This window comes from Streptomyces sp. NPDC029014 (assembly GCF_055564695.1).
Window position 1 is genome coordinate 19,473 of record NZ_JBVHVT010000053.1, and the last position, 40,746, is coordinate 60,218.

The window sequence follows — 40,746 nt, forward strand, 5'->3', positions numbered from 1 at the left end:
GTTCCGCCGGCTCCGGGGTTCCGCCGGCTCCGGGGTTCCGCCGGCTCCGGGGTTCCGCCGGCTCCGGGGTTCCGCCGGCTCCGGGGTTCCGCCGGCTCCGGGGTTCCGCCGGCAGCCGGCCGACATACTGGGTGGTTCGAGCGGGATCGGTTTTCGAGGGGGGAGGGTGGCGATGGTCGGTCCGACGCCGTCGCAGGAGCCGGTGATCGCGTCGATCAGTGGTTTCGCGTGGTCGAGTGAGGAGTCGGTGGCCTACGAGGCCGCGGTCGAGGCGATCAACGGTGCGGTCGGTGCGTACACCGCGCGCATCCATGCCGCGCGCGCCGTGCGGGCTCCGGACCCGGAGCTGATCGGGCGGTTGCGCGCGCGGCGCGGGGAGTGCGCCCGGGTGCGGGAGCGGCTCGATCCCGCCGACCACGCACGGATCGCCGAGGTCCGCCGGCACTACGCCGCTCTCGCACACCGGCTGATGGAGGCGCTGTGAGCGGCCCGGAAGCGGACCGGTACCTGTTGCCGGAGTCGCGGAACAGGGACGTCTTCCTGGACGAGATCGTGCCCGAGCAGTTCGCCGGGCGCGTGCCGCAGCAGCGGCCGACGGTGGTGTTCCTGGTGGGCCAGCCCGGCTCCGGGAAGACCCGCGTGGGGTACGCGTTCGCGGACGCGTTGAACCGGCGCGGCGGGTTCGTCGAGGTGGACAGCGACCTGTACAAGCCGTTCCACCCGGAGTACGCGCGGCTGATGCAGCAGGACGACAGGCTCATGGCGGCCTGCACGAGGGCGGACGGCCGCCGGTGGATGGCCCGGGCCCACGCGTACGTGCGGGAGCACCGGCTGAACGCCGTCGTCCAGGAGACCTCGCAGGACGGTGCGGCGGTGGCGTCGACGATGCGGGCGTACCGGCGCAGCGGTTTCCGGGTCGAGGTCGTCGTCCTGGGCGTGCCCGAGGCCATGAGCAACCAGGGCATCGTCAACCGCTACCACGAGCAGGTCAAGGAGCGCGGCAGCGGACGCCTGACCGTGCAGTCGAACGCCGACCAGTCCTACGGCGGGATCCTCGACCTCGCCCGGCTCGTCGACGAGCAGGCCCTGGCGGACCACGTCTGCGTCCTGCGCCGGGGCGAGGGCGCGCCGCGGTACGCCAACGCCCTCGACGGCTCGGGGCGGTGGCGGCGGCAGCCCGGCCTGGCCCGGGCGATCGAGGAGGAGCGGTCCCGGCCGTGGACGGTGCCGGAGAGCGCGGACTTCCTCCGGTCGCAGGGCAAGCTCCGCGCGGAGATGGGACCGGAGTGGGCCGACTGCCTGGCCCGCATCGAGCGGCTGGCCGGGCGGGAGCCGCGTCCCCGCTGATCCTGGGAGCGCTCTCAGGGGGTGGGGGCGTGCGTTTATCCTGGTCGCCGTCGGACCAGTGGTGCGGCGCCGACCTTGGAGGGAGACGGGAGTGACTGCCTTGCCCGAGCAGACCGCGGGGTCGTCGCGCCCCACGCTGGAAGCCGTGGCCGCGCGGGCCGGCGTGTCCCGGGCGACGGTCTCACGGGTCGTCAACGGCGGTGCGGGCGTGCGCCGGTCGGTGGCGGACAAGGTGCGCGAGGCGGTGCGGGAGCTGGGCTACGTACCGAACCGCGCCGCCCGGTCGCTGGTCACGCGGCGTCACGGTGCGGTCGGCGTGATCATCGCGGAGCCGGAGTTCCGGATCTTTTCCGACCCGTTCTTCGAGAAGCAGGTGCGCGGCATCAGCCGGGAGCTCACCGCGCACGACACCCAGCTGGTGCTGCTCTGGGTGGAGGGCCCCGGCGACCACGAGCGGATCGCGCGCTACCTGGACGGCGGTCATGTGGACGGGGCGCTGGCCTTCTCCCTGCACAGCGACGACCGGCTGCCCGCACTGATCGCCCGCAGCAGGGTCCCCGTGGTGTTCGGGGGGCGACCGGCGCCGGGGGCGGGGCCGCAGGTGCCGTTCGTCGACTGCGACAACCGCGGCGGCGCCCGCGAGGCCGTACGGCACCTGGTGTCCCTGGAGCGCCGCCGTATCGCGCACATCGCGGGCCCCCGCACGCAGACGTCCGCGCTGGACCGGATCGCCGGCTACCACGACGTCCTGACCGACGCCGACCCGGATCTGCTGTGCCAGGGCGACTTCACCCTGGAGGGCGGGGCCCGGGCGATGGCCGGGCTGCTGGACCGGCGGCCGGACCTCGACGCCGTCTTCGCCGCGAACGACCTGATGGCCGCGGGCGCCCTGCGCACGCTGCGGGAGCGCGGGATCCGGGTGCCGCAGGACGTCGCGGTGGTCGGTTTCGACGACATGGACTCCGTGGTCCGCGATGCCGAACCGGCGCTCACCACCGTGCGCCAGGACGTCGAGGGCATGGGCCGGCTCATGGTCGGGCTGCTGATGCGGGTGCTGGACGGGGCGGCCGACGCGGCATCGGCGTCCGTGATCACCGAGACGGCTCTCGTCCGGCGGGCGTCCGCATAGCGGCACGCAGGCACGCAGGCGGGCGGGCGGCGCGGCCGCGGGGGGGGGGGGGGGGGGGGGGGGGGGGGGGGGGGGGGGGGGGGGGGGTGGGCGCCCCCCCCCCCCCCCCCCCCCCCCCCCCGCAGCCCGTTCGGTCTCCCCCGCCGGTGTCAGTCGTACGGGATGACCAGTACCGAGGCGTCCGTGCCCGTCCGGAGGCGGGAGTCCGCGTTGCCGATCGCGCTCCAGACTTCCAGGCGAACCGTTCCGCCGCGCAGGTCGCCGAGCGTGCCGGTGGCGGCCTTCAGGCCCCGGCCCTGGTGGTATTCCTCCCAGCCCGGGACCGGGTCGGTGGCGAAGTAGTGGTAGGTCTCCGTCCGGTCGAAGGTGCCGTCGCCGGTGAGGTCGTAGCTGACCCGGACCTGCTGGCCGAGGCCGACCGCCGTGCCGGCGTCCACCGGCAGGCGGAACGCGGTCGCGCCGCCCGCCCGGAGCCTGCCGGTCACGTTCCGCGCCTCGTAGACCAGCGGCCCGTACGGGGTGCCGTCGTGGTTGGCGCCGCCGGCCGAGGGGACGGTGTCGCTGCCCGCCGTGCCGCCGGTGGACGTGGTGAGGACGCCGCCGGAGCGTAGGTGGTACGTGTCACCGCCCGAAGGGTCGGGGTCGGGGTCGGGGTCCGGGTCCGGGTCGGTCCCGCTCCCGGTGGCGGTGGCCGTGGAACGGGGCGGCACGGTCAGGGTCCGGCCGTCGGAGAAGGTGACGGTGCGGGCGGTGGCGGCGTGGTTGTGGGCCGTGTAGGTGCGGGTGCCGTTCTTGCTGAAGACCGCGGAGGTGGGGATGTCGCCGGTCACCGACGGATCGGGGGCGCCGAGCGCGTTCAGGACGGTGATCCAGTGCTGGGTGTGCGCCTTGGACTCCCCCGCCTCCGGGGTGTAGGCGGCCTGGCCCGCGTCCCACTTGGCCTTCGCGGCTCCCGGGTCGGCCAGTGACTGGAACTCCCAGAGGATGTCGCGCCATTCGGCGGCGGGTCCGCCGTTCTCGCGTTCCATCTCGGCGATGTTGCGCCGGATCGCCTCCTTGCGCCCGCCCAGGTGGAGCGAGCCGCCGGTCACGGGGAGCACGTTGATGCCGTGGATCTCCTCGGGGTTGGCGGTCCACCAGGTGGCGTAGGCGGCGCCGCTGCCCCACACCATGCCGACGGTGTCGTGGCCGAAGGAGGCGGGGAAGACCTGCCCGTCGGCGTCGAACCAGTACTGGGCGATCGCCTCGCCCTCGGTGGCGAGCAGGTACGAGCCGAGGTCGCGCAGACCGGTGTCGCCGGTGGCCGAGCCCCACAGCACGAGGGCGGCACTGAGGTTGGTGGACTCGGAGGACGACTCCTGGTTGTTGCCGGCGGCGAAGCCCTGGTGTCCGGAGGCCCAGCTGTGGCCGGCGTAGACGTCGAAGCCGCGCAGGAAGGGGAAGGCGCCGTCGGTGCGGGAGGGGTTGGCGGTGTCGCGGACCAGGGTCCTGACCATGCCGCCCCAGGCGGAGTCGGCGGCCCAGCCCGGGTCGTACTGGGCGACGATCGCGGCCGCGTACACGTAGTAGCCGTAGTGGAAGTGGTGGTCGTTGAGCTCGGTGTCGCTGCCGTAGGAGGCCGGGTAGCCGGTGAGGGTCTTCCAGGTGCGGTCGTACGAGAACTCGTTCGCGCCGCCCGCGGTGAACCAGTCCTGGAGGCGGCCCTTGAGGAGGGCGAGGAGCCGGTCGCGGGTGGCGGTCTCGCCGATCTGGTCGGCCAGCGGCACGAGCTGGGCGAGCCGGCCGAGCGCCTTGCCGGTCCAGTAGGTGTCCACGGCCCCGGAGAACGGGTCGGCGGCGTACGCGGCCTCGTTCAGGCGGCCGCGCAGCGCGGCGGTGTCGACGTCGCCGGTGCGGGGCAGGGCGGGCAGCACCGGGGCGGTCTTCTGGGTGGTGGTGAAGGCGGTGCCCTCGCGGACCTTCATGGTGCCGCGCGGGGAGACGTACGCGTAGGGGGTGAGGGGGTCGGTGGTGTGGAGCCACTGGTGCCGGTAGAGGGCCTGGAGGGTGCCGCGTTCGGTGCCCTCCTTGGCCTCGGTGGTGAGGGTGTAGGTGGCGCGGACGGTGCCGCCGGTGGTGCTCCAGTCGACCCGGGATCCGGTGACGAAGCTGAAGGCGTACTTCCGGTACGTCGCGAGGGCGTCGGGGGACGGCAGGACGGCGACGGAGAAGTAGTCCCTGCCGCCGAGGGCGGCGCTGATCGTGGTGTCGGCGACGGTCCAGTCGGTGCCGGTGGGGGCGAAGAGGGCGTAGTGGTGGCCGGCGACGGTGATGCCGAGGACGTTGCCCTGGTCGGCGAAGACGGTGGGGGTGCCCGCGGTGGTGATCCGGGCGCTGCCGCCGGCGCCCTGGGCGTACACGAAGGGGCTGCCGTGGCCGATGGTGGTGCGCAGGGTGCGGGTGCCGTCGGACCAGTACGGGGTGACGGTCCAGTCGGACCAGGCGTCGGCCCTGGCGTCCGGGGAGTTCAGGCCGGTGAGGCCGAGGGTGAGGTCGCGCTGGTGGGCGAACTCGTACTGGCGGCCGTCACCGACGACGGCGGGGGTGGTGGGGTAGCCGATCTCCAGGCCGTCGGCGACCGCCCGGTAGCTGAGCGGGTGGCCGTACATGGGGGTGGAGTACGGGTTGTCGCCGTAGCGCTGGAAGGCGAGCGAGGACCACCAGTCGTTGGTGGGGACCGGCCTGCCCGCGGCCGTTGGGGTGACCTTGGGGGTAACGGGGGTACCGGTGTTGGTGGTGGGGCCTGAAGTTCCGGTGGGGCGGGTGTCGGAGTAGCTTCCGGCGCCGACGGGGACGGTGGCGGCTGCCGCGGGGGGCGCGGCCGGTCCGAGACCGAAGGCCGTCAGGGCGACCGCGAGGGCGGCGGCGGCCAGGCCGAGGGGGGTGGCTCGGCCGGAGGGGGCGGCTCGGCCGAGGGGTGCGGGTCGGCGCGCGTGGGGGACGGGCACGGGGGAACACCTCATGTCATCTCGTGTCATCGCGGTGGTCATGTCCGGGACTCGTATCCGAGAGCGCTCTCAGCTGGCCGGAAACGTAAGACTCCCGAAACGCGGGTGTCAAGAGACCGCGTCACAGCGGAAGTTGGGGCCGAATCCGGGCCAATGCGCCTTCGACTCTTGACGGATCACCCGCGCCGAGGGCACGCTCCCCTCGCCGACTGAGAGCGCTCTCAGCGATGCGTTCCCGTCCGACCCCGCAGCCCACGGAGGCCTCCCATGCCCACTGCCGCAGCCGCCACGAGAACCGCCGGGAAAGCCGCCGGGAGAGCCGGCGGCAGGGCGTCCGGCCGCCTGGCGGCGGTCGCTCTCGCCGGGATCCTGCTCGCCGCCTGCGGCGGTCCGCCGGAGGGCGCCTCCGACCGCACGGCCGGCGGCGCGGACGGCGGCAAGGTCACCGTCACCGTGGACCTGTTCGGTTCCTTCGGCTACGAGGAGGCCGGGCTCTACGCCGAGTACGAGAAGCTGCACCCGGGCGTGACCGTCAAGCAGACCGACACCGAGGACGAGGCCGACTACTGGAAGTCGCTGCAGACCCGGCTGGCCGGCGGCGCCGGTCTCGCCGACGTCCAGGCCGTCGAGGTGGGCCGGATCGCCTCCGTCGCCCAGCAGCAGGGCGACCGGTTCGAGGACCTGCGGAAGTACGGCGCGGGCGCGCTCGAGGACGGGTTCGCCGAATCGACCTGGGCGGCGGCCGCCGGGAAGAACGGCGAGGTCCTGGGCCTGGGCACCGACGTGGGGCCCGAGGCGATGTGCTACCGCACCGACCTCTTCGCCCGCGCGGGCCTGCCCACCGACCGCGACGAGCTCGCGCAGAAGTGGTCGACCTGGGACGGCTACCTGGCCCTCGGCCGGCAGTACCAGGCGAACGCCCCGGGCGGGAGCGCCTGGGTCGACAGCGTCGGCAGCCTCTACTCCGTCATGATCGGCCAGCAGAAGGAGCGCTACTACGACGCCTCCGGCAAGCTGGTCTGGGAGACCAACCCGGCCCTGAGGACGGCCTGGGAGGCGTCGGTCACAGCGGCGCGGAGCGGGCTGAGCGCCAAGCTGGACCAGTGGTCGCCGCAGTGGAACCAGGCCTTCGCCGCCGGCTCCTTCGCCACGCTCCCCTGCCCCGCCTGGATGCTCGGCTACATCAAGGGCCAGGCCGGGGACGCCGGCCGGGGCAAGTGGGACGTCGCGAAGCTGCCCGCCGGCGCCGGCAACTGGGGCGGCTCGTACCTCGCCGTGCCACGGGCCGCCAAGCACAAGAAGGAGGCGTACGAGCTGATCGCCTGGCTCACCGCACCCGAGCAGCAGGCCAAGCTCTTCCGCAAGCAGGGCAACTTCCCGTCCGCGACCGGCGCCATCGCGCAGATCGCGGACGCCACCGACCCCTACTTCTCGAACGCGCCCATCGGCCGGATCTTCGGCGAGGCCGCGAAGGCGGCCCCGGTCCAGGTCCTCGGGGCCCACGACCAGAACATCGCCCAGCAGATCACCAACGCCCTGGGCGAGGTCGAGCGCAAGGGCACGGCACCCGACCAGGCGTGGGCGAACGCCCGCAAGGGCGTGGCGAACACCATCGGCTGACCGGCCCGCGCCGACCGGTCCGCGGACTCCCCCGCTCCGCCCCGCCCCGCCCCCACCCGGGCACCGACTCTTCCCGAAGGGCCGCACCGTGACCCTGGCAGCACCCCTACGGCCGCCACCGGCCCGGCCGGCCCCGGCCCGGCCGTCCACCGTCCGGCGTGCGTGGCGCACGGTCTCCCCCTACGCCTACGTCGCCCCGTTCTTCAGCCTGTTCGCCGCCTTCGGGCTCTTCCCGCTGCTGTACACGGCGTACGTGTCGCTGTACCGGGTGGAGCTGCAGACACCCGGCGACATGCAGTGGCGCGGCCTCGGCAACTACGCCGCGCTCCTCGGCGACGGGTTCTTCTGGACCTCGCTGCGCAACACCTTCACCATCGGGGTGCTCTCCACCGTCCCCCAACTGGTGATGGCGCTCGGCCTCGCGCACCTGCTCAACCACGAGCTGCGCGGCCGGACGTTCTTCCGCACGGTGATGCTGCTCCCGTACGCGACCTCGGTCGCCGCCGCCACGCTCGTCTTCGCCCAGCTCTACGGCCGCGACTTCGGCCTGGTCAACCAGTTGCTCGGGCTCGTCGGCGTCGGCCCGGTGGACTGGCAGACCGGCACGGTCGCCTCCCAGATCGCCGTCTCCTCCATCGTCGTCTGGCGCTGGACCGGGTACAACGCGCTGATCTACCTGGCCGGCATGCAGTCCGTCCCGCACGAGCTGTACGAGGCCGCCGAGATGGACGGGGCGTCACGCTGGCGGCAGTTCCTCCACGTCACCCTGCCCGGGCTGCGGCCGACGATCGTCTTCACCGTCGTCGTCTCCACCATCGGCGCGACCCAGCTGTTCGGCGAGCCGCTGCTGTTCGAGGGGTCCGTCTCCGGCGGCATCTCCCACCAGTACCAGACGCTCGGCCTCTACCTGTACGAGCAGGGCTGGGGCTTCTTCCACCTGGGCCGGGCGGCAGCCGTCGCCTGGGTGATGTTCCTGCTGATCCTGCTGGTCGTCGGCGTCAACGCCGTGGTCGGGCGGCGCCGCGCCCGTAAGGAGGCCGGCCGATGACCGTCCTCTCCGATCCGCCGGTCGAACCCCCGGCCGACCCCCCGGCCGCCGAGCGGTACGCCCGGGGCGGACTCCGACGCCCGGGCCGGGGTCGCGGCCGGCGTTCCCGCGCCGGGCGCACGATGCGGGGCGGAGCGGTCGCCCACGCGGTCCTCGGCCTCGCCGTGCTCGTCTCGGCGTTCCCGTTCTACTGGACGGTCGTCGCGGCCAGCCGCTCCAACGCCGACCTGGCCAAGGTGCCGCCCGCGCTGCTGCCCGGCCCGAACCTGGCCCGCAACTTCGCGGCCGTGGTGGAGGAGGCCGACATCGGCCGGGCACTGGTCAACTCCCTCATCGTGTCGGGGTCGGTCACCCTCGGCACCGTCCTGTGCTCCACCCTCGCCGGGTTCGCCTTCGCCAAACTGCGCTTCCGCGGCCGCGGCGCCCTGCTCGCGGTCACGGTCGGCACCATGATGATCCCGCCCCAGCTGGGCGTCATCCCGCTGTTCATGCTGATCGCCGAGCTGCGGTGGGTCAACCAGCTCCAGGCCGTCGTCCTGCCGGGACTGGTCTCCGCCTTCGGCGTGTTCTTCATGCGGCAGTACCTCGCGCAGTCGCTGCCGGACGAACTGATCGAAGCGGCCCGCGTCGACGGAGCCTCCACCGCCCGGATCTTCTGGTCGATCGTCGTTCCCGTCGCACGGCCGGGCATGGCCGTGCTCGGCCTGCTGACCTTCATGGCCGCCTGGAACGACTTCTTCTGGCCCGTCGTCGCCCTCTCCTCCTCCGAGCCGACCGTGCAGGTCGCCCTGCGCCAGCTCGGCGGCGGCTACGTCAACGACCAGTCCGTCATCATGGCCGGCACCCTGCTCGGGACGCTCCCGGTGCTGCTGGTCTTCGGCCTGCTCGGCCGGCAGATCGTCGGCGGCATCATGCAGGGCGCAGTCAAGGGCTGAGCACGCACCCCCTCACCTCCCTCCCTCCTCCCCTCCCCTCTCCTCACCTCTCCACCTCCTCACCTCCTCACCTCCGGGAGATCCATCCTCATGACCGCGCTCGACGCCCGCCCCCGCGCCGGGGCGACGCTCCGCTTCCCCGAACGCTTCCGCTGGGGCACCGCCACCGCCGCGTACCAGATCGAGGGAGCCGCGGACGAGGACGGCCGCACGCCGTCCATCTGGGACACCTTCAGCCGCACCCCGGGCAAGGTGCGCAACGGCGACACCGGCGACATCGCCGCCGACCACTACCACCGCGTGGGCGAGGACATCGCACTCATGCGACGGCTCGGCGTCACCGACTACCGCTTCTCCATCGCCTGGCCGCGCGTCCAGCCGACCGGCCGGGGGCCGGCCGTCCAAAAAGGCCTGGACTTCTACCGCCGTCTCACCGACGAGCTGCGCGCGGCCGGCATCCGCCCCGTGGCCACCCTCTACCACTGGGACCTCCCCCAGGAACTGGAGGACGCCGGCGGCTGGCCGCACCGGGAGACCGCGTACCGCTTCGCCGAGTACGCGGGCCTCGCCGCGGAAGGGCTCGGCGACCGGGTGGCGACCTGGACCACCCTCAACGAGCCCTGGTGCTCGGCCTTCCTCGGCTACGGCAGCGGGGTGCACGCCCCGGGCCGCACCAGTGCCGTCGACTCGCTGCGCGCGGCCCACCACCTCAACCTGGCCCATGGCCTGGCCGTCCGGGCGGTGCGTGCCGCCGTGCCCGCCCCGGCCGAGGTGTCGCTCACCCTCAACCTCCACGCGGTGCGCGCCCGTACCGATGCCCCGGGGGACCGGGACGCGGCCCGCCGGATCGACGCGGTCGGCAATCGGGTCTTCCTCGATCCGGTCTTCCACGGGCGCCTTCCCGATGACCTCGTCGGTGACACGGAGCCCGTCACCGACTGGTCCTTCGTCGAGGACGGGGACCTGCGGGCGGCGGCCGAGCCGATCGACGCGCTGGGCATCAACTACTACTCCCCCACGACGGTCGCGGCCGGCGCCTCCCCGTCGCCCCCGTCACGGTCCCTGTCGCCCTCGCCGTGGGCCGGTGCGGAGCGGCACGTCCGCTTCGTCCCCGCGCCGGGCCCGCGCACGGCCATGGACTGGCCCGTCGACTCCGGCGGACTGCACGAGCTGCTGCTCCGGCTGCGGGACGACCTGCCGCACGTACCGCTGGTGATCACCGAGAACGGTGCGGCGTACGAGGACTACGCCGACCCCTCCGGGGAGGTGAAGGACCCCGAGCGGGTGGCCTACCTCCACGCACACCTGGAAGCCGTGCACCGCGCCATCGAGGACGGCGCCGACGTCCGCGGCTACTTCCTGTGGTCCCTGCTGGACAACTTCGAATGGGCCCACGGCTACAGCAAGCGGTTCGGCATCGTGCACGTCGACTTCCCGACGCAGCGCCGGACGTTCAAGAGCAGCGCCCACTGGTACGCGGACGTCATCGCCCGCGGCGGCCTCCCCACCCGGCCCTAACAACCGAAGGACGAACCGTCGTTCTCTGCTCCCGCGTACACCGAGAACCAGATGAGGGGTCCGGTGGCGCCGGCCTCCGGCCCCGGATCCGTGCCGTAGGCCTCGCGCACCTCCTGCGCCGTGTGGAAGCCGAGCGTGACGCTCGGTCGCCCGCGGGACTCGAAGCAGAAGCGCTGGCGCTGGTCGTCCGGCGCCAGGTGGTGGTCCCGCGCTGGCCGCCACCCGACGTTCGGCGCGGCCCGGTCGTAGTACTCCAGCACCTCCTCACGGCTCCCGCCGTATGCGTACAGCCGCACTGCGGACAGCCAGGCGACGCCGCTCTCCTCGGTGCAGTGCGCGTCGGGCCCCGCCCCGTCGCCGAGGGGCGTGGCCCGGTCCGGGCGGAGTTCCAGCACCGGCACCTTCGCCAGCTCCGCCACGGCCGCGTCGGTGCCCTTACAGCTCCCGAAGGCCGGGGGGAGGGAGCACCCGCCGAGCGCGGACGTGAGGAGCAGGAGGGCGCACAGAGCCCGCAGACCAGGCATGTTCATGCCGGAAGTATCGCAACGTCGGAGGAGGGTTCAGCGCAGTACGGCCGCCAGCAGGTCGGTGCCCAGCGCCGTCAGGTCGGGCAGGTTGAGGGCGTACCGGACGTAGCGGCCCTGCCGCCGGGCCGTGAGCAGGCCCGCGCGGCGCAGGACGGCCAGGTGACGGGACACCTCCGGGGGTGAGAGCTCCCAGGCGTGGGCCAGTTCGCCGGTGGTGTGCGGGCCGCGGGCCAGGGTCCGCAGCAGCCGCAGCCGTACGGGGTGGGCGAGTGCCTCCAGCCGCAGGGTGACCGTTTCCAGCGGTACGGGCTCTGCGGGTGCCGCCTCGGCGACGGGGTACTGCACCACCGGCTGCCACCCGGGGGCGTGGACGGCCGCCAGGTGGGGGCGGCCGAAGACACTGGGTATGAAGGTGACCCCACTGCCGTGGGCGGAGGTCGTCCTGTCCAGCAGCTTGTCCACGATGATGTGGTCGCCGTCCGGTGCCAGGCGGACCGCGCCGGACACCGCTGCGAGTGCCGCCGCGACGCCCTGGTGTTTCAGCAGGTCGTTCTTCACGCGCAGGTCGGTGGCGAGCTGCACGACGACGCCCGCCCAGGCGGCGTCGAAGAAGGCCTCGGCGCACTGTTCGAGGGTGCGGCGCACCCGCGCCCGTACGGCGGCCGGGTCCGCGAGCAGCCGCTCCGCGAAGGCCTCCTGCCGTGCGCCGCGGGCCTGGGCCAGGTCCAGGGCCCGTTCGCGCACGACGGCGTCGGTGAGCGGCGACGGTACGGCGGAGTGGACCCGGTTGCCGCACGTGGCCACGAGCGCGGCGGTCACGTAGGTTTCGTCGGCGATGCGGTCCACGTCGTCCAGTTCCTCGGCGAGGGTGGGCCGGGGCCGCGCGGGGAGCAGGAAGTCCGCCTGTGCGGAACGCCAGAGGAACTCCGCCTCCCGCAACCGCTCGGCCAGTGCCGGTGGCAGCCCGGCCCAGACGTCCGCGGCCCAGCCGCCGAGCTGCGGGTGGTGTCCGGGTTCGGCGAGCACGTGCAGCATCGCGGTCAGCTCGGCCAGGGGGGAGGCGGCGAACCGCAAGCGCTCGGGTGGCAGGCCGCCGATGTCGATCCTCAACGTCACCCCCACATGATCACTGCCTTCCGCACGTCCGCGCCGACGCCGCCTCCGGATGCGCCGACTACCTCTGAGGGGTGTCGAGGCTGTGGCCGGTCGTTGCGTCCACGTGGTCCGGGATCTCGTCGTGGCGGTCGCCCACGGTCGGTGTCCCGGAGGGCTCGAACATGAGGATCGCGGCGCCGGAGGGGGCGTACGGCCGGTGTTCCGTGCCGCGGGGGACGGTGAAGACCGAGCCCTGCGGGAGGACGACCGTGCGCTCGCCGTCGGGCTCGCGCAGGGAGATGTGCAGTGTTCCGTCGAGCACCAGGAAGAACTCGTCGGTGTGGTCGTGGGCGTGCCAGACGTGTTCGCCCTCGACCTTGGCGATGCGGACGTCGTAGTCGTTGACGCGCGTGACGATGCGGGGGCTCCACAGGGCGTCGAAGGAGGCCAGGGCCTGGTGGAGGGGGATGGGCTGGTTGGTCATGGGCCCATCCTGGGCCGTTCCGCGCGGCCGGTGTGAGTGCTAGGAATTGCACATGGCGCAAGGATCCTCGCAGGAGAAGCAGAAGAAGCACGGGGCGGGTGGGGTGCCGCGGGTGGTCGTGATCGTGGACGAGAACTCGAACCCCTTCGAACTCGGCTGCGCGACCGAGGTGTTCGGGCTGCGCAGACCGGAGATCGGCCGCGACCTGTACGACTTCACGCTCTGCTCCCCCGAGCCCCGCACCCTGATGCGGGACGGGTTCTTCACCCTCACGGGGGTCGCGGGCCTGGAGGCGGCCGACACCGCGGACACCCTGATCGTTCCGAACCGGCCCGATGTCGAGGTGCCGCGTCGGCCCGCCGTGCTCGATGCCGTCCGGCGGGCGCACGCGCGCGGTGCCCGCCTGATCGGTTTCTGCAGCGGCGCGTTCACGCTGGCCGAGGCCGGGGTCCTCGACGGGCGTCGGGCCACCGCGCACTGGCAGTGGGCGGATTCCTTCCGGGTCCGGTTCCCGTCCGTCCGCCTGGAACCGGACGTGCTGTTCGTGGACGACGGTGACGTCCTCACCGCCGCGGGCAGCGCGGCCGCGCTCGATCTCGGGCTGCACGTGGTCCGCCGCGACCACGGCGCGGAGATCGCCAACGCGGTGAGCCGGCGGCTGGTGTTCGCGGCGCACCGGGACGGCGGGCAACGGCAGTTCGTGGAGCGTCCGATGCCGGACCTGGCCGAGGAATCGCTGGCGCCCGTCCTGGCCTGGGCGCAGGAGCGGCTGGACTCGCCGCTCACGGTGGCGGACCTGGCGGCGCGGGCCGCGGTCAGCGCGGCGACGCTCCACCGGCGCTTCCGTGCCCAGCTGGGCACGACGCCGCTGACGTGGCTCACGGGGGAACGGCTCGCGCTGGCCTGCCGGCTGATCGAGCGGGGCGAGTCCCGCTTCGAGGTGGTCGCGCGGCGGAGCGGGCTCGGCACTGCCGCCAACCTGCGCATGCTGATGCGCCGCGGGACGGGCATCACCCCGTCCGCGTACCGGCGCCGGTTCGGGCCGGAGGGGAAGTGACCTGCGCGGTCTCCGCGCAGACCGCGGCGCCGGCACGCGAGGGGGGTGCGTGCCGGCGCTGCGGGGGATGGGGCGGGGGCAACCCCGTCACAGGGCGGCGTCGGGGATCCAGGAGCCGTGGATCATGGCCGGGACGCGGCGCGGGAGGTGGACCGCGGCGACCGGGGGCAGGTCCAGGTCCGAGGCGTCGAGGACGAGGAGCCGGGAGCTGTCGGAGTTGAGGTCGCTGACGACGGTCAGGAGGTAGCCGCCGTCCTCCTCGGTGGCCGTGCCGGCGGGGACGAAGACGGCCTCGCTGGGGAGCCGGCCGGTGCCGAACGGCTTGATCTGGCGGGCGCCGGTGGTGCGGTCGTACTTGACCAGGGCGTGGGTGCCGATGCCGAGGTCGTCGGGGAAGGACAGGGCGTACTGGTAGCGGTGCTCGCGGCCGGTGAACGCGTCGTTGATGGTGGGGAACTCGACCGTCAGGTCGTCGGTGTCCGCCTCCGTGACCCGGCCGGTCACGGGGTCCACCGTCCAGCGGGTGGCGCGGGAGCCGGAGTTGGGCTCGGCGCCGCGGTCGGGGGCGCCGACCCACCAGTTCCAGGAGCGCTGCCAGCCGTCGCGGCCGACGGCGGGGCCTTCGATGACGATGCGGCCGAGGGCGTCCTCGTAGGCGTTGGCGAGGTGCATGGCGTAGCCGGGTGCGACGTCGAACCAGCGGACCCGCCGGGCGCCGCCCTCGCCGCGGGGCATCACGCCGATCCGGGTGGGCTGGGCGTCGCTCCAGGCGTACGGGATCCCGGAGCGGTCGGAGGGGTCGAAGGTGACCGACCCCTCCAGGAAGACGACGTGGCGCTCGGTGAGGGCGAAGTCGTGCTTGAGCGCGGCGGTCGCGCCCGGCACCTCCTGGCTGCGCAGCACCGTGCCGTCGGGGGACGAGACGTGGTGGACGAGGAAGGGCGGGAAGGGGGAGGAGGCGAAGAAGTGGAGTTCGCCGGTGGCCGGGTCCTCCTTGGGGTGGGCGGTCATCGCGGAGGTGAGTTTGCCGTTCCAGTCGAAGGCGCCGACGGTCTCCAGGTCGGGGGTCAGCTCGAAGGGCAGGGCGGACTCGCACAGGGCCAGGAGGCGTCCACCGTGTTCGATGACGTGGGTGCCGGCGGTGCTGGCGGTCAGGTCGGGGCCGTGTCCGGTCATGTAGGGGGCGCCGTCGAGGGCGGGGGTGTGGACCCAGCGGTTGCGGTACCACTCGGCGCGGCCGTCGCGCAGGCGGATGCCGTGGACCATGCCGCTGCCCTTGAACCAGTGGGTGGGGGTGATGCCGGGCTTCGGGTTGTGGCTGTTGCGGATCAGGCGGCCCGTCAGCTCGGGCGGGAGGGTGCCCTCGACGGTGAGGCCGGTGGCGGTGATCTCGTCGGCGACGGGGGTGTAGTGGCCGGTGAGGTACGGCTTGGCGGCGGAGGTCGTGGAGGTGGTGGAGGAGGTGGCGGCGGCGGCGGTCATGGTGGGCGTCCCTTCTGGGGTGGCGTGCGGGTGCGGGTGCGGGTGTGCGGGGTGCGGGCCGGCGTCAGGCGGTTTCCGCCGTGCTCTTCAGGGCCGCCAGCCAGCGCTCCAGGGACTGCCGGAGTGCCTGGCCGAGCGCCTCGGGCTCGGCGTCGACGGGGGCTCCGCTCCAGGACTCCTCGGTGTGGACGGTCACCGTTGCGTCGGCCGTCTCCTCGAAGGTCCATACGTGGATGCCGTCGATGCCGTGCGCGGGACCGCCCCAGACGATGCGGTGTCCGGGTACGAGCTCCAGGACGGTGGAGGTGATGTCCAGCCCGTGGGTGTGCCACCGGAAGACGGCTCCGACCGCGAGCGGGCCGGTGGGCTCGGCCCGGGTGATGTCCGGGTTCCAGGTGGGCCAGGCCGCGATGTCGGTGTGCAGCTCCCAGACGCGGGCGAGCGGGGCACGGACGGTGGTGTCGAGCCGTACGACGGCGGGCGCGGACTCGTCGATGGTGTACGGGGCCGGGGTCTGCGGGTTCATCGGTGGGCTCCTTCGGTGGTGTCGTCTTCGGTGGTGTCGTCTTCGGTGGCTTCGCCGGTGGTGCCGGCGCTGGCGGGGTCCGGGGCCGGGGCGCGGCGGGACAGCAGCGGGGTGGCGGCCGCGGCCGCGGCGGCGGTGGCGGCGGCCAGGAGGAAGGCCGCCCGGTAGCCGTCGGCGAGTGCGGCCGGGCCCTCGGCGGGGGCGGCGGCGGTGACGGCGGTGACGGCGGTGCCCAACAGGGTGAGGCCGACGGCGCCGCCGAGCTGGCGGGTGGTGTTGACCAGCCCGCCGGCGACTCCGGCGTCGGCCGGGCGGACGCCGCTCACCGCCGCGCCGGTGAGCTGGACGAAGGCGAGGCCGAGGCCGAGGCCGATGAGCGCGGTCGGGCCGGTCAGCGCGGCGAGGCCGGTGCCCGGCGCGCTGAGCAGGGCCAGCCAGGCGAGTCCGACGGCCTGGGCGAGGAGGCCCGCGGCCAGGGTGCGGTACGGGCCGAGCAGGCGGGCCAGGCGCGGGGCCAGGGAGGAGCCGAGCATGTTCGCTGCGGCGAGCGGGACTTGGGCCAGGCCTGCGGCCAGGGGGCCGGCGCCGAGGACCTGTTGCTGGAGCAGCGGGAGGTAGAAGAACAGTCCGACCCAGACGGCGCCGAGCAGGGCCATCAGGAGGTTGGCCGGGGCGACGAGGCCCTGCCGGAGCAGCCCGGGCGGCAGCAGCGGCGCCGGGTGGCGCTGCTCGGTGCGCAGGAAGAGGAGCAGCAGGAGCACGGCGGCGGCGAGCGGCCCGAGGACGTACGGGTCGGCCGGGCCGGAGCTGCGGACGGCCGTGAGCCCGTAGACGAGGGCGGCGACCGCGGCGGTGACGGACAGCCCGCCGAGGAGGTCGATGCGCGCCGGGCCGGCGGCGGCACCCGGCCGGCGGCCGGGATCGGCGGGGACGGACCGGCGGCCGGGATCGGCGGGGACCAGGCGGAGGGTCGCGGTGACGGCGAGGGCGGCGCCGAGCCCGCAGGCGTGGAAGATCCAGGGCCAGCCGAAGGCCTCGGTCATTACGCCGCCGAGGAGCACCCCGGCCGCGCCGCCGGCTCCGGAGACGGCGCCCCACACGCCCAGGGCCCGGGCGCGGCCGCCGCCGGGCGGGAAGAGCCGTATGACGAGGGCGAGCGCGGCGGGGGCGGCCGCGGCGGCGCCGACGCCCTGGACGACGCGGGCACCGATGAGCAGCCAGGGGGTGCCGGCCAGTCCGGCCGCCACCGAGGCGGCGGCGAACAGGCCCAGTCCGGCGGTGAGGGCCCGGCGGGCTCCCGCCAGGTCGGCGGCGCGGCCGCCGAGGAGCAGCAGGGCCCCGAAGGCGAGGCCGTAGGCGTTGACCACCCAGGACATGCCGGTGTCGGAGAGGGCCACGCCGTCCCGGATGTGCGGGAGGGCGACGTTGACGACGGACGTGCTCAGGACGACGACGAACTGCGCTGCGGCGAGCGCGGCGAGCACGCCGGCGCCCGTCCCGACCGCTCGCCTTCCCGCTGACGCGTCCGGCTCCTCCGCGGGGTGCGGCATGACGGCGGACTCCCTTCCTACGATGTATGTGTGGTTAACCACTCACTCATTGGGTCGAAAAGAGGCCCCCGGCCGGTTGCCCGGCACGGGTCGACCCACGCCCCCCGCCCCGCGGGGCGGGGGCCGGGGCCGGGCTCAGTAGTGCGTGATGCCCGCGGCGAGCGTGCGCATCCAGGGCGCGTCCGCCACGCCCGCGTCATCGTCCGCATCCACGCCGAGCGAGACGACGAGGTGACAGAGCATGCCGACCGCGAAGAACTCCTGGATCTGCCGTTCGTCCCCGCCGGAGGCGCCGCGGACGTACTCCACGACACGCGCGTACCCCGCGCGGACCGCCTCGCGGATCACCGGTTCGGAGACGGCGGCCGCCTGGGCGTGCAACTGGACCAGCAGCAGGTCGTTGTCGCTGATCAGCCGGGCGTACGCGTCTCCCATGGAGGCGAGGACGGGCTCCGGCGAGGCGCCCCCCGCCTCGGCCGCGCCGCGTTCGAGGGCGGCGCGGACCTGGGCGAAGCAGTGCTCGACGACCGCCACGAACAGGGCCTCCTTGTTCGGGAACAGGCGGTAGACGTACGCCTGCGAGATGCCGGCCGCCTTGGCGACCTCCGTGGTGGTGGTCCCGAAGTAGCCGCGGGCGGCGAAGGCGCCGATCGCGGTGCGGAGCACCGTCTCGCGGCGTTCCTCGGCCGTGGAGAGTTGGCGTGGGCGTCGTTCCGTCTGCATGTGAGTAATAAACCACTCACACTTTGGGGTGTCAACCCCGCCCGCCGGGAAGGCGCACCGGGGGTCCGCCGGCGACGGGATCGGCGCACGGGGCGTCAATGCCGCTCGTCGGGGATACGAGCTGCTGGGATGGCGGAGCGAGCGGGGGCTTCAGCGACGGAGGTGGCGCTTGAACCCAGACGACGGGTCGCCCGGCGACGGATCCGCGCAGGGGCCCGTGCCGACCTGGCGGGACTGGGTCGGGCAGGCGGTGGAGTCCATCGGCACCAGCCTCGACGAGCAGACGACCTGCGCGGAGCTGGCCCTCTTCCTGTGCCGGCGGCTGTGCGAGGCGGCGGCGGTGGACCTGCTGCCCGAACCCGTGACGACCTCGCGCACGAGAGCCGGCGCGCGGTCGGCAGCGGGGCTGGACCGGGTGGCGACGGCCGGACGGACCGAACTGCTCCAGGAAGGGGGCCCGCAGGACGCGCACGGCCTGTCGGTGCGGGCGGTGGACGACGGCCACCCGATCACCGTGTCGTCGGGGCCGGTACGGCCGGGCCGGGGCGAGCTGCACGCCGTGTCGGCGCCGCTGGTGACACGGGGGCGGCTGTACGGCGCGGTGGTCGCCGTACGCACGGACGCACCCGCCCCGGCACGCACGACCGGTGCCGGCGCGGGGCCCGGGGAGGAACCACCGGGAAGCGGGGCCTTCACCGACGAGGAGACCGCGGTCGTGCACTTCGCGGGCCGGCTGGCAGCCGTACACCTCAGGCACGCCCAGGAGCACAGCACCACGCACAGCACGGCGCTCAACCTCCAGCAGGCGCTGCTGGCCGAGCCCGGCCGGCCGCACCCCAACCTCGACCTGGCCACCCGCTACCTGCCGTCCGGCACGGGCGTGCTGGTGGGCGGGGACTGGTTCGAGACGGTCCGGCTGCACTACGGGCGCACCCTGCTGGTGATGGGGGACGTCATGGGGCACGGGCTCGACGCGGCCGTGGACATGAACGCCTACCGCTCCATGCTCCGCTACGTCGCCTCGACCGACCTGCCCCCGCACCGGGTACTGCGGCAGCTCGACGCCGCGGTGTCGGAGGAGGGCACCCGCCGCCCGGCGACGTGCCTGCTGGTCCGGATCGACCCGGCCCGCGGGACCGCGGCGTTCTCCAGCGCGGGCCACCTGCCGCCGGCGGTGTTCGGCCCGGACGGCAGCGGCACGCTGATCGACGTACCGGTCGGCCCGCCGCTGGGCACCGGCCTCGGCGGCTACGAGCTGACCACGCGCACGGTCACGCCCGAGGAGACGCTGCTGCTGTTCACGGACGGCCTGGTGGAGCGGCGCGGCGAGGACATCGACGTCTCGCTGGCCCGGCTGGCGGGGCTGCGGCTGCCGGTGGGCACCGGGGTGCAGCAGTCGCTGGACCAGGTGCTGCTGTCCCTGGACGCGGTGCACGCCGAGGACGACGTCGCCGTACTGGCGGCACGGATCCGGCCCCGCCCCGATCACGGGCCGCACGGCGCGGATCCGGCCTGAGGGCCGACGCGGTCGCCGTGCCGTCCCCCCCGTTCCCGGGTCAGGCCGACGCGGTGACGGCCGAGCCGGTACGGGCCTGGGCCGCGTCCGGTACGACGGTGACACGGCGGCGGCGCACCGGCAGGCCGAAGGTCGGGTTGGCGACGCCCCAGGCGGCGGCCTTGCAGATCAGCTCCTTGTACAGGGCGGCGAGGCGGCCGGTGAGGGCCGCGCTGACGGTGCGGTCGTCGGCGGTGACGTACTGGATCAGGCCCTCCTTGCGGCCCAGCGAGATGCACTGGTTGAAGTAGCGGATCGGCACGTTCGGGAGCTTTCCGCCGGTCAGGCGGGCCGCGATGGCGTCGGCGGCCTGCCATGCGGCGGGGGTCCCCGAGGCGCACGACATGCGCAGCGGCTTGTCGCCGGGGCCCATGGCCAGGGCCGCGTCGCCGACGGCGTAGACGTCCGGGTGCGAGACCGAGCGCATGGTGGCGTCGACCACGATCCGGCCGGTGCCGGTGACTTCGAGGGTGGTGGCGCTCGCGATCGGGTGGACGGCGAAACCGGTGGCCCACACGGTGACCGCGGCCGGGACGGCCCCGCCGTCGGCGGTGGTGATGCGGTCGGCCTCGACGGCGGTGACGGCGGCGTGCTCGTGCACGGTGATGCCGAGCCTGCCGAAGACCTTGCTCAGGTGGCCGCGGCCCTTGGGCGAGAGCCAGTCGCCGAGCCCGCCGCGGGCGGCGAGGGCGACGTCGAGGTCGGGGCGGGCCTCGGCGATCTCGGTCGCGGCCTCCAGGCCGGTGAGGCCGCCGCCGACGACGACCACGGGCTGCCCGGCGCCCAGGCCGGCCAGCCGGTCGCGCAGCCGCAGTGCTCCGGGCCGGCCGGCGATCTCGTGGGCGTACTCGGCGACGCCGGGGACGCCCTGGTCGTTCCAGCCGCTGCCGAGGGCGTACACGAGGGTGTCGTAGGCGAGTTCGGCGGCGCGCCCCTCGGCATCGGTGACGGAGACGTTCTTGCGGTCGACGTCGACGGCGGTGACCTTCCCGAGCAGCAGCTCGACACCGGTGCCGGCGAACATCTCGCCGAAGGGGCGGGGCCCCAGGTCCTGGCCGGTCGCGAGCTGGTGCATGCGGACGCGCTCGACGAAGTCGGGCTCGGCGTTGACGAGGGTGATGGCCACGTCGTCGCGGTGCAGCCGCTTGGCGAGCCGGCCGGCAGCGACCGCTCCGGCGTATCCGGCACCGAGGACGATGATGCGGTGCTGCGTGCGCTGCTGCATGTGCCTGCTCCTGTCTGGGCGGGTCGGCCGCTGTCTTGCGCGGCTTCGCACCTTGAACCGGGCAGCCCGCCGTTCCCTGACAGGTCGGCGGTGTGAAGCACGTCACATCGGCCGGGGGCGGGTGGGGGCGGGTCGGTCAGAAGGCGCGGAACACGGGCTCCCCGTGCTCCGCAGCGGCCCACACCCCGGTCGCGCGCTCCAGCTTGTCGGGGTTGACCTGGTTGCGGAACGCGGCGATGCCGTCGGCCGTGATCTCCAGGCACATGACGCCGACGACCCGGCCGTCGACGACCGCCACGACGGCGGGACCGCCGTTGGCGGTGGCCAGGTGGATCCCGGCCGAGCCGCCGACCAGGGCCCGCTTGGCCGGCCCCGGCTTGAACAGGCCCCGCATGAACTTCGCGACCGCGACGGCGCCCTCGAACGCCTTGGCGCGGGCGGGGACCTTCCCACCGCCGTCGCCGATCGCGATGGCGTCGGAGGTGAGCAGTTGTACGAGCGGCTCGGTCTTCCCGCTGGTGGCGGCGGCGAGGAACTCCTCGACGATGCGCCGGGCCGCGGCCCGGTCGATCTCGGTGCGGGCCCTGCCGTCCGCGATGTGCTTCTTGGCCCGGTGGAGGATCTGCTGGCTGGAGGCCTCGCTGATGTCGAGGATCTCGGCGATCTCCCGGTGCGGGTAGTCGAACGCCTCCCGCAGCACGTACACCGCCCGCTCGTTGGGGGACAGCCGCTCCATGAGCGTGAGCACCGCGTACGAGACCGACTCCCGCTGCTCGGCGGTGGCGGCCGGGCCGAGCATCGGGTCCCCGTCGAGGAGCGGCTCGGGGAGCCACTCGCCGACGTAGGTCTCGCGCCGGGCGCGGGCCGAAGCGAGCTGGTTGAGGCACAGGTTGGTGAGCACCTTCGTCAGCCAGGCCTCGGGCACCTCGATGCGTCCGACGTCGGTGGCCTGCCAGCGCAGGAACGTGTCCTGCACGGCGTCCTCGGCCTCGCTCGCGGACCCGAGCAGCCGGTAGGCGATGGCCTCCAGCCGCCCCCGCGCGCCCTCGAACAGGTCCACGTCCTCCACGGTCAACGGCATGCGGTGATCCTAACCGCCGCGCGGAAGGGTTCGGGCAGCTCGGGGAGCTCGGGGCGTCATCCGTCGCCGGTTTCCTCGGCCCGTAGGCGGCGGTCGGCGGCTTCGGCGGCCTTCCCGGCCCTCTGTGCCGCCGCCTCGGCCCGGTGGTGGTGCTTCTGCGCGGCCGCTTCCGCCTTCTCCGCGGTTTCCAGCCGCAGTTGGAGGGCGCGGAGCCCTTCTCGCGCGGCCTCGGCCTCCCCCTGCGCCCGCTCCAGGGCCCCGGCCGCCTCGGCGAGGTCCGCCTCGGCCCGCTCGCGCTCGGCCCCGGCTTCGGCCGCGGCCCGCCGGGCGGCGCGCACACGCCCCTCCCGCTCGCGGGCGCGCCGCCCGGCCGCCGCGTCCCGCGCCGGGGGCGGGGGCGGGGGCGGGGTCTCCGGTACCGGCTTCCGCTTCCGCTTCCGCTTCGACGTCGGCTTCGACGTCGGCTCCGGCTCCGGCTCCGGCTCCGGCGGGAGTTCGGCCGGTTCCGGCGGCTTGCGGGCCGCAGCCGCGGCCGAGGGGGCGGGCTCCACGCCTTCGAACCCGACCGGGGACCGCGGCGCCGCCGTCAGCCGGCCGGCGAGCCACTGCCGGCCCGCCTCCTCGTCCGTCAGCAGGGCGTGAAAGATCCGCTCGACCTCCCGCAGCACGCTCTCGGTGGTCCGCTCCCCCGCCTCGGCCGCCAGCCGTACGGTGTCGCGCGCGAGCGCGTCGATCACCTTGTGCTGCTCCCCGGACAACGCGCGCAGTTGCGCTCCGTCCAGTTCCCGGTGCGCCGTGCGCAGCCGGGCCCCCAGACGCAGCAGCCCTTCCGCCTCGCCGGGTCGGGCGCGGGCGAAGAGGCCCACCGCCCACAGGGCGAGGGTCGGCTTCCGCAGGCTGCCGATGCGGCGGGCGCCTGCGGTGTCCTTCTCCCGCCGGGCCCGGGCGACGTACGCGTCGCGCGCCGCGACGAACTGCGCCGGCCGGAGCCCGTACAGCTCGGAGACCACCTGCTCCACGTCCACCCCACCACGATGGACCCGGGGGCCGCGCGAACCGGGCGGCGACACCCGGCAGCCCCGTACGCGGGCGGGCCGGCCGGGCCGGCCGGCCCGTCGCGGGGTCAACTCCTGTCGTCGCCGGCGGCGAGGACCCTGGTGGTGAAGTCCGCCAGCTGTGCCCGCATGCGCTCCCTCGCTACGCCCTCCTGTCCGGCCAGGTGCTCGACGAGGTCGGCGCGGGTGGCCGCGAGCAGTGCGTGGGCGGTGAAGTCGCCGTCGGTCAGGCCGGGGACCTGCTCCAGCACGGCGCGGAGCAGGTCGTGCCACTGCTCGTAGTGCTCCGCCCGGTACGGGCTGGTGCTGCCGCTCCCCTCCAGGGCCAGCGTGAGGCGCCGGTTGTCGAGCTTGAAGCACAGGAGGGCGTCGAGCAGGGCCGGGACCCGCTCCTGCGGCGGGGCGGCCGGGCCGAGCGGCGGCGGGCCGGCTTCGGCGGCCTCCCTGAGCGGTTCGAGCCGTGCCGCGTACAGCGCGCGGAGCAGCCCGGCGCGATCGCCGAAGGCGCGGAAGAGCGTCCCCTTGCCGACGCCTGCCGCTGCCGCGACGTCGGCCATGGTGACGTCCTCGGGGCTCTCGCGGCGGGCGAAGAGGGCGTCGGCGGCCGCGAGGACGGCCTCCCTGTTGCGGGCGGCGTCCTTGCGGGCCCTGGGTTCGGGCATGGTGCTCCTCCGTTTGCAAAGCGGACCCCCGGTCCGTATCGTCAAAACCGGACCCAGGGTCCGTATTCTACGAAGGGGAGGATACCCGTGTCCGCACCGACTTCTCCGGCGGATCTGTTCCGCCACAGCCTGCGGCTGCTGCTCGACAAGGACGTTCCCGGGTGGGTCGCCCTGTGGGCCGAGGACGGCCTCATGGAGTTCCCGTTCGCCCCCGAGGGCTGGCCCGCGCGCCTGGAGGGCAAGGCGGCCGTCGCCGCCTACATGCGCGACTACCCCGCCCACATCGACCTGCACGACTTCCCCGCCGTGCGGATCCACCGGACCACCGAGCCGGAGACCATCGTGGTCGAGATGCGCGGGGTCGGCCGCCTGGTGGCGACCGACGCCCCGTTCGACATGACCTACATCGCCGTCGTGACCGTCCGCGACGGGCGCATCACCTCCTACCGCGACTACTGGAACCCGCTCGCCGTCCTCGAAACCGGCACCGACTTCCTCACGGGGAGCACCCGATGACCAGCACCCCCCTCCGCGCCGGCACCACCCTGGTCATCGGCGCCACCGGCACCACCGGCGGCCGCGCCGCCGCGCAGCTGACGGCCGCCGGCCACCGCGTCAGGGCCGCCAGCCGGCGCGCCGCCCCGGTCCCCGGCGCCGAGCCGGTCACGTTCGACTGGTACGACCCCGCCACGCACGCCGCGGCCCTCGACGGGGTCGACCGCGTCTACCTCGTACCGCCCGTCGGCGACCCCGACCCCGCGGCCGTCATGATGCCGTTCCTCCACCGGGCCCGTACCGCTGCCGGGGTGCGCCGCGCGGTGCTGCTGAGCTCCTCGGCCGTCCCCGCGGGCGGCCCGGGGGTGGGGGCGGTGCACCGGGCGCTGCCCGACCTGTTCGACGAGTGGGCGGTGCTGCGGCCGTCGTGGTTCATGCAGAACTTCACCGGCGCGCACGCGCACGCCGTCAGCATCCGCGAGGACGGCGTCGTCCTGACCGCCACCGGGAGCGGCCGGGTCGGCTTCGTCGACGCCGAGGACATCGCGGCCGGCGCGGTGTGCGCCCTGACCGACGCGCAGGCCCCGAACACCGACCTCGTCCTCACCGGGCCGCAGGCGCTCGGCTACGACGACGTGGCCGCGGCCGTCACCGAGGTAACCGGCCGGCCCGTGGTCCACCGCCGGCTGTCGTACGAGCAGATGCGCGACCGCCTCGCGGCCGTCCTGCCGGTGGAGTTCGCCGCCATGCTGGCCGGCATGGACCGGGCCATCGCCGAGGGGGCGGAGGACCGCGTCACCGACACCGTCCAGCGCCTCACCGGCCGACCGCCGGGCACCTTCCGCGCCTTCCTGGAACGGGAGATGCGCTAGTGCTGTGACCGGCCTGCCCCGGGGAGGGGCGCCCTGACACCCGTCCCGTACTACGCCAGCGCCTCGGGCGTGCCGTGCCGCAGCAGCTCCATGCGGCGCCGGACCGCTTCCACGGCGCCCCGGCGCCGGCCGGGAACGCGGGCGCGCAGCGCGACCAGGCGCGCGCCGAGCTCCCGGGCCCGCTGCGGGTCCCGGACTTCCTGCCACTGGTGGTGGGCACGGTCCACGGCCCCTTCGACGGTCGCGTCGTCCGGCGCGTGGTTGCGGGCGAGGCGGGCGTCGGCGGCCGCCATCCACAAGGCGCAGCTGCGCGCGGCGTCGCCGGCGAGGTGCGCGAGGTCGGCCCGTACCTCCAGCCAGTGCACGGCCTGGGCGGAGCCCGGGCCGTGGATGCGCACGGCCCGGGCCTCCCAGGTGGCGGCGAGGCTCTCGGCCCGCTCGTGCTGCCCGGCGTGGGCGGCGGCGAGGACGGCCGGCAGCGGGTCCTCGTCGACCGTGGCAGGGGGTGCCGGTGTGGCGTCCACGGCGAGGAACAGCGAGCCGTCGGCGCCCGCCCGGGCTGCGGCCTCGGCGTGGAGTTCCGCGAGCGGCGGGTTCAGGCCGCTGCGCCAGGTGCCGGCGACGGCCTTCAGATAGGCCGGTTCCGCGACGCGGTGGCGGGGCGGGGGCGGGGAGACACGGCCGTACAGGGTGGTGCCGACGCCGAGGGCGAGGCCGTACGCACGGATCTGCTGCCAGGCGTCGGGGGCGGCGACGAGGTCCACGAGCACGGTCGTCGTGCCGGGGCGGCGCGGCTTCAACTCCCCCACCAGCCAATGCCAGGGCAGGGCGGTGTAGCGCAGGGCGGCCGGTGTCGTCCGGGCCAGGGCGACGTGGAGCAGGCGCTGTCGGGCGTCGAGGTGGAGCTGACCGGCCAGGCAGACGGTGAGGTGGCCGGGTGCGGCGGCTGCGGCTCGGATGCGGGTGAGGACGGTCTGCTGGTCGGTCGGGTCGGCCAGCTCGACGATGGTCCCGGCGGCCGCGGTGCGGGTCAGGGTGCCGGTCGGCACGGCGGCGAGGGTGGGCAGCACGCTGGTGGCGTCGATGAGCCGGCCCTTGCCGGCCGGGGCGGCCGCGAGCAGCAGCGCGGTTCCGGGTGGTGTCGTGTTCTCTGCTGTCATCGCCATCGCCACACCCGCACCGTACGCCCTCCGCGGCGCGGACCACTCGGCGGCTGCCGCCCCCGTGGGAGCGGGCGTCGGGGATTCCCAGACGGTGCGCGCGCCTCGCACTTTCGTCCGACGGGGGCCTCCGGGGGCGCCGGGGCGGCGCCCGCCCCGTACGGTCCCTTCTGTTCAGTCCCTGTCAAGGTGCGCAGGTCATGGCCGCTCTCCCGCTCCGGGCAGGTACTGAAGGGACCGAACTCCGCAACTGTGCTCGGACTCGCGTCTCGTATCGTCTCGTATCCTCCCTGGACACCCGGGGACGTGGCCGGGACGCGGGACCGATGCCGTCGCCGCGGTGTTCCGGGCTCGGGCAGGGTCCGGGAGCGGGATCGGGAGCGGGATCGGGAGCGGGATCGGGATCGGGGTGGGGCGGATGGCCGGCGGTGCGGGTGCCGGGGGCGTGGTGCTGGTGGCGGACGATGACGCCGCCATCAGGCGCTCGCTGGAGCGCGGGCTGCGGTTGAGCGGGTTCAGCGTGCTGCTCGCCGCGGACGGGGCCGGGGCGCTCGCCACCCTCGCCGAGCGGAGCCCCGACGTCTTCGTGCTGGACGTGTCCATGCCCGGGCTGAGCGGTATCGAGGTGTGCCGGGTCCTGCGGGCGCAGGGTGACGAGACGCCCGTGCTGATGCTGTCGGCCCTCGACGAGCTCGCCGACCGGGTCGGCGGGTTGCAGGCCGGGGCGGACGACTACCTGGTGAAGCCGTTCGCGCTGGAGGAACTGGTGCTGCGCCTGCGGGCGCTGCTGCGCCGCCGGCCGGCGGGGCCCGCCGAGCCCGGTCCGGACGCGCCGCTACGGGCCGGGCCGCTGGTCGTCGACCCGGCGACGCGCGAGGTGAGCCGTGACGGGGTCGCCGTACACCTCACGCGCCGGGAGTTCGAGCTGCTGGCCACGCTGGTGCGCAACGCCGGCATCGTCCTCACCCGCGACCAGCTGCTCGACCGGGTGTGGGGCTACGACTTCGAGGTGCGGACCGACGCCGTCGACACGTTCGTCAGCTACCTGCGCCGGAAGTTGGAGGAGGGCGGGCGGCCGCGCCTGATCCACACGGTGCGCGGGGTGGGCTTCGTCCTGCGCGTCGACGCCGACACCGACGCCACGGCCGCCTCCACCGCCACCGCCACCGCCGATGACCGCCGGAGGGGCGCATGAAGCTCGCCACCCGGGTCGCGGTCTCGGTGACCGTGGTCGTACCGGTGCTCGTGCTCGCCGCGGGTCTGCTGCTGCTCGGCCTGGTCCAGCGGGACCTGCGCCAGCAGCAGGACGCCCGGCTGCAGGAGCGGGGCCCGGCGGTGCTCCCGGACGTCAGGGCGCTGCTGAACGCCGACCGCAACGACCGGCCGAAGGCGGAGCAGAACCAGCAGCGCAAGGTCCTCGGCGGCGTCATGGACGCCGGGATCCGGGTGCGGAACGCGCAGGGGTCGGTGGTGCTGGAGGGCGGGCCGCAGCCGGCCGACGCGGTGCAGCTGCCCGAGCGGACCCCGGACGGCCCGGTCACCGTCCGGGCCAAGGGCCACGCCTGGCGGGTACTCAGCGTCCCGGTGGCCGGGCCCGCGCCGGGCACCCTGTGGCTGTTCGCCCCGGCCTCGGCGACGGACCCGCAGCTCGCGGCGGTACGCCGCCGTGTGCTGCTGGTCGCCGTACTGGCGGCGCCCGTCTCCGGGCTGGTGGCGTACGGGCTGGCGGGCCGCGCCACCGCGTCCGTACGGCGGCTGAGCCGGCGGGCGGCCGCCCTCGACCCGGCGGCGGGAGCGGCGGCCTTCGCGACCGCGCCGGTCGGCGTGGCCGAGGTGGACGAGCTGTCCGCGGCGATCGCCGCACTGCTGGCCCGCTACGACGAACAGGCGGCCAGGACCGCGCAGGCACTGGACACCGCCCGGTCCTTCTCCTCGGCCGCCTCGCACGAACTGCGCACGCCGCTGATGAGCATGCGGACCGACCTCGACGTCCTCGCCGCACATCCCGACCTGCCCGCCGACGAGCGGGCGGAGGTGGTGCGCGACCTGCAGGGCGACCACGCGCGGCTGCTCGAACTCCTGACGGCGCTGCGCATGCTGGCCCTGGGCGACCTGGTGGACGTCTCCTCGTTCGGGCCGGTCGACCTGTGCGAGCTGGTCGACTCGGCGGTCGGCGAGGCCTCCCGCCGCCACCCCGAGGCGCGGCTCACCGCCGATCTCCCCGCCGATCTGCGGGTCTTCGGGTGGGAAGCGGGACTGCGGATCCTGCTCGCCAACCTGCTGGCCAACGCCGTCGTCCACGGCCACCCGCCGCAGGAGCCGCCGCGGATCACCGTACGGCTGCGCACGGAGGACGGCAGCGCCGTCCTCACCGTCGACGACACCGGCCCCGGTGTCCCGCCCTGCGAACGGGAGGCGGTCTTCCAGCGGTTCCACCACCGACCGGGCAGTCCGGGCTCCGGGCTGGGGCTGACGCTGGTCGCGCAGCAGATCGCGCTGCACGGCGGCACCGTCACCGTGGAGGACGCGCCGGGCGACGACCCGGGCGGCACCGGTCGCACCGGCGCGCGGTTCTCCGTACGCCTTCCGCTGCCCGTCCCGGACTCACCCGCCGCGTGGGTGCCGGCGCGGCGCGCCTGGCTGTCGTTGTCGTCGGGCGGCTGAGCCGTCGAGCCGGTCGAGCGCGGGCGGCGGCCGGTCACAAAGAAACCACAAGAACGGTCCCTACGGTCCTGCCTGGCCGGACCGCCCGTTCGTGGCGGCCGCGTTCGCACCGACAGCGACACCTAAGGGGAACCGCCATGCTCACCAACCGCAGGACCGCTGCTGCCGCGCTCGGCACCGTCGTACTGACCGGCGCACTGCTCGGCGCCTCGCCCGCGCAGGCCGACGCCGGAGCTCCGTCCGCCGCCCCGTCGGCGAAGTCCACGCCGCAGGGCGACGGCTCCAAGGCGCTCTGCAAGCGCCTGCCGAAGGTCGAGGCCCGGGTCAGCGCCGCCCTCACCCGGCTCAACGGCGACGCCTCCGTCGTCGGGTCGATCGCCCGGCTGGAAAAGCGCGTCGCCGAGGCCAAGACCGCCGGCCACACCGAGGTGTACACCTACCTCAACGACCGCCTGACCGCCCGCAAGGCCATGCCGGCGACCCTGCAGAAGCGCCAGACCGACCTGAAGGCCGTCAGCACCTGGTGCGCCGCCCAGGGGAACAAGTGACCGCCCGGATCCGCGGCGCCGCGGCCCTCGCGGCGCTGGCCGCCGGAGCGGCGCTGCTCCTCACCGGATGCGGGGGCGGTGCGGAGTCCGCGCCGGCCGGGCAGTCGGTGAGCGGAGCCGACTCGGGGCAGGCGGCGGAGATGCAGCAGAAGCTGGACGCGGCCGAGCAGGCAGCGTCCGACGCGGACAAGGACGCCAACGACGACGACAAGTGAGCTGCGGACGCCGTCGACGGCGGTGATCCGCCCGGCAGGCCGCCCGAGGGCCGCCGTCCCCGCTGAGGGGGCGGCGGCCCTCGGGCGCGTGGGCGTCCGGGCGTCCTACGGCGACGTCGGTGACTGCCCCCGCTCCGTGCTCCGGGCGGCGCGGGTCTGCTGCCACTGCTCCGTGACCTGCCGCAGGGTCCCGCTCACGAGGACCAGGAATTCGGCGGAGGCCCCGAAGCGGGCGCCGGCCGGGGTCGCGGCCCCGAACACCTCGGTCGCCTGCTGCGATGCGGCCATCTTGCCTGCGTCGCGCGGGCGCACCGGCTGCACAGTAAGCGTTCACACATAGCCCATTGCAATGCAGGCCCCGCCACGTATTGCATTCGACGTCACCATCATTGCAACGAAGGGCCCTCATAAGCCTTGCAGAGTCGGCCGAGAGGGCCTCCTTTCTTGTTGACGAAATTGTGAACGCAATATAGCTTCGTGAGCGTTCAGGGATTCCCGAACGAACGGAACACCGTACGCAAGGAGATGCGTGATGGAACACGGCAACGGCGGCTTCTCCCGGGCCGGGCTGCGCAAGTGGCGCGACGTGCTGGCACGGCACGTCGACTCCGGGAAGATCCCCGGGCTCGTCGCGCTCGTCAGCCGGGGCGACGAGACGCACGTCGAAGCGCTCGGGACCATGCGCCACGACGGTGGCCCGCCGATGCGCCGGGACACGATCTTCCGGATGGCCTCGACGTCCAAACCGCTCGGGATCGCGCCGGCGATGGTCCTCCTCGACGAGTGCAGGCTGCGGCTGGACGATCCGGTGGATCCGTGGCTGCCCGAACTCGCCGACCGGCAGGTGCTGAAGCGGGTCGACGGACCGCTGGACGACACCGTGCCGGCGCGCCGGCCCATCACCGTACGGGATGTGCTGACCTGCACGTTGGGGCTCGGCATGGACCTGACGGCGATGAACACCCCGGTCATGGGGGCCGTGTTCGAGCTCGGCCTCACCGGCCACGGAGGGCCGCTGCCCGACCCGGACGAGTGGATGCGCCGCCTGGGCACGCTCCCGCTGATGCACCAGCCCGGCGAGCAGTGGCAGTACCACATCGGCTCCGACCTCGTCGGCGTGCTGGTCGCGAGGGTCACGGGCCGCTCGTACGAGAGCTTCCTGCGCGAACGCGTCCTCGACCCGCTGGGGATGGCGGACACCGGTTTCCACGTGCCCGCCGACAAGATCGACCGGCTGCCGCCCAGCTACGCTCCCGATCCGCAGACCGGCGCGTTCACGGTGTGGGACGAGGCGGCCGGCGGGAGGTACAGCGCGCCCCCGGCGTTCCAGGCCGGGGGCGGCGGGGTGGTCTCCACCGTGGACGACTACCACGCCTACTTCCGGATGCTGCTGAACCGCGGGACGCACGGGAGCGAGCGGATCCTGTCCCGGCCCGCCGTCGAGCTGATGACCACCAACCGGCTCACGCCCGAGCAGGAGAGCGTCCGGTCCGCCCTGGCCCGCAACAGTGTCCACGTGTCGTTCGGCCAGGGTCAGCAGGGCGGCTGGGGCTTCGGGATGGCGGTGCGCACGTACCGCGGCGACTACGCGCCCCTCGGCCAGTTCGGCTGGGACGGCGGCACCGGCACCTCGGCGTACGCCGACCCGGACACGGGGCTCACCGGCATCCTGCTCACCCAGGTCGGCCTGTCCGTACCGGCTCCGGCGCAGCTCATCCACGACTTCTGGACCACGCTCCACCAGGCAGTCGAGGACTGACACCGGGCCCGCGCGCAGCCGGTCGGCTACGCGCGGGTCAGACGGTGCAGGGGCAGGGGGCCGGCGGACAGGGGTTCGCGGACGGCCGCCGAGGCCACGTAGCCGCGGTCCACCGGGACGTCCACGAAGTGCCAGTCGCCGCGGGACCGGCGGTCGCCCGCGAGGTCCAGGCCGATGTAGTCCGTGGCCGGGTCGCGGCCGAGGCCGGTGCCGAGTCCCTTGAGGTAGGCCTCCTTGCGGGTCCACAGGCGGGCGATGGCGCGCGGACGCCGGACCGGGTCCAGCCGCCGGGCCTCCTGCTGCTCGTCGGGGTGGAGCATCAGGGCGAGTTCGTCGCTCTCCGCGGCGTCGGACACCAGTTCCACGTCCACGCCGATCGGGGCGCGGGCCACGCCGATCAGCACCAGGTCGCTCCGGTGGGACAGCGAGAAGTGGAGGTCGCCGAGGAAGCCGTCGAGGGCCGGGCGGCCGTGCGGGCCGCCGCAGCAGGGGCATTCCTCGCGCACGTAGCGGACGTCCGCCGGTGGGACCGCCAGGTACGAGCCCAGTACGGCGCGCAGCGCGACGTGGGCCGCGGTGAAGCGGATGCGGTCGGCGGGCCGGGCGAGGGCCGCGGCCCGCTCGCGTTCGGCGGGGTCCAGGGTGGCCGGGTCCGCGAAGGAGTCCGGGGTGTCGGACAACCGCAGCAGCCACAGGTCGGGGGACCCGGGTGCGGGTCGGTCACGCCGTTCAGCCTGCGCCTTGATGTCCACTGGTGCTTCCGACCTTTGTCTCGGTGGTGCTCGGCTCCCTCGCGGGAGGCCCCGTCACATGTCGCGGTCCTCCGCCGCGTACGCGGTCCGCGCCGCCCGTCCCGCCGCTGTTCCTGACGCCGTTCCGGACGCCGTTCCGGACGCCGCCTCCGACGCGGTTCCCGAGGCCGCATCCGACGCCGTTCCCGACGGCGCATCCGACGCCCTGACCGGTTCGTCCACCGGCCCGTCCGTTCCGCCCGCGCTCCCCGTCGGCGGCGCCGTCGGCAGGTCGCGGCGGCCGCCCAAGGGGCGTACGACCAGCATCAGGCTGCTGACGGCGAGCCCCGCGGTGAGCAGCCACAGGGTCGGGCGGAGCCCGATGGCGGTGCCGAGGACCCCGCCGAGGAGTGCGCCGACCGGTACCGAGCCGTAGTTGGCGACGGAGTGGCTCGCCGTGATGCGGCCGAGCAGTTCGGGCGGGCAGTACGCCTGACGGAACGCGCCCTGGATGACGCTGCCGCAGACCACGCCCACCGACAGCCCGGCCAGGCCCAGGGCGAGGAGCGTCACCCGCCACCCTTCGCCGGCCAGCGGGATCAGCAGTCCCAGCGGGGCGGTGACGAGTTTGCACAGCAGCATGCCGCGTGCGCTGCCGAAGCGGCGGGCGGTCGGGGTGGCGACGAGGGCTCCGAGGAGTCCGCCGACGCCGCCCGAGGCGAGCAGCCAGCCCACCGCGCCCTCGCCGACGCCCAGTTCGCGGACGAGGAAGACGGTGAGGATGGCGTGGCAGCCGGTCAGCAGCAGGTTGGTGACCGCCCCGTACGCGGTGAGCAGGCGCAGGTAGGGGTCGCGCAGGGTGTGGTGCAGGCCTTCCCGGATCTCCTGGCGCAGCCGGGTGGGCGCCGCAGGCTTCCCGGGGTGGGGTTCGCGGTCCCGGATCGCGATCAGGCAGAGCGTGGACACGAGGAAGGTGGCGCCGTTGGCCAGCAGCCCGGTCACGGCGCCGAAGGCCTGGGCCAGCAGACCGCCGACGCCCTGGCCGCCGAGCTGCGCCACGGACTCGCTGCCCTGGAGTTTCGCGTTCGCTTCCGGCAGGTCCTCCTTGGCCACCACCGACGGCAGGTAGACCCGGTAGGCGATGGAGAACAGGACGCTCGCGCAGCCGGTCAGCAGCGCCACGGCGAGCAGGTGCGCCAGGGTGAGGGCGTCGAGCCAGGCGGCGACGGGGACGGAGGCGAGCAGGACGAGCGAGCCCAGGTTGCAGGCGATCATCAGCGGGCGGCGGCGTACCCGGTCCACCCAGGCTCCGGCCGACAGCCCGAACAGCAGCCAGGGCAGCCAGGCCGCGGCGGCGAGCACGCTCACCCACATCGTGCCGGCCTGCAGGGTCACCACGGCGACCAGCGGCATGGCGACGGCGGAGATGCTGCTGCCGAACCTGCTGACGGTCTCCCCGAACCACAGCAGCCCGAAGTCGTGTTGGCGCACCAGGGCGCTCCGGCCTGCGTTCATGCGGACTCCACGATCCCCTGCACCGTCGCGGTGAGCTGCTCGGCGGCGCGCGTCCAACGCTCCCGTCGTGCGGTCACCTCGGCCTGCAGCCGGTCCAGTTCGGCGCCGAGCCGGTCGAGGGCGGCCTCGGCCGAGGCCGCGCCGGGGCCGGCGCCGTGGACGCAGGCGGCGGCGACGTCGGCGGGGTCCAGCCAGGAGGCGGCGGCTTCCGGCCCGGTCGGCGCGAGGGCCGCGACCTCGGGGCGGGCCCGACCGGCCTCGGTCAGGGAGACGCCCTGCTCCAGGGCGCCGAGTACGGTCTCGCCCACCAGGTGGTGGGCCTCCCGGAACGGCATGCCGTCCATGACGAGGCGTTCCGCGAGGTACGTCGCCGTGGTGAAGCCGTCCACGGCCCGCTGCGCCATGCGCTCGGGCTCCGGCTCCGCGCCGCCCACCACCAGCCGCAGCAGGGTGACCGCGTCGGCCGTGCCGCGCAGGCCGGGCCAGAGGTGGCGTACGGCCTCGCCGCCGACGGCGATGGCGTTGGTGAATCCGGCGGTGCCCATCGCCGCCGCGGCGGCGGTGAAGCCGCCCGCGGCGGCGGTCGACCGGCCCTGGATGTGCTCCAGCAGGAAGGGGTTGCGTTTCTGGGGCATCATCGAGCTGGAGCCGACCAGGTCGTCGGCCATCCGCAGCAGGCCGAACTCCTCCGAGGTCCACCAGCCGAGGTCCCGGGCGGCCCGGGCCGTCGTCACGCCGAGGACGGAGCAGGCGGCGAGCAGGCGCAGCACGAAGTCGCGGGAGGCGACCGCGTCGACGGAGTTCGGGGCCGTGCCGGTGAAGCCGAGCAGCTCGGCGGTGCGCTCGGGGGCGATGGCGACGGAGGTCCCGCCGACGGCTCCGGCGCCGAGGGGGTTGACGTCGAGTTCCCGGCCCGCGTCGAGCAGCCCGTCGAGGGCGCGCAGTACGGCGGTGGCCACTCCGGCCAGGTAGTGCCCGTAGGTGATGGGCACGGCGGGCTGTCCGTGGGTGTACGCGGGCATGGTGACCCCGCGGTGGGCGGCGGCCCGGTCGAGGAGGGTGCGGGCCAGGGCGGCGGTCCCGTCGAGGAGTTCGCCGTAGGGTGCGCGCGCTTTGAGGCGTACGGTCGTCGCGTTGAGGTCGTTGCGGGACCGTCCGGTGTGCAGGACGCCGCCGACCCGCTCGCCGAGCAGTTCCACGAGCCGGCCCTCGTACGCCAGGTACACGCCGCGCGGCATGGGCATGCCGCGCAGGGCCGCGAAGTCGTCGGCGCGCAGGGCGGTGATGGTGCGCAGCAGGGCGGCGGTGCGGCCGGTGTCGACGATGCCGCGTTCGGCGAGCATGACGAGGTGGGCCCGGTCCACCTCGCTGATCAGGTGCAGCTCCTGGCCGAGGCCGTCCGGGCCGGTGTCCGGGAGGTACTGGTCGTAGACGATGCGGTGCGCCTCGTCGTGGAGGGTGGTGCGCAGGCGGCCGGTGTCCGCTCCGGCGGAGCCGGCTGCCGCCCCGGTGGCGGCGGGACCCGTGGTCGGGGCGGGCGGCGTGGGCGCCGCGGGCGGGGCGGGAGCCGTGGTGCTCATGCGGCCTCCTTGAGGATCGACGGTTCGCCGCACGCTGCGCCCGGGGCGGGCAGCAGGGCCGTTGCCAGCCGGTCCAGCGCCTCGTCGGCGAGCGCCGCCGAGCGGTCGGCGTCGGGTGCGGTGGTGATGACGTGGCCCAGGCGTCCGCGGAAGTCCTCGGCCGGGGCGACGGCGCTGCCCGGAGCCCGGTACAGGGCGGCGTCCACGACCCCCGGTATCGCGCGCGCCCGGGACACGGCGGTGCCGGTGGCCTCCGCGGTGCCGAGGACCCCGTCGGCTTCGGCGGTCAGGAAACGGATGGACGCGCCCGCCTCCCGGGACCGTTCCGGTTCGACCGGCTCGCCGACGGCCGCCCGCACCTGGGCGGCGACCAGGTCGATGCCGTAGGCGTGCCGCACCAGCTCGGGGATCAGGCCGCCGGCCAGCCGCGGGTTGACCTCGATCACCCGGGGCGTGCCGCCGTCCAGCCGCAGCTCCACGTGGGCCGCGCCCCAGCCGAGGCCGAGCGCCCGTACGGCGTGCTCCGCGCACGCGGTCAGGGCCGCGTGCTGCTCGGCCGGCAGGGCGGCGGGCAGGTCGTGGCCGGTCTCGACGAACACCGGCGGCGGGCCGACGTGCTTGGCGACCACCGCGACGGCCCGGCGCCCGACCACCTCGACCGAGAACTCCCGGCCCGACAGGTAGGACTCGACGAGGATCCGGGACGGGGCGGCGAGCCCCCGCTCGTTCACGCCGGCGGCGAGCAGCTCGCCGGCGTGGGCGGCGACCTGCCGGAGGGTGGTGCACAGCCGTACGCCCAGGCTGCCGGAGCCCTGCACCGGCTTGACGACCACGGGCAGTCCGAGGACGGAGGCGACGGCCACCGCCTGCTGCACCCCGCCGACGTCCTTGTAGCCGGGCACGGGCACCCCGGCGTCGTCGAGGAGCCGGCGCTGGCGCGCCTTGTCGCGGCAGGCACGCACCGCTTCGGCGGACGGTCCCGGCAGGCCGAGCCGGGCCGCGACCTCGGCGGCGGTGGCGACGAAGTACTCGGAGCTGGACAGTACCCCGGCGACGGGGGCGGTCCGGGCCAGTTCGCGGACCGCCCGCCACAGGGCGGCGGGGTCGGCGGTGTCCACGGTGACGGTGGGCAGCCCGTCCGCGGCGGCGTACGGGTAGCGTCCGGGGTCAGCGGCGAGCAGGACCGGCCGGAGGCCGGCCTCGGCGGCGCGCTGCGCGAACTGGCGTCCCGTACCGGTGGTGTTGGACTCGATCAGGAGCAGCTGCCGGCCGGTCATGCGCCCGCTCCGGGGACCATCACGTCGTCGAAGCGGCGCCGGGCCCACAGCAGCCGGGACCAGGCCGGCGCCGCGTCCAGGGGGTGGTCGACGAGGACGGGGCCGGCGGGGTTGGCGGCCGGTGTGATGCCCTGCTCGCGCAGCCAGGTCTCGCTGTAGACGGTGGACTGGTAGCGGTAGCCCTCGTCGGGGAGCACCATCACGACCTTGCTGTTCGGGTTGTGCTGCGCCCACCAGGCGGCGACCTGGAAGGAGGCGCCGCTCGTGGGGCCCATGAACAGGCCGTGCGTGCGGAACAGGTCGTGCGTGGCGTGGAACGCCTCGGGTGCGGTGACCCAGTGCACCTCGTCGTAGGCGGTGTGGCGCACGTTGCCGGGGTGGATGCTGCTGCCGAGGCCGCGCAGCATGCGGGAGCGGTCCGGGGTGCCGAAGATGATCGAGCCGTGGGTGTCGACTCCGACGAGGTGGAGGGCGGGGTCGGACATCCGCAGGGCCGCCGCCAGGCCCCCGGTGGAGCCGCCGGAGCCGACGGGGCCGACGAGGCAGTCGACGGGGCCGACGGTCGTGCCGATCAGGTCGGCGACGGTGCCGTACGCGGCCGGGTTGTCGGGGTTGTCGTACTGGCCCGGTACGAAGCTGTCCGGTCGGAGCCTGCGCAGTTCCTCCACCCGGGCGAGGCGGGCGCCCTGGATGCCGCCGGGCTGCCCGGTGTCCTCGACGATCTCGACGGTCGCGCCGAGCATCGTCAGCCGGGTGTACAGCTCGCGGTCGATCGCCGAGTCGCCGACGATGGTGAGCGGGTAGCCGCGCAGCCGGCACACCATGGCGAGGCCGAGGGCGAAGGTGCCGGAAGAGGTCTCGATGACCGGGGTGCCGGGCGTGAGGGTGCCGGCGGCCTCGGCCCGGTCGAGGATGTAGCGGGCGGGCAGCAGCTTCATCAGGCTGAAGGCGGCCCCGTAGAGGTTGTCGGTCAGTTGGATGATGCGCGGGAGCTCGGTGGCTTCCACTACAGACGAGTGCAGCTTCGAGGCACCCGCGACCATGGTCGTCGTCATGTTGGTCAGTCACCCGTCGTGAAGATCCACTGTTCGTGGATGCCCGTGCCGTGCAGGAGGTCTTGTGCGTGTTCGGTGCGCGCCCCGACGTCGGGGTCGTCGCGGTCGAAGAGGATTCCGGCGATGTCTCCGCTGTGGGCCGCCTGGACGCCCACGGCGCCGGTCTCGCGGACGATCTGCCGGATCCGGTCGAGTCCGGGTATCGGCAGGTGCCGCTGGTTGATCTCGGTGCTGGCGGTGGCCACGGCGCCGACGAGGGCCACGTCCTTGGTCTGGATGGCTTCCCGGAGCTGGGCCTGGAGTTCGGCGAAGCTCCTGGTCTCGGCGTCGTCGTAGCGGGCCGGCGGGAAGGCGAGGGTGTCGACGCCCTGCCCGTTGCCGTGCGGCCGGGAGCCGAAGCCGAGGACGCGCAGCGGTGGCATGCGGTAGCCGAAGTCCTCGATGACCTGGCCCTCGCGCTGCGCGAACAGCACCGAGCTCTCCTCGAACATCAGCGAGTCGGAGGCCAGTTCGGCCTGTACGGCGAGCCGGGCCACCTCCTCGGGCGGGAGCGAGCCGGTGAAGGCGTCCTTGACCGCCCAGATGGCTGCCAGGACGTCGCTGGTCGAGGAGCCGAATCCGCGGCACAGCGGTACGTCGCTGGAGAGTTCGAGGTGCCCGCCCACGGGACGGCCGCCGGCCGGGTCCAGGGCGGCGATGGTGAGTTCGGCCGCGCGCAGGGCCTTGGTCTTCCAGGCGGGGGAGACCGTCAGTTCGGCGCCGGGCGCGGGCATGAAAGTCGCGTGCGCCTTGTAGAGGGTGCAGGGGAGCGTCACCAGCCCTCTGATGAGGCCGCCCTCGTGCGGGAAGACGCCCTGCAGGATCTCGCCGTGGTGTATGGGAGACGACGCGATGCCGAGGCGCCAGCCGGAATGATCCACCATGTCCCTTGCTTCCTCTGGGGGCCGGACCGCTGCTTGGGTGCCGGCCGGCCGTTCGGACACGTTCACGTTAGGAGAGGCGTCCGGCGCCGCCCGGTGGCCCGGGCGGCAGTTTGCGGGCAGTCCCCGCGCGGGTCCGGGCCGCGCGGGGACGGTGGACCGTCCGGTCACGGCCCGGTGCTAGCGCCGGGCGGGTCGCAGCCGCCGGTCCAGTACGGCGCCGATGGCGCGCAGCGGGCCGGGGTCGGTCATCTCGGCGTGCTTGCAGTCGACGTCGACCTCTTCGATCCGGCCGTGGACGTACGGGGCCCAGGCCGCCGCTGCGCCGAGCGGTGCGGGTGTGCCGGTGGCGTTGAAGAAGACCACGTCCCCTCCGAACGGCCGTTGCGGGACGTGGCGCAGGCGGATGTCCAGGTTGGCGACCGTCGCTTCGACGACCGCGGCGGCCTGGGGTCCGTCGAGCTCGCCCAGCCCCGGGGCCCGGCCGTGCACGAGCCGGGCGATCTCCCGGACGTCCGGCGGGCCGTCGGCGCACCGCAGGGGCGTGTCGGCGGCCGCTTCGCCCAGCAGGCCGTGGAGGACGTCCGCTCCGGTCGTGGGCCGCGGCTCGAAGCCGTCGGGCAGGGGGTAGGCGTCGAGCAGGGCGAGGAGGGCCACCTCCTCGCCGAGCTGCTCCAGCCGCGCGGCGACCTCGTGGGCGACGATGCCGCCGAAGGACCAGCCCAGCAGGTGGTACGGGCCGTGCGGCTGGACGGTGCGGATCGACGCGAGGTAGTCGTCCGCCATCTCCGGCACGGAGGCGGGCCGGCGGTGCGGCTCGGTCAGGAGCCGCGCCTGCAGTCCGATGATCGGCCTGTCCTCGCCGATGTGGCGGAGCAGGCCGGCGTAACCCCAGCTGATGCCGGAGACGGGGTGGATGCAGAACAGCGGTGCGGCGCCTGCCGGGCCCGCTGCCGCCGCCCGGATGGGCAGGACGGCGTCGAGCGGGTTGGCGTTGCCGCCCGAGCCGAGGGCGATGTGCTCGGCGAGCAGTGCGGGCGTCGGGTACTGGAAGAGGTCCCGGATGGTCAGCTTCGTGTCCCAGATGCTGCGGATCCGGCCGATCAGCCGGGTGGCGAGGAGGGAGTGGCCGCCGCGGTGGAAGAAGTTGTCGTCGATGGTCGCGGCGGGCAGGTGGAGGGTGTCCGCGTAGAGGCTGCAGAGGATTTCCTCGGCCGGGTTGCGGGGCGCGCGGCCGGTGGTGGGGTGGTGGTCGAAGTCCGGCCGGGGCAGCGCCCGGCGGTCGAGCTTGCCGTTGGTGGTGAGGGGCAGCGCATCCAGTGCGACGTAGGCGGACGGCAGCATGTATTCGGGGAGGGACGCCGCGGCGTGGCGGCGCACGTGCTCCGTGTCGATGGATCGGCCGGCGGCGGGGACGAGGTAGGCGACGAGCCGCTTGTCCCCGGGCCGGTCCTCGCGGACGGCCACCGCGGCCTGGGCGACGGACGGGTCGGCGAGGAGTACGGTCTCGATCTCGCCGGGTTCGATGCGGAAGCCGCGGAGTTTGAGCTGCTGGTCGGCGCGGCCGAGGTATTCGAGGTGGCCGTCGCGGTTCCAGCGGGCCAGGTCACCGGTGCGGTACATGCGGCTGCCGGCCGGACCGTACGGGTTCGCCGTGAAACGTTCCGCGGTGAGGGCCGGGCGACCGATGTACCCGTGCGCCAGGCCGTGCCCGGCCAGGTACAGCTCGCCGGGGGTGTTCGGGGGCAGCAGTTCGAGGTTCGGCCCGAGCACGTACGCGTGCTTGCCCGCCACCGGCCGCCCGACGGGCACACTCACCCCCGGAGCCGCAGCGGTCAGCGCGTACGTGGTGGTGAACCCCATGCTCTCGGCCGGGCCGTAACCGTTGACCAGGTGCAGGTCGGGGTGGGCGGACAGCACCCTGCTGGTGTGCGTGGGCGAGGCCGCTTCGCCGGCGGTCATGGCTTCGCGGACGGTGCCGAACACCTGCGGGTGTTCGTCGAGCATGTGGTTGAACAGGCTCGCCGACATCTGCAGCGTCGTGATCCCGTGCTCCTCGACCAGCTCGGCGATCTGGTGCGGATCCGTGTGCTGCCCCGGCTGCAGCACGCACGTACCGCCGTGTAGCAGCGGCCCGAACACCTCCAGCGCGAACGCGTCCCACGAGATCGGCGAGCACTGCAGGTAGCTCTGCTGCGGCCCGAAGTGCAGGTAGTCCGGCCCCAGGAACGTAGACGACAGGGCCCGGTGGGAAGCCGCAACACCCTTCGGAGTACCCGTGGACCCGGAGGTGAACATCACGCACGCGATGCCCTCCGGATGCCCGCTCGTCTCGACCGGCGCCCCGGA

The 40,746-nt window shown here is 74.4% G+C and carries 37 protein-coding genes; 16 read left to right on the forward strand and 21 right to left on the reverse strand.

Translation table 11 applies throughout. From position 1 onward, the window contains the following. Window positions 1-172: 172 nt before the first annotated feature. From ACZ4VL_RS26435 to ACZ4VL_RS26445, 3 genes are all read left to right on the forward strand, one after another. Window positions 173-484, forward strand: coding sequence for a hypothetical protein (locus ACZ4VL_RS26435; RefSeq protein ID WP_468204570.1), 312 nt, complete (start codon window positions 173-175; stop codon window positions 482-484). Further along, window positions 481-1,347 (forward strand): zeta toxin family protein, encoded by an 867-nt coding sequence (locus ACZ4VL_RS26440; RefSeq protein WP_468204572.1) that lies wholly within the window; start codon window positions 481-483, stop codon window positions 1,345-1,347. The genes ACZ4VL_RS26435 and ACZ4VL_RS26440 overlap by 4 nt, the downstream gene beginning before the upstream one ends. 100 nt (window positions 1,348-1,447) lie before the next feature. Next, window positions 1,448-2,476, forward strand: coding sequence for a LacI family DNA-binding transcriptional regulator (locus ACZ4VL_RS26445; protein ID WP_468204638.1), 1,029 nt, complete (start codon window positions 1,448-1,450; stop codon window positions 2,474-2,476). A 149-nt stretch (window positions 2,477-2,625) separates the two neighbouring features. On the opposite strand, the gene ACZ4VL_RS26450 is transcribed toward ACZ4VL_RS26445, so the two are convergent. Next, window positions 2,626-5,388, reverse strand: a complete 2,763-nt coding sequence (locus tag ACZ4VL_RS26450; RefSeq protein WP_468204639.1) for a glycosyl hydrolase — start codon at window positions 5,386-5,388, stop codon at window positions 2,626-2,628. Window positions 5,389-5,730: 342 nt separating this feature from the next. Here ACZ4VL_RS26450 and ACZ4VL_RS26455 point away from each other — a divergent pair, with 342 nt between their 5' ends. From ACZ4VL_RS26455 to ACZ4VL_RS26470, 4 genes are all read left to right on the forward strand, one after another. Continuing rightward, complete coding sequence (locus ACZ4VL_RS26455; RefSeq protein ID WP_468204575.1) at window positions 5,731-7,083, forward strand: ABC transporter substrate-binding protein; 1,353 nt, start codon at window positions 5,731-5,733, stop codon at window positions 7,081-7,083. Window positions 7,084-7,177: 94 nt separating this feature from the next. Further along, complete coding sequence (locus ACZ4VL_RS26460) at window positions 7,178-8,131, forward strand: carbohydrate ABC transporter permease (protein WP_468204640.1); 954 nt, start codon at window positions 7,178-7,180, stop codon at window positions 8,129-8,131. Then, a complete protein-coding gene (locus tag ACZ4VL_RS26465) occupies window positions 8,128-9,066 on the forward strand; it encodes a carbohydrate ABC transporter permease (protein ID WP_468204576.1) in 939 nt (312 codons plus the stop codon). Before ACZ4VL_RS26460 ends, ACZ4VL_RS26465 begins: the two co-directional genes overlap by 4 nt. Window positions 9,067-9,156: 90 nt before the next feature. Continuing rightward, window positions 9,157-10,584 (forward strand): GH1 family beta-glucosidase, encoded by a 1,428-nt coding sequence (locus ACZ4VL_RS26470; RefSeq protein ID WP_468204579.1) that lies wholly within the window; start codon window positions 9,157-9,159, stop codon window positions 10,582-10,584. On the opposite strand, the gene ACZ4VL_RS26475 is transcribed toward ACZ4VL_RS26470, so the two are convergent. The 3 genes from ACZ4VL_RS26475 to ACZ4VL_RS26485 are packed head-to-tail and all read right to left on the reverse strand — an operon-like array spanning window position 10,581 to window position 12,690. Then, complete coding sequence (locus tag ACZ4VL_RS26475) at window positions 10,581-11,114, reverse strand: hypothetical protein (protein WP_468204581.1); 534 nt, start codon at window positions 11,112-11,114, stop codon at window positions 10,581-10,583. The two genes, ACZ4VL_RS26470 and ACZ4VL_RS26475, sit on opposite strands and share 4 nt — an antisense overlap. Before the next feature lie 30 nt (window positions 11,115-11,144). Next, a complete protein-coding gene (locus ACZ4VL_RS26480; protein WP_468204583.1) occupies window positions 11,145-12,227 on the reverse strand; it encodes a DUF5937 family protein in 1,083 nt (360 codons plus the stop codon). A gap of 58 nt (window positions 12,228-12,285) precedes the next feature. Then, window positions 12,286-12,690, reverse strand: coding sequence for a cupin domain-containing protein (locus tag ACZ4VL_RS26485; protein WP_468204585.1), 405 nt, complete (start codon window positions 12,688-12,690; stop codon window positions 12,286-12,288). 52 nt (window positions 12,691-12,742) lie between these two features. Here ACZ4VL_RS26485 and ACZ4VL_RS26490 point away from each other — a divergent pair, with 52 nt between their 5' ends. Then, window positions 12,743-13,747 carry a GlxA family transcriptional regulator gene (locus ACZ4VL_RS26490; protein WP_468204587.1) on the forward strand — a complete coding sequence of 335 codons (1,005 nt, stop codon included), beginning with the start codon at window positions 12,743-12,745 and terminating at the stop codon, window positions 13,745-13,747. 87 nt (window positions 13,748-13,834) lie between these two features. On the opposite strand, the gene ACZ4VL_RS26495 is transcribed toward ACZ4VL_RS26490, so the two are convergent. The 4 genes from ACZ4VL_RS26495 to ACZ4VL_RS26510 form a co-directional block, all read right to left on the reverse strand. After that, entirely contained in the window at window positions 13,835-15,229 is a 1,395-nt protein-coding gene (locus tag ACZ4VL_RS26495; RefSeq protein ID WP_468204589.1) for a carotenoid oxygenase family protein, read from the reverse strand. 64 nt (window positions 15,230-15,293) lie between these two features. Then, on the reverse strand, window positions 15,294-15,755 hold the full coding sequence (locus ACZ4VL_RS26500; protein ID WP_468204591.1) for an SRPBCC family protein: 462 nt from the start codon (window positions 15,753-15,755) through the stop codon (window positions 15,294-15,296). Further along, window positions 15,752-17,305 carry an MFS transporter gene (locus tag ACZ4VL_RS26505; protein ID WP_468204594.1) on the reverse strand — a complete coding sequence of 518 codons (1,554 nt, stop codon included), beginning with the start codon at window positions 17,303-17,305 and terminating at the stop codon, window positions 15,752-15,754. The genes ACZ4VL_RS26500 and ACZ4VL_RS26505 overlap by 4 nt, the downstream gene beginning before the upstream one ends. Before the next feature lie 135 nt (window positions 17,306-17,440). Continuing rightward, complete coding sequence (locus ACZ4VL_RS26510) at window positions 17,441-18,028, reverse strand: TetR/AcrR family transcriptional regulator (protein ID WP_468204596.1); 588 nt, start codon at window positions 18,026-18,028, stop codon at window positions 17,441-17,443. A gap of 250 nt (window positions 18,029-18,278) precedes the next feature. Here ACZ4VL_RS26510 and ACZ4VL_RS26515 point away from each other — a divergent pair, with 250 nt between their 5' ends. After that, on the forward strand, window positions 18,279-19,544 hold the full coding sequence (locus ACZ4VL_RS26515) for a PP2C family protein-serine/threonine phosphatase (RefSeq protein WP_468204641.1): 1,266 nt from the start codon (window positions 18,279-18,281) through the stop codon (window positions 19,542-19,544). A 40-nt stretch (window positions 19,545-19,584) separates the two neighbouring features. On the opposite strand, the gene ACZ4VL_RS26520 is transcribed toward ACZ4VL_RS26515, so the two are convergent. The 4 genes from ACZ4VL_RS26520 to ACZ4VL_RS26535 form a co-directional block, all read right to left on the reverse strand. After that, on the reverse strand, window positions 19,585-20,808 hold the full coding sequence (locus ACZ4VL_RS26520; RefSeq protein ID WP_468204598.1) for an NAD(P)/FAD-dependent oxidoreductase: 1,224 nt from the start codon (window positions 20,806-20,808) through the stop codon (window positions 19,585-19,587). 136 nt (window positions 20,809-20,944) lie between these two features. Next, window positions 20,945-21,889: an RNA polymerase sigma factor SigJ gene (sigJ, locus tag ACZ4VL_RS26525; RefSeq protein WP_468204600.1), complete on the reverse strand. Its 945-nt coding sequence runs from the start codon at window positions 21,887-21,889 to the stop codon at window positions 20,945-20,947. Between the two features lie 56 nt (window positions 21,890-21,945). Continuing rightward, window positions 21,946-22,914: a hypothetical protein gene (locus tag ACZ4VL_RS26530; RefSeq protein WP_468204602.1), complete on the reverse strand. Its 969-nt coding sequence runs from the start codon at window positions 22,912-22,914 to the stop codon at window positions 21,946-21,948. 98 nt (window positions 22,915-23,012) lie between these two features. Beyond that, a complete protein-coding gene (locus tag ACZ4VL_RS26535) occupies window positions 23,013-23,606 on the reverse strand; it encodes a TetR/AcrR family transcriptional regulator (protein ID WP_468204604.1) in 594 nt (197 codons plus the stop codon). A gap of 87 nt (window positions 23,607-23,693) precedes the next feature. Between ACZ4VL_RS26535 and ACZ4VL_RS26540 the strand changes: the two genes are divergently transcribed. Together ACZ4VL_RS26540 and ACZ4VL_RS26545 are read left to right on the forward strand one after the other, a co-directional pair. Further along, window positions 23,694-24,122: a nuclear transport factor 2 family protein gene (locus tag ACZ4VL_RS26540; protein ID WP_468204606.1), complete on the forward strand. Its 429-nt coding sequence runs from the start codon at window positions 23,694-23,696 to the stop codon at window positions 24,120-24,122. After that, on the forward strand, window positions 24,119-24,973 hold the full coding sequence (locus ACZ4VL_RS26545) for an NAD(P)H-binding protein (RefSeq protein ID WP_468204608.1): 855 nt from the start codon (window positions 24,119-24,121) through the stop codon (window positions 24,971-24,973). Before ACZ4VL_RS26540 ends, ACZ4VL_RS26545 begins: the two co-directional genes overlap by 4 nt. Window positions 24,974-25,023: 50 nt before the next feature. Here the strand turns inward: ACZ4VL_RS26545 and ACZ4VL_RS26550 are convergent, their stop codons facing one another. Beyond that, on the reverse strand, window positions 25,024-26,139 hold the full coding sequence (locus tag ACZ4VL_RS26550; RefSeq protein ID WP_468204609.1) for a hypothetical protein: 1,116 nt from the start codon (window positions 26,137-26,139) through the stop codon (window positions 25,024-25,026). A gap of 412 nt (window positions 26,140-26,551) precedes the next feature. Between ACZ4VL_RS26550 and ACZ4VL_RS26555 the strand changes: the two genes are divergently transcribed. The 4 genes from ACZ4VL_RS26555 (at window position 26,552) to ACZ4VL_RS26570 (ending at window position 29,560) form a co-directional block, all read left to right on the forward strand. Further along, window positions 26,552-27,328 (forward strand): response regulator transcription factor, encoded by a 777-nt coding sequence (locus ACZ4VL_RS26555; RefSeq protein WP_468204611.1) that lies wholly within the window; start codon window positions 26,552-26,554, stop codon window positions 27,326-27,328. Beyond that, window positions 27,325-28,797: a sensor histidine kinase gene (locus tag ACZ4VL_RS26560; protein WP_468204614.1), complete on the forward strand. Its 1,473-nt coding sequence runs from the start codon at window positions 27,325-27,327 to the stop codon at window positions 28,795-28,797. The genes ACZ4VL_RS26555 and ACZ4VL_RS26560 overlap by 4 nt, the downstream gene beginning before the upstream one ends. Window positions 28,798-28,934: 137 nt before the next feature. Continuing rightward, the gene (locus ACZ4VL_RS26565) at window positions 28,935-29,345 is read left to right on the forward strand and encodes a hypothetical protein (RefSeq protein WP_468204616.1); all 411 of its coding nucleotides are present in this window, start codon (window positions 28,935-28,937) and stop codon (window positions 29,343-29,345) included. Further along, on the forward strand, window positions 29,342-29,560 hold the full coding sequence (locus tag ACZ4VL_RS26570) for a hypothetical protein (protein WP_468204617.1): 219 nt from the start codon (window positions 29,342-29,344) through the stop codon (window positions 29,558-29,560). The genes ACZ4VL_RS26565 and ACZ4VL_RS26570 overlap by 4 nt, the downstream gene beginning before the upstream one ends. Window positions 29,561-29,665: 105 nt before the next feature. Here ACZ4VL_RS26570 and ACZ4VL_RS26575 read toward each other — a convergent pair whose 3' ends face one another. Next, window positions 29,666-29,872 carry a hypothetical protein gene (locus ACZ4VL_RS26575; protein WP_468204619.1) on the reverse strand — a complete coding sequence of 69 codons (207 nt, stop codon included), beginning with the start codon at window positions 29,870-29,872 and terminating at the stop codon, window positions 29,666-29,668. A gap of 220 nt (window positions 29,873-30,092) precedes the next feature. Here ACZ4VL_RS26575 and ACZ4VL_RS26580 point away from each other — a divergent pair, with 220 nt between their 5' ends. Further along, on the forward strand, window positions 30,093-31,319 hold the full coding sequence (locus ACZ4VL_RS26580; RefSeq protein WP_468204620.1) for a serine hydrolase domain-containing protein: 1,227 nt from the start codon (window positions 30,093-30,095) through the stop codon (window positions 31,317-31,319). A 26-nt stretch (window positions 31,320-31,345) separates the two neighbouring features. On the opposite strand, the gene ACZ4VL_RS26585 is transcribed toward ACZ4VL_RS26580, so the two are convergent. From ACZ4VL_RS26585 to ACZ4VL_RS26615, 7 genes are all read right to left on the reverse strand, one after another. Then, entirely contained in the window at window positions 31,346-32,071 is a 726-nt protein-coding gene (locus ACZ4VL_RS26585) for a 4'-phosphopantetheinyl transferase family protein (protein ID WP_468204623.1), read from the reverse strand. Window positions 32,072-32,125: 54 nt separating this feature from the next. Then, window positions 32,126-33,565, reverse strand: a complete 1,440-nt coding sequence (locus ACZ4VL_RS26590) for an MFS transporter (protein WP_468204625.1) — start codon at window positions 33,563-33,565, stop codon at window positions 32,126-32,128. Continuing rightward, the gene (argH, locus tag ACZ4VL_RS26595; RefSeq protein WP_468204627.1) at window positions 33,562-35,145 is read right to left on the reverse strand and encodes an argininosuccinate lyase; all 1,584 of its coding nucleotides are present in this window, start codon (window positions 35,143-35,145) and stop codon (window positions 33,562-33,564) included. The genes ACZ4VL_RS26590 and argH overlap by 4 nt, the downstream gene beginning before the upstream one ends. Next, window positions 35,142-36,422 (reverse strand): ATP-grasp domain-containing protein, encoded by a 1,281-nt coding sequence (locus tag ACZ4VL_RS26600; RefSeq protein ID WP_468204629.1) that lies wholly within the window; start codon window positions 36,420-36,422, stop codon window positions 35,142-35,144. Before ACZ4VL_RS26600 ends, argH begins: the two co-directional genes overlap by 4 nt. After that, window positions 36,419-37,477, reverse strand: coding sequence for a PLP-dependent cysteine synthase family protein (locus ACZ4VL_RS26605; RefSeq protein ID WP_468204631.1), 1,059 nt, complete (start codon window positions 37,475-37,477; stop codon window positions 36,419-36,421). The genes ACZ4VL_RS26600 and ACZ4VL_RS26605 overlap by 4 nt, the downstream gene beginning before the upstream one ends. A 5-nt stretch (window positions 37,478-37,482) precedes the next feature. Beyond that, a complete protein-coding gene (locus tag ACZ4VL_RS26610) occupies window positions 37,483-38,400 on the reverse strand; it encodes a GHMP family kinase ATP-binding protein (RefSeq protein WP_468204633.1) in 918 nt (305 codons plus the stop codon). A 177-nt stretch (window positions 38,401-38,577) separates the two neighbouring features. Continuing rightward, window positions 38,578-40,746: AMP-binding protein (locus ACZ4VL_RS26615; RefSeq protein ID WP_468204635.1), on the reverse strand; the 2,169-nt coding region annotated here is incomplete at its 5' end.

Bases quoted from the DNA above. Each gene is read 5' to 3' on its own strand.
- ACZ4VL_RS26435 (WP_468204570.1), top strand. From the start codon at position 173: ATGGTCGGTCCGACGCCGTCGCAGGAGCCGGTGATCGCGTCGATCAGT.
- ACZ4VL_RS26455 (WP_468204575.1), top strand. From the start codon at position 5,731: ATGCCCACTGCCGCAGCCGCCACGAGAACCGCCGGGAAAGCCGCCGGG.
- ACZ4VL_RS26465 (WP_468204576.1), top strand. From the start codon at position 8,128: ATGACCGTCCTCTCCGATCCGCCGGTCGAACCCCCGGCCGACCCCCCG.
- ACZ4VL_RS26470 (WP_468204579.1), top strand. From the start codon at position 9,157: ATGACCGCGCTCGACGCCCGCCCCCGCGCCGGGGCGACGCTCCGCTTC.
- ACZ4VL_RS26475 (WP_468204581.1), bottom strand. From the start codon at position 11,114: ATGAACATGCCTGGTCTGCGGGCTCTGTGCGCCCTCCTGCTCCTCACG.
- ACZ4VL_RS26485 (WP_468204585.1), bottom strand. From the start codon at position 12,690: ATGACCAACCAGCCCATCCCCCTCCACCAGGCCCTGGCCTCCTTCGAC.
- ACZ4VL_RS26490 (WP_468204587.1), top strand. From the start codon at position 12,743: ATGGCGCAAGGATCCTCGCAGGAGAAGCAGAAGAAGCACGGGGCGGGT.
- ACZ4VL_RS26495 (WP_468204589.1), bottom strand. From the start codon at position 15,229: ATGACCGCCGCCGCCGCCACCTCCTCCACCACCTCCACGACCTCCGCC.
- ACZ4VL_RS26500 (WP_468204591.1), bottom strand. From the start codon at position 15,755: ATGAACCCGCAGACCCCGGCCCCGTACACCATCGACGAGTCCGCGCCC.
- ACZ4VL_RS26505 (WP_468204594.1), bottom strand. From the start codon at position 17,305: ATGCCGCACCCCGCGGAGGAGCCGGACGCGTCAGCGGGAAGGCGAGCG.
- ACZ4VL_RS26510 (WP_468204596.1), bottom strand. From the start codon at position 18,028: ATGCAGACGGAACGACGCCCACGCCAACTCTCCACGGCCGAGGAACGC.
- ACZ4VL_RS26520 (WP_468204598.1), bottom strand. From the start codon at position 20,808: ATGCAGCAGCGCACGCAGCACCGCATCATCGTCCTCGGTGCCGGATAC.
- sigJ (WP_468204600.1), bottom strand. From the start codon at position 21,889: ATGCCGTTGACCGTGGAGGACGTGGACCTGTTCGAGGGCGCGCGGGGG.
- ACZ4VL_RS26535 (WP_468204604.1), bottom strand. From the start codon at position 23,606: ATGCCCGAACCCAGGGCCCGCAAGGACGCCGCCCGCAACAGGGAGGCC.
- ACZ4VL_RS26545 (WP_468204608.1), top strand. From the start codon at position 24,119: ATGACCAGCACCCCCCTCCGCGCCGGCACCACCCTGGTCATCGGCGCC.
- ACZ4VL_RS26550 (WP_468204609.1), bottom strand. From the start codon at position 26,139: ATGGCGATGACAGCAGAGAACACGACACCACCCGGAACCGCGCTGCTG.
- ACZ4VL_RS26555 (WP_468204611.1), top strand. From the start codon at position 26,552: ATGGCCGGCGGTGCGGGTGCCGGGGGCGTGGTGCTGGTGGCGGACGAT.
- ACZ4VL_RS26560 (WP_468204614.1), top strand. From the start codon at position 27,325: ATGAAGCTCGCCACCCGGGTCGCGGTCTCGGTGACCGTGGTCGTACCG.
- ACZ4VL_RS26565 (WP_468204616.1), top strand. From the start codon at position 28,935: ATGCTCACCAACCGCAGGACCGCTGCTGCCGCGCTCGGCACCGTCGTA.
- ACZ4VL_RS26580 (WP_468204620.1), top strand. From the start codon at position 30,093: ATGGAACACGGCAACGGCGGCTTCTCCCGGGCCGGGCTGCGCAAGTGG.
- ACZ4VL_RS26590 (WP_468204625.1), bottom strand. From the start codon at position 33,565: ATGAACGCAGGCCGGAGCGCCCTGGTGCGCCAACACGACTTCGGGCTG.
- argH (WP_468204627.1), bottom strand. From the start codon at position 35,145: ATGAGCACCACGGCTCCCGCCCCGCCCGCGGCGCCCACGCCGCCCGCC.
- ACZ4VL_RS26600 (WP_468204629.1), bottom strand. From the start codon at position 36,422: ATGACCGGCCGGCAGCTGCTCCTGATCGAGTCCAACACCACCGGTACG.
- ACZ4VL_RS26605 (WP_468204631.1), bottom strand. From the start codon at position 37,477: ATGACGACGACCATGGTCGCGGGTGCCTCGAAGCTGCACTCGTCTGTA.
- ACZ4VL_RS26610 (WP_468204633.1), bottom strand. From the start codon at position 38,400: ATGGTGGATCATTCCGGCTGGCGCCTCGGCATCGCGTCGTCTCCCATA.